Origin of the sequence: Bradyrhizobium sp. F1.13.3, from assembly GCF_040548265.1 — a bacterium.
Lineage (GTDB): Bacteria > Pseudomonadota > Alphaproteobacteria > Rhizobiales > Xanthobacteraceae > Bradyrhizobium.
Map to the genome: position 1 here is coordinate 114553 of NZ_JBEPRI010000013.1, position 57671 is coordinate 172223.

41 protein-coding genes and 1 tRNA gene (2 of these 42 only partly in view) are annotated in these 57671 nt (G+C 53.7%); 24 read left to right on the forward strand and 18 right to left on the reverse strand.

Annotated features, from left to right (window positions below; genetic code table 11):
- Both ABIB66_RS29950 and ABIB66_RS29955 read left to right on the forward strand, forming a co-directional pair.
- Positions 1 to 63 carry the 3' end of a Bug family tripartite tricarboxylate transporter substrate binding protein gene (locus ABIB66_RS29950; RefSeq protein WP_354210411.1) on the forward strand. Its footprint begins 912 nt before the window's first position, so the window shows 63 of its 975 coding nt (coding positions 913-975); the start codon falls outside the window, past its left edge; the stop codon is at positions 61 to 63.
- Positions 64 to 444: 381 nt separating this feature from the next.
- A tRNA-Ile gene (locus tag ABIB66_RS29955) sits at positions 445 to 520 on the forward strand.
- A 154-nt stretch (positions 521 to 674) separates the two neighbouring features.
- Here ABIB66_RS29955 and ABIB66_RS29960 read toward each other — a convergent pair.
- Entirely contained in the window at positions 675 to 3104 is a 2430-nt protein-coding gene (locus ABIB66_RS29960; RefSeq protein ID WP_354256612.1) for a type IA DNA topoisomerase, read from the reverse strand.
- A 350-nt stretch (positions 3105 to 3454) separates the two neighbouring features.
- Between ABIB66_RS29960 and ABIB66_RS29965 the strand changes: the two genes are divergently transcribed.
- From ABIB66_RS29965 to ABIB66_RS29990, 6 genes are all read left to right on the forward strand, one after another.
- Positions 3455 to 5173, forward strand: a complete 1719-nt coding sequence (locus tag ABIB66_RS29965) for a hypothetical protein (RefSeq protein ID WP_354256615.1) — start codon at positions 3455 to 3457, stop codon at positions 5171 to 5173.
- Positions 5170 to 6099: an OmpA/MotB family protein gene (locus ABIB66_RS29970; RefSeq protein WP_354256618.1), complete on the forward strand. Its 930-nt coding sequence runs from the start codon at positions 5170 to 5172 to the stop codon at positions 6097 to 6099. Before ABIB66_RS29965 ends, ABIB66_RS29970 begins: the two co-directional genes overlap by 4 nt.
- A gap of 8 nt (positions 6100 to 6107) precedes the next feature.
- Entirely contained in the window at positions 6108 to 7433 is a 1326-nt protein-coding gene (locus tag ABIB66_RS29975; RefSeq protein WP_354256621.1) for an EH signature domain-containing protein, read from the forward strand.
- A 1-nt stretch (position 7434) separates the two neighbouring features.
- Entirely contained in the window at positions 7435 to 10725 is a 3291-nt protein-coding gene (locus tag ABIB66_RS29980) for an SNF2-related protein (RefSeq protein WP_354256624.1), read from the forward strand.
- Positions 10726 to 11216: 491 nt separating this feature from the next.
- The gene (locus tag ABIB66_RS29985) at positions 11217 to 11450 is read left to right on the forward strand and encodes a hypothetical protein (protein ID WP_354256627.1); all 234 of its coding nucleotides are present in this window, start codon (positions 11217 to 11219) and stop codon (positions 11448 to 11450) included.
- A gap of 188 nt (positions 11451 to 11638) precedes the next feature.
- Positions 11639 to 13036 (forward strand): ATP-binding protein, encoded by a 1398-nt coding sequence (locus tag ABIB66_RS29990; RefSeq protein ID WP_354256630.1) that lies wholly within the window; start codon positions 11639 to 11641, stop codon positions 13034 to 13036.
- Positions 13037 to 13227: 191 nt separating this feature from the next.
- On the opposite strand, the gene ABIB66_RS29995 is transcribed toward ABIB66_RS29990, so the two are convergent.
- Positions 13228 to 14037, reverse strand: a complete 810-nt coding sequence (locus ABIB66_RS29995; protein WP_354256633.1) for a BrxR family helix-turn-helix transcriptional regulator — start codon at positions 14035 to 14037, stop codon at positions 13228 to 13230.
- A gap of 68 nt (positions 14038 to 14105) precedes the next feature.
- On the opposite strand from ABIB66_RS29995, the gene ABIB66_RS30000 reads away from it, so the two are divergent.
- From ABIB66_RS30000 to ABIB66_RS30020, 5 genes are all read left to right on the forward strand, one after another.
- A complete protein-coding gene (locus ABIB66_RS30000; protein WP_354256636.1) occupies positions 14106 to 15248 on the forward strand; it encodes an exonuclease SbcCD subunit D in 1143 nt (380 codons plus the stop codon).
- Complete coding sequence (locus tag ABIB66_RS30005) at positions 15248 to 18310, forward strand: AAA family ATPase (protein WP_354256639.1); 3063 nt, start codon at positions 15248 to 15250, stop codon at positions 18308 to 18310. Before ABIB66_RS30000 ends, ABIB66_RS30005 begins: the two co-directional genes overlap by 1 nt.
- A gap of 72 nt (positions 18311 to 18382) precedes the next feature.
- Positions 18383 to 19360: a hypothetical protein gene (locus tag ABIB66_RS30010; RefSeq protein WP_354256642.1), complete on the forward strand. Its 978-nt coding sequence runs from the start codon at positions 18383 to 18385 to the stop codon at positions 19358 to 19360.
- Positions 19361 to 19530: 170 nt separating this feature from the next.
- Positions 19531 to 20514: a hypothetical protein gene (locus ABIB66_RS30015; RefSeq protein WP_354256645.1), complete on the forward strand. Its 984-nt coding sequence runs from the start codon at positions 19531 to 19533 to the stop codon at positions 20512 to 20514.
- Positions 20515 to 21314: 800 nt separating this feature from the next.
- Positions 21315 to 21800, forward strand: a complete 486-nt coding sequence (locus ABIB66_RS30020; RefSeq protein ID WP_354256648.1) for a hypothetical protein — start codon at positions 21315 to 21317, stop codon at positions 21798 to 21800.
- 256 nt (positions 21801 to 22056) lie between these two features.
- Here the strand turns inward: ABIB66_RS30020 and ABIB66_RS30025 are convergent, their stop codons facing one another.
- Entirely contained in the window at positions 22057 to 23775 is a 1719-nt protein-coding gene (locus ABIB66_RS30025) for a DUF262 domain-containing protein (RefSeq protein WP_354256651.1), read from the reverse strand.
- A gap of 189 nt (positions 23776 to 23964) precedes the next feature.
- On the opposite strand from ABIB66_RS30025, the gene ABIB66_RS43670 reads away from it, so the two are divergent.
- The 3 genes from ABIB66_RS43670 (at position 23965) to ABIB66_RS30035 (ending at position 26984) form a co-directional block, all read left to right on the forward strand.
- A complete protein-coding gene (locus tag ABIB66_RS43670) occupies positions 23965 to 24207 on the forward strand; it encodes a Y16D family protein (protein WP_502918337.1) in 243 nt (80 codons plus the stop codon).
- Positions 24208 to 24798: 591 nt separating this feature from the next.
- Positions 24799 to 24981, forward strand: a complete 183-nt coding sequence (locus ABIB66_RS30030; RefSeq protein WP_354256654.1) for a hypothetical protein — start codon at positions 24799 to 24801, stop codon at positions 24979 to 24981.
- A complete protein-coding gene (locus tag ABIB66_RS30035; RefSeq protein ID WP_354256656.1) occupies positions 24978 to 26984 on the forward strand; it encodes an ATP-binding protein in 2007 nt (668 codons plus the stop codon). The genes ABIB66_RS30030 and ABIB66_RS30035 overlap by 4 nt, the downstream gene beginning before the upstream one ends.
- A 105-nt stretch (positions 26985 to 27089) precedes the next feature.
- Here the strand turns inward: ABIB66_RS30035 and ABIB66_RS30040 are convergent, their stop codons facing one another.
- The 8 genes from ABIB66_RS30040 to ABIB66_RS30070 all read right to left on the reverse strand — a co-directional run bounded on the left by ABIB66_RS30040 (position 27090) and on the right by ABIB66_RS30070 (position 39306).
- Complete coding sequence (locus tag ABIB66_RS30040; RefSeq protein ID WP_354256659.1) at positions 27090 to 28544, reverse strand: Shedu immune nuclease family protein; 1455 nt, start codon at positions 28542 to 28544, stop codon at positions 27090 to 27092.
- Positions 28545 to 29271: 727 nt separating this feature from the next.
- A complete protein-coding gene (locus ABIB66_RS30045; protein ID WP_354256663.1) occupies positions 29272 to 30480 on the reverse strand; it encodes a JmjC domain-containing protein in 1209 nt (402 codons plus the stop codon).
- Between the two features lie 38 nt (positions 30481 to 30518).
- Positions 30519 to 31487, reverse strand: coding sequence for a class I SAM-dependent methyltransferase (locus ABIB66_RS30050; RefSeq protein WP_354256667.1), 969 nt, complete (start codon positions 31485 to 31487; stop codon positions 30519 to 30521).
- 98 nt (positions 31488 to 31585) lie between these two features.
- The gene (locus ABIB66_RS30055) at positions 31586 to 34084 is read right to left on the reverse strand and encodes a B12-binding domain-containing radical SAM protein (protein ID WP_354256670.1); all 2499 of its coding nucleotides are present in this window, start codon (positions 34082 to 34084) and stop codon (positions 31586 to 31588) included.
- Between the two features lie 123 nt (positions 34085 to 34207).
- Complete coding sequence (locus ABIB66_RS30060) at positions 34208 to 34435, reverse strand: hypothetical protein (protein WP_354256673.1); 228 nt, start codon at positions 34433 to 34435, stop codon at positions 34208 to 34210.
- Between the two features lie 248 nt (positions 34436 to 34683).
- Positions 34684 to 35679: a type 1 periplasmic-binding domain-containing protein gene (locus ABIB66_RS30065; protein ID WP_354256676.1), complete on the reverse strand. Its 996-nt coding sequence runs from the start codon at positions 35677 to 35679 to the stop codon at positions 34684 to 34686.
- Positions 35680 to 38586: 2907 nt separating this feature from the next.
- The gene (locus ABIB66_RS43675) at positions 38587 to 38790 is read right to left on the reverse strand and encodes a DUF6894 family protein (protein ID WP_502918338.1); all 204 of its coding nucleotides are present in this window, start codon (positions 38788 to 38790) and stop codon (positions 38587 to 38589) included.
- A 9-nt stretch (positions 38791 to 38799) separates the two neighbouring features.
- Positions 38800 to 39306, reverse strand: a complete 507-nt coding sequence (locus ABIB66_RS30070) for a hypothetical protein (protein ID WP_354256679.1) — start codon at positions 39304 to 39306, stop codon at positions 38800 to 38802.
- A 1195-nt stretch (positions 39307 to 40501) separates the two neighbouring features.
- On the opposite strand from ABIB66_RS30070, the gene ABIB66_RS30075 reads away from it, so the two are divergent.
- The 6 genes from ABIB66_RS30075 (at position 40502) to ABIB66_RS30100 (ending at position 46541) form a co-directional block, all read left to right on the forward strand.
- On the forward strand, positions 40502 to 40735 hold the full coding sequence (locus ABIB66_RS30075; protein ID WP_354256682.1) for a hypothetical protein: 234 nt from the start codon (positions 40502 to 40504) through the stop codon (positions 40733 to 40735).
- Between the two features lie 568 nt (positions 40736 to 41303).
- A complete protein-coding gene (locus ABIB66_RS30080; protein ID WP_354256685.1) occupies positions 41304 to 41933 on the forward strand; it encodes a hypothetical protein in 630 nt (209 codons plus the stop codon).
- 395 nt (positions 41934 to 42328) lie between these two features.
- The gene (locus ABIB66_RS30085) at positions 42329 to 43696 is read left to right on the forward strand and encodes a DUF2779 domain-containing protein (RefSeq protein ID WP_354256688.1); all 1368 of its coding nucleotides are present in this window, start codon (positions 42329 to 42331) and stop codon (positions 43694 to 43696) included.
- A gap of 117 nt (positions 43697 to 43813) precedes the next feature.
- On the forward strand, positions 43814 to 44746 hold the full coding sequence (locus ABIB66_RS30090; protein WP_354256691.1) for a hypothetical protein: 933 nt from the start codon (positions 43814 to 43816) through the stop codon (positions 44744 to 44746).
- Positions 44747 to 44777: 31 nt separating this feature from the next.
- Complete coding sequence (locus ABIB66_RS30095; RefSeq protein WP_354256694.1) at positions 44778 to 45812, forward strand: agmatine deiminase family protein; 1035 nt, start codon at positions 44778 to 44780, stop codon at positions 45810 to 45812.
- Positions 45813 to 45860: 48 nt separating this feature from the next.
- Positions 45861 to 46541: a hypothetical protein gene (locus ABIB66_RS30100; protein WP_354256697.1), complete on the forward strand. Its 681-nt coding sequence runs from the start codon at positions 45861 to 45863 to the stop codon at positions 46539 to 46541.
- A 562-nt stretch (positions 46542 to 47103) separates the two neighbouring features.
- On the opposite strand, the gene ABIB66_RS30105 is transcribed toward ABIB66_RS30100, so the two are convergent.
- The 5 genes from ABIB66_RS30105 to ABIB66_RS30125 form a co-directional block, all read right to left on the reverse strand.
- Complete coding sequence (locus ABIB66_RS30105; protein ID WP_354256700.1) at positions 47104 to 48132, reverse strand: hypothetical protein; 1029 nt, start codon at positions 48130 to 48132, stop codon at positions 47104 to 47106.
- Between the two features lie 138 nt (positions 48133 to 48270).
- Complete coding sequence (locus ABIB66_RS30110; RefSeq protein ID WP_354256703.1) at positions 48271 to 49380, reverse strand: COG3904 family protein; 1110 nt, start codon at positions 49378 to 49380, stop codon at positions 48271 to 48273.
- Between the two features lie 641 nt (positions 49381 to 50021).
- The gene (locus tag ABIB66_RS30115) at positions 50022 to 51038 is read right to left on the reverse strand and encodes a hypothetical protein (protein WP_354256706.1); all 1017 of its coding nucleotides are present in this window, start codon (positions 51036 to 51038) and stop codon (positions 50022 to 50024) included.
- Between the two features lie 4 nt (positions 51039 to 51042).
- Complete coding sequence (locus tag ABIB66_RS30120) at positions 51043 to 52035, reverse strand: hypothetical protein (RefSeq protein WP_354256709.1); 993 nt, start codon at positions 52033 to 52035, stop codon at positions 51043 to 51045.
- The gene (locus tag ABIB66_RS30125) at positions 52025 to 53278 is read right to left on the reverse strand and encodes an MBL fold metallo-hydrolase (protein WP_354256712.1); all 1254 of its coding nucleotides are present in this window, start codon (positions 53276 to 53278) and stop codon (positions 52025 to 52027) included. The genes ABIB66_RS30120 and ABIB66_RS30125 overlap by 11 nt, the downstream gene beginning before the upstream one ends.
- A 149-nt stretch (positions 53279 to 53427) precedes the next feature.
- Between ABIB66_RS30125 and ABIB66_RS30130 the strand changes: the two genes are divergently transcribed.
- Positions 53428 to 54165 carry a metallophosphoesterase family protein gene (locus ABIB66_RS30130; RefSeq protein ID WP_354256715.1) on the forward strand — a complete coding sequence of 246 codons (738 nt, stop codon included), beginning with the start codon at positions 53428 to 53430 and terminating at the stop codon, positions 54163 to 54165.
- A 624-nt stretch (positions 54166 to 54789) separates the two neighbouring features.
- Positions 54790 to 55464 carry a phage exclusion protein Lit family protein gene (locus ABIB66_RS30135; RefSeq protein ID WP_354256718.1) on the forward strand — a complete coding sequence of 225 codons (675 nt, stop codon included), beginning with the start codon at positions 54790 to 54792 and terminating at the stop codon, positions 55462 to 55464.
- Positions 55465 to 55869: 405 nt separating this feature from the next.
- Here the strand turns inward: ABIB66_RS30135 and ABIB66_RS30140 are convergent, their stop codons facing one another.
- Together ABIB66_RS30140 and ABIB66_RS30145 are read right to left on the reverse strand one after the other, a co-directional pair.
- Complete coding sequence (locus tag ABIB66_RS30140) at positions 55870 to 56244, reverse strand: Pepco domain-containing protein (RefSeq protein ID WP_354256721.1); 375 nt, start codon at positions 56242 to 56244, stop codon at positions 55870 to 55872.
- A 24-nt stretch (positions 56245 to 56268) separates the two neighbouring features.
- A protein-coding gene (locus ABIB66_RS30145) for a toll/interleukin-1 receptor domain-containing protein (RefSeq protein WP_354256724.1) crosses the window boundary here: on the reverse strand, positions 56269 to 57671 show its 3' portion. It continues 349 nt past the right edge of the window; only the last 1403 of its 1752 coding nucleotides appear in the window; the start codon falls outside the window, past its right edge; the stop codon is at positions 56269 to 56271.

Here is a 57671-nt window from a genome sequence, read left to right on the forward strand (position 1 = left end):
GTCACCGACGAGACCGAGAAGTGGCGCAAGGTGGTGGAGTTCGCCGGCGTGTCGGTGGACTAGCGCCGGGGAACTGCCGCGCGCCTGCAGCGCGCCAACGAGACGTCGGAGGGGATCGAAAGACCCCTCCCGACAAAATGTGCGAAAACAACCCCATGCACAGTAGAAACATCTTGGGATTACAAGGGGTTACAGAATCGAAAACCGAGCCCCCTGGCGCGATTGCCAGGGGACGGGGGCGAAGGCTCGGCGAGGTGGGCTTGCGCCGTCGGGCAAAACAGGACTATAAGGGCATCATCGCAAATTTCGGTTATTCAAAAATCTCAGGCCTTGCCGCGCCAACGTTTGCAAGCGCCGGCGCCAGCATTGCACCCCCGCCTCCGTCCCTGTAAACGAACCGCGCACCGTTGCCGGCCGCGCAGTCCCGCGAGCCGTCTCGCGGCGGGGCCTGTAGCTCAATGGTTAGAGCCGGCCGCTCATAACGGTCTGGTTGCAGGTTCGAGTCCTGCCGGGCCCACCAATGAAATCAGTGGGTTATCGACGTCGGGATTTTCGTTGCGGACCGTTTCGCGGACCGGTTGCTTCTGATCCTAATTTTCTCACCAGCACGTTTAGTTAATAGCAGAGCTAACACGCGCGACCTCTTCTTCTCCGGTCCAAACACGTCCCGCCACCTAAAGCAGCCAACCCCGTTCGCCGAATGCAGAAAGATCAACTCCAGGCGGGGCATACCATCCCCCTGAGCCATAACGGGCACCGAGCTTCAGAGCGACCTCCTTGTTGCCATAAGGAATCCGCAGTGGCGTCCTGCTTGAGTTTGCTGGCGCGGGACCTATCGAAGCGGCATTGGTGTCAACTTTTTGCTTTCGAGACCTCTTCGGCGGCGCAGCCTGGGATGCAACCGACCCAACCGGTCTGAAGGAGGTCTTGCGACTGGGCTTGCGGCTTTTTTTGCCTCGATTCATATCAATCCAGGCGGACATCGCGGCCGAGTTGGTTCTCGCATCATCGGGGATGATGAGACCTTTCCCCTGCGCCAGTTTTTTGGCGTACAACAACTGTGCTGGACTTACCGGTTTGGGGGCGAGCTTACCGGCCGTTTCGCCGTCGGACTTTTTAGGCGCGTGCTCGCTAAGGAATTTGCGGCAGATCGATATCGACGCCTTGTAGCCGGGTGGTGGCTTGATGCCCTTTTGCCGGACGAGGCTCTCAGCAAAGCGTTTCATCGCAGGCGTCGGCGGAAACGTTCCTGGGCCATTACCGCCTGCGCTGCCAAGCAAGGAAGGCAACCCTGCGGTAGCACCCTCCTTCAGCTTGTTGATAATGCGCTCGGCGACATCGCATACGGCGTCAATCGCGCCGACCATCTCCTGTTTACCTACAACGACATCGTCGAGCAGGCATTCAAGTTGCGCGGTCACGCCCGGATCGACAAGCGCCGGATCGGCTTGTTTGAGAACGCCGAACAACGACAGGCCGGTCTCGGTCGGCACAATATTCTTTCCCTGGGCAATCAGCAAACCTTGCTTCTTCAGCCCGCCGATGTTTTCGGCTCGGGTCGCAGGCGTGCCAATACCCTTGGCCTCCTTCAAGCGATCCCGCAAAACCTCGTCATCAACAAAACGCCAGGCATTTTGCATAGCCTCGATCAGAGTGCCTTCGTTGTAACGTGGCGGCGGCCGGGTCTCCTTGTTCTCAATTTTTGGATCTTGCAGTTGCGCGCTCTCGTCGTTGCGTAGCGGCGGCAGCAATTGTGCCTCGTCACCCTTTTCGTCAGCGGGTTGCCACTCCGGGAATGCCGCTCGCCAACCTAGATCAATGGGCTGGCGACCGGCGGCGCGGAACTCGAAGCCGTGCACATCGAGCGTTGCGGTCGTCTGCCGGTAGCGGAAGTCGGGCATCAGGGCGGCTAGATATGCCCGCGCGATGACGTCAAAGAGTTTCTTCTCGTCGGACGACAGACGAGGCCAGACCTCCAGCAGCTTGTCGATGGCGTTGACATTGGGAATGACGGCATGATGGCTCGCCCCCTCCAGCCCCTTATCGTAGAAGGTGCCGCTCGCACCTCTACGAATCACCGGCGGCTCGGGTAACGGGATCGCGCTGAACGATTGGCCCACCCGCAGTCCGGCTATGATTCGCGGCACGTCCGATATCAAGCTCTGCGGCAGATAGCGCACTTCGGCGCGAGGATAGGTGACAATCTTCTTGCCCTGGCCGTCATACAGCTCCTGCGCCAGTTCGAGCGTTTTGCTGGCTGACCAGCCGAAGCGCGAGCCGCAGAGTTTCTGCAACGATGGCAAATCATGCAGCTTGGGTGGCACTTGCCGCTTATCCTCGACGCGCACGGCAAGCGCGCCCTCGAAGCCTTCAGCCGCTTTGACTACGTCCTGGGCAATTTCGCGCTTAACAATTCGGTCCTGCGGCGTGTGCCGCATCTGGAATTGCCCACCCTCAACTTTCGCGGTGGCGACAATCTCAAAATAAGCGAGCGGCACGAAGTTCCGAATTTCCAACTCGCGCTTGCACACAATGGCTAATGTCGGCGTCTTTACGCGACCAACCCCGATCACTCTTCGCTCGCCCTGTCCCAGGATGACGGTTGCGGTACGAGTGAGTGACAGGTTGTAAATCTGATCGGCCTGTCGTCGCGCAACGGCGGCGGCGTAAAGGCGGGCATATTCGATATTAGGTTTTGCGCGACCGAATGCGTCGCGGATGGTCTGCGAATCCTGCGCGGTGAACAGGACCCGCATTACCTGACCGCGATACTCGTAATGCTCAAGAATTTCCTGACCGATCAGCTGGCCTTCGCGGTCGCAATCGGTCGCAAGCCAAACTCGCTTGGCTGTGCGCAACGCCTCGCGAATGGCCTTGAGCTTGGCGGCCTTGTTGCCGCCCTCAGCCGGACGCGTTCCGTAAAGACCTTCAGGCCGCAACAGTATCGGGGACCAACGCTTCCAGGCCGGAACAACGTCTTCCGGTTCGAGGAGGTCGAACAAATGGCCTTCAGCTGGAAGAACGTCGCCGTAGCGAGAACCGATGGCGGCACGGACGTCTTTGGCTTGGCTGGTTTTCTCCGTGATGACGATCTGATCTGCCATGACGGCCCACTTGGGAGGATGTTCTTAGCGACGTATTCGCGACGTATCCGGTATAGAACATATCATGAACACGAGAGACGTGCAATGTATCCGAAAGGCAAATCCCGACGGCGGAAGTTTTGCTGCCTTGCCTCGATTCGGGTAGGCCGATGCCGCCCCTTAGACGACCTGCAAGCGAGCCGTTATGAGCGCCTGAAACCCGCGGCTCCGTCGTCCTCAGCTTGCCTCTTACCTTAATTTTAGCTGTGGCCAATGCTCGGACAACCATGATCGGCAACGATTAGTCTGGCATACCAAGTGACGTCGCTAGAATGTGACGCAAGGCTCTTAGCCGTAGAGATTGATCTCCCATGGAAGCGTTCCTCGCCTACATTTTTTCGCTATACAACGCGATACTGGTCCCTTTTGGAACGCCAGATTTTGGACCGAAGCTCGCAACGGGTTTGTTGGTTCTCGCTGTCGCCGTCTTCCTATGCTTTCTCTGCTTTGCATTGCCCCAGTCGTATCGGTTACGTTCGGCATTGCTCACGGTCAAAGGAAACTCCGGCAAGGAGAGTGCGCACGAGAAGCGGTCCGCCTTCCAAGAAAATTACGACGCAATCGATAGCGCTCTGGTATCGAATAGAGCGACCTCAAGTGTATGGCAAGAATTCCGCAAAACACTCATTTTTCGCAACGGCCCACGATCAGTAATTCTAGCCTCAGCGCGGCCCGGCAACTTCTTCAATCCGCGAAGCCTGTTAGTTCAGTATGATTTCGTTCGCAGTTTGCCCAACTACTTTGTCGGATTGGGGCTGCTCGGAACTTTTATCGGACTGATTGCTGCGCTGACCTTCTCGACGCAAAGTCTAACGGCGGCAGTCGATCAAGAAAAAATCAAAGAAGCGCTCAATCAACTCCTCACCACAGCTGCTGCGAAATTCTATATTTCCGCCGCTGGATTGGTCGCGTCGCTGGTTCTATCGCTGTTGATTAGGTTGATACTTAAACATCTTCATGGCCGGGTCCATCAGCTCAACGATGCTCTGCAAGAGCGCCTACTTTTCGTCAGCGAGCAAAACATCACTGAAAGACAGCTATCAGTCCAGCAAGAGAGCTTAGCGGAGCTGAAGTTGTTCAACACCAACATAGCCATGAAGATCGGTGACGCCGTCAGATCGGCTGTCCAGGCCAGCAACGATACCGTAACAACCAAGCTATCTGAAATTGCCAATGCGTTCTCAAAGTTGATCGAAGCTTCCGGAGCGGGCGCTGGAGCGGCGGTCAACGAAGCAATGAAGGGCGCTTTTGATACGAGCCTGCGTCAGGCAGGTGAAGCAATAGGAAGTGTCGCGACAGAGCTACAGAGCCTGCCCGCTCGTCTTAACGCTGCTGCGACCTCGATTCAGAACGTCGGTGATGCTGCTGCCGAACAGCAAGAGAAATTGGCCGCAAAGATGCAAGAGGCTGTTCAGTCTATCCTTCAAAATGCTGGCACTCAAATTGCCGATAATATCCGAGGAGGCACACACGATTTGGTGCACGGCCTTACCCAAACCGGGTCCACTTTTGGAGAGAGCGCGCGGCGCATCGAAGCAATTTTGGAACGGTTCAGCGAAAGCGGAGATGGTTACATTGAGTCCCTTAGTGCCCTTTCCGCGAAGAACGCCGAATTGCACACTGGTCTCGGAGCAGTCTCCGCCCAAATCGCCGCCGCCGCTGATAGCGTTTCCAGCGCGGGCTCAACGGTGGACAGTAACATTAGCAAACTGCTTTTAGGGTTAAATGACGTCACTCGTTTGGTCGCGGAAACAAACCGTACTTCTAAGGAGTCGGAAGCCGCCGTCAGGGTTATGATCGATACCCTGCAGAAGCAAATGTCGCTGCACATGGAGCGTTTCAACAACGTAGACGAAACGTTAGCTCGTGTTTTTAACTCTATTGGATCTCATCTCGAGTTGCAGGCTAAACAAATGGGAGAGCAGCTAACGACGATGGATCAAGCGCTCGCACGAGCTGTCAATCAATTTGAACAATTGATCGATGACCTAACCGAGACGCTGTCTGCGCGGAAGCTGGCTCAATCATGACAGACATTGAGCAGCCAGGTCATGAGGAAGAGGAAAGCTACTTCATTTCAATGACCGACATAATGGTCGGAATGCTCTTTGTTTTCATTATTTTGCTAATGTATTTCGTCTTTCGGATTCAGAACCAAAGTGAACCAGTAGTGCCTTTGTCAGAGCACCGGGCGATTTTGATAGAGCGCGATAGATTGGCTGAGAACCTGAGACTAGCAACGTCTCGGATAACGGAGCTTGAGAATGAAGTTAAGCGCCTCAATAAAAACCCGCTCGAAAAATATTTGAAACTGGCTGATGCGGCGCGCGAAAGCATACTCTGGGATTTGCAACGAAGCATGAAGAGTATCCCCGGAATTGCCGATGGAGACGTAAAGATTTTACCAGAGCAAGGGATTCTTCGCCTTTCCGGAGATATGCTTTTTCCCAACGGAGTATCGATGATCGTACCCGGCTCTCCGAGCGAACGTGCGGTCAAAGCACTCTCAGTCGCTCTGGCGAAAGTGTTACCTTGCTTCAGCGTTGGTCCCGCAAGTAATCCGACGAAAGCGTGCAATCCTAACGCCGTCTTTATAGACGCGGTATTTGTTGAGGGGCATACAGACAACGCGCCCATCAAGGGCCTTCTTGAAGGTAGTATCAAAGACAATCTTTCTCTGTCGGCGAGACGAGCAATAAACACAACCCAAACAATTTATGCGGACCAGCCAAAGCTTTGGCAGATGCTGAGCATATCACCAAGCCAAGAAGGGCGGCCGTTGGGTGAGGGGACATCCCCCCTAATCAATGCTGCGGCTTTTGGCGATACGCGACCTGCCTTTTTGAACAACACTGAGGACGGAAGAAAAAGCAACCGGCGCATTGATCTTCGAATTCTCATGTACTCGCCGAAGACGGATAATCTGGGCACAGTGGACAAACTCTTGGATCGTTGATGCACCTCTTGAGAGCCATCAAAGCCTTTCCTGCGAAGCGGTTGGCGCGATTAACCGTGCCCACTGCTGCGGCTCTCAAAGATGCATGCGGTTCGTTTGAAGGGGTGAATAATCATCTGGAGGACGAGAAAGGTAGGTTAGAACGCATTTTAGCTTCGTTTCAAGATGGTTCGATTCGCGCGCTGGGCAATCGCGATATTCGGTATGTCACCGCCGGGATTGGTAGCCACTCTGCCGTGGGAGAGACTCAAGTCAGGAAACTTCTAGAGGAGATCGAGCGTCGCAAAAGCTATCGGCTGGTTCGCGCAATCTTCAAATCGCTTCTGGCCAGCTACCGTACTGTTGCGGTGCGACACCAACTGCGCGTCTTCCTAATACGCCATTTTGGATCCCTGCCCTACAACGTGCAGCAATTTGCGAAGGAGTCCGGGATTCTGGAGGGTGACGAAAGGTTGACTGCGTTTTCTCGACAACTCAGCCAGAGCAAAGACATCCTTAATTTTTGTGTTTCGAAAGGGATAAGCAGCCAGATCCTCGCGAGCGAATATGGTACGGAGTTGAAGCTCGCCTCGATCCGAGCCGCATTGGCCGATCCGGTACCTGACACGATTAAAGAGCTGTTTAGCTGGACATTCGCAGACATAAATGGGACGCCTATCAGCGACTATTACGAGGCAATCCTCGCGCCATTTGGAAAGGTTGTTCCCCCAGCGGAAGTCCAGAAAGTGCTGATGAGCACGTTGGTCAAGAAATTTAGAGATCCGCGGATTGAAGAGTGGCCAAGACTGGAAGGTAAAAGCAGCGAAGACCGGAGGGAGGCCTGTTTAGGCACCATAAAGCGCTGGCTTTCTATCGAATATTTGGATCTGTTCATAAAGATTATCGAGGCGACCGCGGTTGATCGTCAATTCAACCCACGGAAACGCTTTTGGTTGCGATACTTCGAGAGGGGTGTGATCTCTGACTTGACGTTGGTGTTAGCGAGCGATGCCAATGCCGTTGCTCGAAGGACGCGCGGACAGAGCGCAGAGTCGGAGTATATGAAATGGGCAAGTTTGAATGCGCTCCCAGATCAATCCGTTCTGTTAATGCGTCTCGGTGACCTTGTGATTGCAGAGTGGAGTCACAACGGCGCGATGCGGTTTTGGAAAGCTGACAGCAGAAGCGCCCCCCAGTTCCATTTGAAGGACTACAGCGGTGCTGACCTTAGAAGTGGTAGCATTAAGATCAAGGTCGGAAGCGGCTATAGAGATTCCATAGTGCACACACCTAACGGCCAATGGATGACGTGGGCCAGCAACGCGATTGAATTTCACACTGGCGTGAGGGTTTAGCATGATGGAAGTTCGTTCCGATATCGGGGGCGACGGCTATCATCTGCGTATCGGTCGTCATCGGGGAGGAGTGTTCCGGCGAAAGGCGTCTTTCGAGGCGGTTTCCGATTGGGATAAGGGGGTGGCGGAGCTGCCCCCCCTTACTGCTGCAATAATCGATGAGCTCGACTACGCGAAGAAGCTTAGCCGGATTGATTCTCAAAGCGTGCTTCTTGAATTCGCCAGCGCGGCGGGGATCCAGAATAGCGATGCGGCTTTATTGGGTCTCCCTCCTCCGTTCCCCTACCAACTCGACATACAAAGTCGGGGAACACTTGGATCTGCCAATTTTCAGGTCCGGTATAGCGTAACTCAAGGAGGTGTTCGCGTTGGAGGCACAATATCGGAGGGAATCTTTAGTCAAGGAGAGCAGACGTTCAGAATTGCAGGACTCCTGTTTTCCTTGCTTTATCGTATCGACCGTCTGAATGCGGAGATTGGCCCAGCCGGAAAGATGGAGCAATTTGCAGCGCTTCGTCTGCTGCTACCGGAGGAGATAGACAGTTCAACGGTTTATGCCGACGATTACTTGCTCCGGATTCGTATTGCGCATGTGACCGCAATTAGCCTTAAGCCGTCGGTTGTTGACGGTAACGTAAGCTTTGATCCCGTTCCAATGCGACGGCTAGATCCGGAGGATCATGAGGCGGGAGCTGAATTGGCTATAACGCCACTCGCAAGCGAAAAATTTGGATTGGAGTTTCGCAGGCAGAGTGACGTGAACTCAACTTATGCTATCGAGTCTGGTCAGTATCTTTATATTGACCCGTCGGTCCGTACCGCGCTCCGTGTTGTGAAACAGAAGCAAAGCGCCTCTCTCGAGGAGCGTATGGCGTTCCTGATGTCGCCTGCGAAGACGTTCACCGACGCGTATCGTCAAACGGGCGTAGAAGAGCCAGAAATCCCACTGGGAGACACCATATTTTTTGAGACTGCGGAATACTCGGATCGAATTACTGGTATCGGCGAGTGGATTGCTCCACAACTCGGCTATTTGGAATCAGGACAGAACAGCTGGCTTCCTGAGCGATTTTCGGTCGTTCTCGCTGGAAAGCTAATCACCGGCGAGCCGGATGACGTGCCGGATTGGATTGAGCAGGTAAAAGTGGCGATTGCTACGAAGGCAGCAGAAGTGAGTATCGGCGGCGTAGATGTGCCGACCAATTCTCCGGGCTTGCTTGCTACACTTCAGCGGCTGCGACCCGCCGAGGTTCAGCCGACTGACGTTAAGGCGCGCAAAGTTGATGAGACGCCAAAGCGCCGCATTCACATTCTTCAGACTAAAAGCAATTTTGATAGCTCTGAATTCAAAAGACAAATGAAGGCCCGTCAACTTGGTGACGTTTCCCTTCCGCCTATGAAAGCGAAACTGAAGTCTCACCAGGAAGAAGGGGTGTCTTGGCTTACGAGCAGTTACGTAACCGGCTGGCCCGGCGTGTTGCTGGCCGACGACATGGGATTGGGCAAGACGCTTCAGAGCTTGTCGTTTTTGATGATATTGCTGCGCGAGCGCGTAGTAAGGCGCGGCCGACCGGCACTCGTCGTTGCGCCCACGAGTCTCCTGCGGAACTGGCAGGATGAGCACGCGAAGTTCGCTTTTGACGAAGGCTTAGGAAAGCCTTTAGTGGCCTTCGGTAGCCAGCTTCGCGGTCTAAGACTGGGAAAGACTAACATCGACGGCCTTATGTTGCTCGATGCAGCACAAATCGCAAATGCAAACTGGGTGTTGACGACATTTGAAACCATCCGTGATTACCATATGAGCTTTGCTCAGATACCGTTCAGCGTCGCAGTCTTGGACGAAATTCAAAAGGCAAAGAACCCGGCGACTCGAATCAATGCTGCCCTCAAGACCTTGAACGTGGATTTTGTGATTTCGATGACTGGTACGCCGGTTGAGAATAGCATTTCGGACCTCTGGGCGATCACAGACATTACTGCGCCGGGTTATTTTTCTTCCCTAAGAGAGTTCATGAAGACGTACGGCAAGGCGCAACCGGCCGAGGCGAGGCAATCCGCTCTTGAGAAGCTATCTGCTGAATTATTGCAGAAGTCCGAGGTCGATGGCCGCGTAGTTCCCCCTTATGCTCTAAGACGTATGAAGGAAGATGTAGCAAAGGACCTCCCAACAAAGCATCAAGGCCGAATGATTCGAGCTTACATGCCTGAAGTTCAGGCGCAGCGTTATGCCGACGTGAGCGCGGCAACTCAGGCCGGGAAAATTAAGATCCTCCGTGCTCTGCACGATTTTCGTTCAATCTCGCTCCACCCGGTGGATCCTGATGCGGTAGAGGGAGGACTAATGCGAGGCGACGAATACATAAAAATGTCGGCTCGCTTAGATCAGGCGTTTAGTAAGCTCGAAGGGATTGCGCAGAAAAATGAGAAGGTCATTATTTTCGTAAATAGCAGGCGCATGCAAACCGTCTTATCTCGGCTCATCAAGCAGAAATTTGGTTGTCCGAAGCCGGAATATATTCGGGGTGACACAATTCCTGGGCAGCGTCAGGAGATTGTCAATCGATTTTCCGCTCTGAGCGGTTTTGCAGCACTCATTCTTTCTCCGCGCGCAGCAGGAGTTGGTCTAAATATCGTAGCAGCAAACCATGTGGTCCACTTGGATCGGTGGTGGAATCCAGCAGTTGAGGATCAATGCACTGATCGTGCATATCGTATTGGTGCGATAAAGGATGTCCATGTTTACACGGTAGGTGCTATCCATCCCGTGCTTGAGGAGAATTCTTACGATGTCATCCTTGACGGATTGCTGGAAAGCCGTCGCGAGGTGTCGCGTCGGATATTTACCTCTTCGGAAATTTCGGCAGGCGATTTTGCGGACATTTTGAATGCCGCTGGGGGTAGGCGGAAGTCAGAGGACGTCCTTACTGAGATTGACCGTTCAGGCTATCTTGGGCTTGAAGAATTTGTCCGCGACTGTCTGCTTGTTGAAGGGCTGGATGCAAACCTAACTAAGCGAAGCGGCGACGGTGGTGCAGACATTGTCGTCAAGGATGAGCTGGGCCAGATTATTTACCTTGTTCAGTGTAAGCATACATCAGAAGTTGAGACGCCGATGGACGGAGGTCTGTTGGTCGATGCTCAGCGTGTGCGAGACAATTGGCGAGCGCCGGGAGCAGTTGTGGTGGGTATCTCAAATGCAAGAAAGTTTGCGCCACGTGTAGTTGATGGCTTCAAAAAGATAGGTGGACGCTTGATCGCGCGAGAACAATTGACGCATTTACGGCTCGGTTAGCGGCGCGCGCTGACGGAAAGCGTGCCTCATCGTATTTCGCCGTTTGTACGAGCGGACCTTTCTAGCCCGGTACGGAACGACGGAAGCGGATGTGCGTGACGGCCTCTGACTTTCGTCGAGGCGCACGTCTACTCTCATAACGGTGACGACTTCGTGAGTGTCGATACCGACTCAGGAGTTGCAAGCGTTCGGTGGTCCAGTGTGTCAACGTCCATCGGACCTAGTTCGCCAACGGTTGGACGATGATCCAGGCGGTGCGTGGGTCGGCCAGGACTGCATCCAATAATTTATCCGGCAGCGGATCGCTTGGCGCCGCATCCGGCTAATGGATATCTCGCCGACGAGCAGCCTCCCGCGCCAGCTTTTCCATCTGTTCGGGTAGGGCATTCGCCAGCTTGCGGGTCGCTCATTCGTCATGTTCAGGCCCAATTGACAAAAGAACATATAGAGAACATTATCCGCCATTCAGGTCAAGCAGTTGGAGTCAGGCCATGGCTGAAGTCACCTTTTTTGTCGCGCTGCCGTTCGTCGCCGCCGATGACGGCGTTGCTGCTGGCGAGCCGATGGAATGCTTCAATCCAAACGCTGCTGTAATGCGCGCTGAGGCGTTATCTCGTAAAGAAGGTCACGTCGGCGCAGTCGCCTTTAGCCGTACCGGCGACCCTTCTACTGGCGATTTCAGTGACGCCAAGGTGAGCAGAAAATCCCGCGACGTACCGGCATGAAAAAGTGAGTATCACTTCGTCGCTGGCTCTCGCCGTGCCCATGCGCGCGAGCGGCCATTCCGGCACGCGCCTTCAAAATAGCTGGAGATCACCGCGCCACCGAACAGCCGAATCAGTTTCGAACAAGAATGATCATTGTAATCGGGACGCTTGCGTAGTTCCATGGGCAGTGGATTCGCGGAGGCTGCATGAAGCGCGAGCAAATTTTCAAGCTGGCAATTGAAGACTTCGGCGATTTGCTGAACACAGTTTTGTCGCCAGCAAACGCGATTAAAGTCCCGGAGCTGCTCCAGGGGCGCGACAAGCAATTGCTTGAGCTCCGGCAGGCCCTCACCGCGCGTGGCAGGCACGTCTTCATTCACGGGTTCCGCGGCGTCGGCAAGACATCACTGGGCTACACGGCCGCCAACATCATTCAGTCGTCTGACAATAAGCCGCTTTACGTCCAATGTGCGCCTGATGGCACATTGCTTCAGCTTATCCACGACGTGCTGAAGCAGGCTATGCCGAATAACCCTCTCGAACTCAAGAAGATGGTCGAGAGAAATGGCAGTGGCAGTCTCGGCATCGGCAAGTTCACGATTTCCGCTGGTATGCGGCAGACAATCGAACAGGGGAAAATTCCCAAGCCAGAATCCATCAACGACGCCGTTGAATTGATTTGCTTCGTCATGGAAAGGCACAGCAAGCGGCCAGTACTAATTATCGACGAATTCGATTATCTTCCGCATGCAGAGCATATCAACGTAGACCTTTTCATCAAGAAGCTAGCCGAGGTCGATAATCTTCCATTGAAGGTGATCATCTGCGGCGTCGGCGAAACTCTTGAGAGCTTATTTTCCGCGCACCTATCAACCTATCGATACTTTCACACCATCAAACTCGACCGGCTCGAGCTGGATAACTGCTACGCAATCATCCAGAAGGCTGCCGAAGCCTTGGATGTGGCACTGGACGAAACCACTATGTGGCGTATATCCCGCATCAGCGACGGATTTCCCCATTTCGTTCATTTGATTTGCGAAAAAGTCTTCTGGGCAATGTACAACGATCCGGCGAAAGAGTGGATCGACGTCGGCCAAATTAAGCTCAGTCACTATCGGCAAGGCGCTCTCGCCGCCGTGGCGGCGGCAAACGAAGAATTGCGCAAGGGTTACGAAGCGGCTGTTCGGAGCACCTCGCCGAGCGCCGAAGTGATATTATATTCCGCGGCAGATGGCCACGAGTTGCAGCGCACTCCGCTGGATATGTACAATTCGTATCTGCGGATTGTCTCCGACAATTTGAACCTGGCCGAACCCGCGAAGAAGGGCGAGCCTAAACCTACGGTCCTGTCGGAGGCGCAATTTCGGGGCCGAATGTACTACCTTTGCCGGGAGAATTTCGGCAAGATTTTGCGGACCAACGGCAAAGGCTGGTACGAGTTCAGCGAAAAGATGATGCGCGGTTACGCGCGCCTGAAGGCCGAAGCGCGCGGCGTTGAACTCTTCCCTGACCACCCTCTTGAAAAGAAAAAGATGCCAACCGTCCAGACATCACACCGACTCGTCGAATTCCTTGTTCACAATCAAGAAAGCGGAAAATAGAAGCGCGGTACGATTCTCTGAAATTCTAGAAAGGCTTTTTCGGGGATTGGAAGCACAGCGACGTGCTCGGCTTCGTTGAACAGGGTCCCTTTATAATGATCATTCAAACCGATGCGGGCTGTCGTATCGTCTTTGCCCAATTCGAAAGGAAGCGCTGACTCCGACGCTGGTGAGACGACGAAACTGGTATACTATTTATCACGGCCAGTTTGAATGACGCGTTGCTCCGAGATGGTCAGTCGGCTATCAGCTCGATCAAGTCCCCACCGCCGGATCGCATAGAACAGCAGCGCCTGACGCACGCGGACTGTAAGGGCATTTCTCTTGAATCCGTACTCGCGCCGTATCGCGGCAGCGTGCGTTGCGCCAAGGGTCGCAGCAGGGACCAAGTCTAGTTCAACAACGTTGCTCCATTCGTTATCAGGTGGGAGTTCACCTGCATCCCGTTGCATAAGAGTTTTCCCACTTCCGGCGGCCGCCATTCTAGTAAGGACAAAATCGCGATAGTCCTCATGTAAAAAGCAGTAGGAACGGGCGTGCCAACGAAGACCATCTGATGCCAAAGCGTGAGGCGCGATCCACCGCACCTTAGGATCCGCATCGGTCATGGACTGATAGCCGATCTGTAAAGCCTGCTTGTTCCGGATCGCCCGGTAAATTTGTGCCAACATCTGCACGTCAGTATGCCGTCCGAGTGTCGGGACAATATCGATTTGATGGGTATCCATCCGGTTCTCGCGAAGCCAATCCTCAGGTGAAGGGCGCCCGAAAACGGGTATGAATTGGTGGGTTGCCTCATAGCGCTTTGCGCGAGTGTCATACGTAACCGATCTAGCATTTGCAGATTCGAGATACTTTCTGAGATCAAGCGCCGCCTGAGCGGGAGAGATTTGAAACTTCTCGATCAGATCGATTCGGTTAGCTCGTCCCTCCCAAAATAATAGGCTGTCGAGGTATTTGAGCCTCGTTTCTTGGGCGAATCGGGGGCTGTCTACGGGCATACGGAAATCCTAATTGACACTTCCGGTTTGTCCATCTAAAAACTAGATGGGCAGCACTGGGGGGTAAAATGCGGATTCTGCACACGGCGGACTGGCATTTAGGGCGGGTCTTCTTTCAAGAGAGCCTCCTGGATGACCAGGCTCACCTTCTGGAACAGGTGATGCGCGGGTTGAAGGAGGCTGATGCGGATGTCTTGATCATCGCTGGAGACATCTTTGATAGGCCAAATCCAAAGCGTGAGGCGATAGCGCTCTTCGACGACTTCCTCACGCAGGTTTACCGCGATACTGACACGGCAATCGTTGCTATCGCCGGTAACCACGACGCCCCTGAGCGTGTGGCATTCGGGCGAGGTCTACAAGACGCCAAGCGCGTCTTGATACGTGGTCCACTAGAATTCAGCTCCAAACCGCTCGTCCTCGAAGACAAACATGGAGGAGTCGCCTTCTCGGCGTTGCCTTTTGGAGAGGTTTATTCTGCTCGTTCAATCTTTAATGATCAGACCATTGCCGAGCCGTCAGATGTATTGATAGCGCAGCTTAGGTCGGCAAGAGCCTCCGTGCCAGCGAATTGTCGTTGGGTCGTTGCGGCTCATGCGTTCGTTGCAGGCAGTACGACAACAGAATCAGAGCGCCCGCTACAACTTGTTGGTGGTGTCGAGACCGTTAGTCCTGCTGTTTTTTCTGACGCTCATTATGTAGCACTTGGGCATCTACATCGTCCCCAGCAGGCTGGACGCAAGCACGTCCGCTACAGCGGCTCGTGCATGGCGTTCGATTTCGACGAAGTGAGCCAGGACAAATCGTTCACCGTTGTTGAACTCGACGGGGATGGAGAAACGTCATTCGAGCAAATCGCTTTGACCCCAAAGCGACAAATCCGGGTGATCGATGGATCGCTCCAAGACCTGATAGCTGCGGGCCAAACGAACCCAACGACCGACTTTGTCAAAGCGCGGTTAAGCGATGAAGGGGCGCTGGTCGATCCGATGGGCCAGCTCCGATCAATCTATCCCAACATCATGCAGCTCGAACGGACGCATCGTCTCTCGTTGGCAGCGGGGGGCGGTATGAAACTTTCTCGCGACATCCATGAGCCGGAGAAACTCATCGCTGCGTTCGCTATGGAAGTGCGGGGGACCGGCCTCAGCGAGGCTGAGGATACGCAGATTCTAACGACGCTCGCGCAGCTACAGGCAGGGGATATTTAATGCGCCCGATCAAACTTACGCTCCAAGCCTTCGGTCCATTCGCCGAACGGCAGGAAATCGATTTTCGTAGCAGCCTAGATCGACGTTTGTTCGGCTTTTACGGTGAGACCGGAGGGGGCAAGACCTCAATCTTGGATGGCCTGTGCTTCGCGCTCTTCGGCGAGTCGTCTGGCTTGGAACGCAGAAGCGAAGACCTGCGCTCCCACCACGTCGGCCCAGAAATCGAGACGGTTGTAGAATTCCTTTTTGAACTTGGCGACAAGCGGTATTTCATTCGACGATTGCCAGAGCAGACGATTAGAGCGCGCCGGGGTAACGGTGAGACAAAGCGACCCCATGCCGCACAACTGTTCGACGCGACCTCAATTGATATTGACGAACGATCCTCGGACAATTGTGGAGACCTCCTCGCAGAGCGTGTGGGCCTAGTCGCAGAGAAAGTCGGCGAAATCCTCGGCTACCAAGCTCCGCAGTTCCGGCAGATCGTCCTCCTGCCACAGGGCCAGTTTCGCGAACTTCTGGTAGCGAAGAGCGACGAGCGGTCTAAAATTCTGCGAAGGCTTTTCGATGTCACTCTCTACGAGCGATTGGTCGAGGCGCTGAAGCAAGAAGGGCAAACATTGGATGCCCAGGTGCGGGAAGCACGCCAGTCCATCGGTGCGCATCTCGCACAGCATGGCGTCACTGAAATCGGCGCTCTTTCCGCCCTGATCGCGACTGGCCAGACGGATAAAGATGCTGCTGAATTGGAGCGCGGACGGCGCGAGGCGGTTAAGAACCAAGCCACGGAAACTCTTCATCTGGCTCGCGGGGTGGCCGAGAAGTTCGCCGAGCAGGTGAATGCGCAAGCGGCGTTGATGTTGTTGAAGTCGGAAGAACACGCGATCTCAGCGCTCGAAACTCGCGCGCGCAGAGCTGATCAAGCTCGGTCGGTAGTCCCGCTAGACAGCAAGCTAAAAGAAAAGACAACTGTGTTACACGACGCAACGCGGCAATTGGAAACGGCCAAATCGAAGCGGACGACCGCTCAAAGCAACTTCGATACGGCATCTACGGCGCTCCAAGCCTCGGTATCGCGCGAGACCGAGCGAGCGGGCTTGGCGCTAGAAGTCACGCGCCTCGTGGAGGTCGAACAGCGCGTAGTTGGCGCTCTTCCGATCCGAGATGAAGCGCTTCGGTTGAAAAAGGTCGAGAATGAAGCCCGTGAGACATTTGACGCTGCCGTCAAAAGCGCGTCGCGGGCCGAAACCGCTCACGAAGCCGCGCGGCAGTCTGAAGCGGCGGCCCACCAGCGCCAAACCCGCATTGCCCAACTGATGGGTCTCGTGGGTGATGCGTCACGAAACGCGGAAGATGCCAAGTCCTACGCATTAGCGAGTGCCGAACTAACCCAGAAGCGAACCGAATTCGCAAAGGCGAGTGAGTTATTAGCGGCGGAAAAGAACGCGCTCGCTGCCTCTGAACAAAGAGTTTTGGATACGGAAGCGGCGCTATCGAAAGTCCAAGCCGTCCATCTCGCTGGCAAACTAGTTGACGGAGAACCTTGCTCAGTCTGCGGATCGCCCGTCCATCCTTCTCCGGCAACCGGCAACGCAGAATCGCAGGGCCTGAACAAGGCATTCGAGGATGCTAGAGTAGCAAAGCAAATTGCAGACCAGAAGGAACGGCAGGCACAATCCCGGTATGTACATGCTAAGGCGCTCTTCGATGCGGCGCAGGCAGGTCTTTCTGCTCGAACGAAGCCGCAACAGACGGCTCAGGAAGCGGGAGCAGTTTTGGCAACTGCACAGTCCGAGCTAACGATACTACGGACCCTGCTAAACGCTGAAGCCGCCATGAAAGACGTAACCGATGCGAACCAGAAATGGATAGACGCGAGGCAAGCCTTAGAACAGGCAAGAACGGCAAAGGATCATGCGGCATCCGCTGCGACTGCATGTGCGCAGAAGCTTGAATCTGCGTTTGATGGTATTCATGAGAGTCTTAGGAGCCAGGAAAACGTAACAACAGCGCGCAAGAATGCGGAGGCAAACTCAAACTCTGCGCGGCAAGTTCACGAGGCGGCAATCACTGCCGAACGGAATGCGCAGCGAGCGCTCGATGTTGCGGGGACCACGCTACAGGAACACATCCGTACACATGAGGCCGCAACAAAAGCCGAAGAGGACGCCAAAGCCGAATTCAGGGGGGCTATTGACGCGCTCGGCTGGTCTGAGGACGATTATACGCAAGCGAAGGCAGATGTCGCTCAGCATGGAACTCTGACACAGCAGGTCCAAACCTTTCGAGCTAAACTCAAATCGTCTCAAGATCGTCTCGAAAGAGCAAACGCCACGGTCGGAGGTCTGGTCCCACCCGATCTCCCGGCACTGACGCGTGCTGCCCAGGAAGCGGCAAATGCCGCCCACGGTGCTCAAGAGCGGCATTTGCAGATCATCGCCAATCTCACTCAGCAAGAAGCTACTGAGAAGCGCTGCAACGAGATCAAACAAGGCATGGAAGACGCGGAAAAACGGTACGCGGTCGTCGGAGAACTAAAAGCGATGACGAACGGCGACAATCAGTTCCGCATGTCGCTCGTGGACTACGCCATCGCGGCAACCTTCGAGGATGTGTTAGAAGCCGCCAACACCCGATTCAGCCGAATGTCGCGTGGTCGCTTTGCGCTGCTGCGACGCACTGAAATGAAGGACGGTCGGAGTCGCGCCGGTCTCGATATTGCGGTGCACGACAGTTTCACGGATCGCTCGCGCGACGCCCATACCCTCTCTGGAGGCGAGAGCTTCATGGCGGCTCTGTCGTTAGCGCTGGGTCTATCAGACGTGGTTCAGCAACGTGCGGGCGGCATCAAGCTCGATGTGATCTTCATCGACGAAGGATTTGGAAGCTTGGATGACCACACTCTCGACAACGCACTTTCCACGCTCCGCGATCTTGTAGGCAATAATCGCGCTGTTGGCGTAATTAGCCACGTCGAGATGGTAAAGCAGCAGATTCAAGCGGGCTTTGAGATTTCTCGCGGATCGCGGGGCAGCCGAGTAAACCAACGGACTATTCAGTAAGAGATGCGGGGTTAGCTGCCTCGAATCGCTCGGGGACTCGTGACCATCTCCGTTTTGGATGAGGATGGCTGGATGGAATATTCCGACATATGTGGAATTAACAAGTTTGTTGAGCGCGATGTTGACATGCTGTTGGCTGAAGAACTGCGTGTAAATGCAGCATTCGGAAAATGGATAATGGATAAGTTTGACGCGGCAGCGGACATGATTTTCCCCGCGGCTCATGTCAACGTTTCTGTTGTAGAAGACGGCAGTGAGGCTGACGTTATCGCAACCTTCAGGACCACATCCAATCTCAACCACCGTCTTTTTGTTGAAAACAAGATAGACGCGATTCTCATGCCCGAACAGCTTGAGCGTTATCTCAGACGAGCGGAGGGTGATCAAAAGCGACAATTGGTATCGGCCTTCTCCATACTGTTTTTTACGCCATCGGCATATTTGAAGACGAAGCTCCCGAATGGGGTGAAGCAGATCAGTTTCGAAGAAGCAGCTCAGGCGCTCGCGTCCCAAGGCGACTTACGATCACAATACCGGGCTTCACTCTTGATGAGAGCGCTGCCAATAAGGACGCTCACCGCTAGAGACGCACATGTCGCCGTGACTGACCCCTTCATTAAGGACTGGTGGGATCAAGTCTATGCGATGCTGGATCGCGAATTTCCCGGCTTCTTCATTCACAAGACTCGCTATCCTCGAAGCGTATACTTTGCCCCAGAAACGCCAGGGCAGGGACGCTACCTTCGTCTGGACTTCAAGGGGCACAAGGGCGAGGTAGACCTTGCGTTCAAGAACATTTCGGTCGCGGCTTTAAGTAAACAAGTCTCTAACATGGACGGTCTTCCTGGCCAAATAGTTGCGAATGGAAAATCCTCCGCAATCCAAATGACCGGACTGGCTCCATTCGTAATCTCCGACGGCTTCGACGTTATCCAAACGAGAGTCTATGCTGCCTATGAGGCAGCTCATACTCTCCTAACTTTTTGGCAACGAAACCGTGTCCAGTTTGACACTCTCGCGCTACAAATCGAAACACGCTCAGAGCCCTAGCGTCTGGAGTATAGTTGGCGACGCGAAAGAATCGGTGGCACTCGTCATGATCTTGAAGAGTTGTGTGCTGCGATCAATCGCCACGCCAAGCAACTTCTTACTGTTTAGCGAAACCGCTTAATATCGACCTAAGGTCAATCAGGGCCCGCCGCACCGAACCGGAAGAGCGAATGGACGAGAAACTTGCGCGAGGACTAGCGCGCGAATTGTTCCGCAACCTGCAGAAGCGGACTTCGTTGGAAACTGATCCTGCCACTCCAATCGTAAGGAAGCTGCTGGAAACCTACGAAGTACACGGTGGCGTTGCTGAATCTAATCTAAGGACATTCGCTGCTGATTTGGAGAATCAATTTCGCAGACTCGATCAAGCGACAGTCTCTTCGAGATTTTTGCGGCATCCAGTCAAAAGTCGAGTGGTCTTGGAGACTGTCCGACCCGGATGCGTTCCAGGTTCTGAGCAGCCTGGAATGATTGCTAGATGCTACTGTTTCGTGTTTCAGCGGAACGTGCTGAAGGTAATTGAGACGGTAAGTCACGTATCAGTCGCTCAACACGCCGTCTTTCGACTGTTTGAGCGAGGGAATATGAAATCCGATTCCATTGTCGAACTCGTCGACAGTATCACTCTTTGGGTGCCCACGTTGCTTTTCACACTGTTTGGCCCGGGCGGGGCGAGAGTGCCCAACAGCGGACCGGTCGTTCTCCCCTTTGCAAGTGGACTGTTGCTCGGAAATACTGGGCGGAATTATCTTGAGGGGCCGCGACAAGGCCCATCTATCACCGACTTTAGGCGAGGAGGAAGAAAGCTCCGCCGTCTAGCCGCTCCATTTGAGCTTGATGAAGGCATACCGACGATTTCGATCAATACGTATGTCAGCAACGACGAATTGTTCGACAACCAGCGACAAATAGTCAAAAAGCTTGTGAATTTTGCAGATCGATATCGCGCCTTAATGACGAAGCTGCGAGCGCTCTGCGCTCTCGGCTATCCAGATCAGGAAGTGATGAAACTGCTAGGCGAGCCAGATTTCGAAGCTTCTGATGTCACGACCTTGCATGAATTGGCCGATCTCATTTGTCGCTTCTTCGAGACCCCGGAATGGAGCATTCACGCAAGAGCGAGCAGCATAAGATCGACACGAACCCCTCAATAAGACCTGGAGTGTGAGTTTGCTATCGCGTTTTTCTCCTTTTTTGATGTCTTCCTCTGAGGCCGATATTCGGGCTGATGTCACTCTCAACTCACGACTGGTACTGGCTCGCTCCGAGAATATGGTTGTCTCATATGCGCCATTCGAAAACCTCGAACCAAGGGCCAAGGTGGTAATTGTAGGGATTACTCCCGGTGAACAACAGGCGCGAAATGGCCTAATCGAGCTACGGCGGCAGTTGCTGGCTGGTTCGGACCTCCCCACGGCGCTCGCTAAGGCCAAGGTGTTCGCCAGCTTTTCGGGCGCAATGCGAGTTAATCTAGTAGCGATGCTAGACCACATCGGGCTTCACAGATGGGTCGGTGTCGATAGCATCTCCGAGCTTTGGGAAGGACGGAGTGAGCTTGTACATTTTACGAGCGCACTTCGGTACCCTGTTTTTGTCGGCGGCAAGAATTACTCCGGTCAGCCGTCCATCACCAAGACACCCATCTTGCTGGACCTCCTTCGGACTTGTTTGCTGGAAGAAGCGTTAGCGCTCGTAGGCGCGATCTGGATACCCCTAGGAACAGTCGCTACAGGAGCTGTCGAGTGGGTAGTCAGGCAGGGGATATTGAAGCCCCAAAATGTACTAGTCGGCCTCCCGCATCCGAGCGGGGCAAGCGCGTGACTCTGGGCGCTAACGGATAAAAGGTAGGGCAACGTCACGTCGAGTCGCAAAGGGCGGATTATCGATGTTCCAAAATGGATGACCGCTATATATTGTTCGCAATCGACAATGCAGTCACTCAAAGGGGACCGAGGTGAAGCAATTTGACTCGAACGACACGTATCTTACCGAAAATTATCGCGCGCGCGAACGTATTCGAGTGAAGACTCTCTATTCACGCAAGAAACATGGATTGTTAGGAGGGTTCTCTAGCTCGACCGAACTCGTTGACTGGTGGATGAATAAAATCGACGAGCAAAACGGTTGTTGCGCCTACTGCGAGACATCGATTGGCCTGATTAACAAACTAATCAACGCGGGCTTGCTCAGAACGAGAACAGTGAACACCGACGGCAAGCGGAGCCCTTGCCTTGAACTTGAGCGTATGAACGCCGAGGGCGGCTACTCTCCGGAGAACTGTGCGCTGATTTGTTACTACTGCAACAATGACAAGTCGTACGTCTATTCGGAAGATGAGTATCGAAAATTCTTTGCACCGGCACGAGCCCGTCACTTCAAGTATCTTGCGCAAAATTTGCCGTCTCGAGCTGGATCAGAAACTGAAGATCGCGTCACTTAATTTTTCGCCACTATGTTTGCAGTTCGAATGTAGTGGCGGCGCGGAGGTTTCGCATGCAGCGCTGGACCATAACGCATCAACTGTTCGATGATGAATCGACGCGCGGATGCGGATACCCGTTGTCATGCGTAGCGGCTGCGCCGACCGGCCAGTTTCCGGATCAAACGCTGATCTGGAGGAGCATGAATCCAAAAGCCTCCGTCAGATCGGGACCGCCGACGCTTCTAATCTCCTAAACTTCGCTCCTAGAAGAAATCTATAAGTCGCCCCATCTGTCTTTTGCCCAGGCCACAATCTGCGCCTCCCTCTTCTCAATCTCCGCGAACTTCCAATCGTCGTTTTGGCATATTTGCTGGACCATACGCAGATTGTGTTGAACGTATAGCGCCTTCTTTTCATCGAATGGAAGGTTTTGGGCTTGTTGATTGAGCGCTATCGGGAGAAGCAAAAGATTGCCGATACGGTTTACATTGGCTTCAATTGATTGCTCCACGCCATCCTCGGATCGCACCATTTTTCCCGCCCAACCGGCAGACGGAGTTTGCGGGAAAATATGCTCGATTGAGTCGATTGCACGCAGCTTCCAGATCTTTGACTTTTCGTTTTCGTCTATCGTGGCGCCGCCCCCTAGAGACCGAGCTAGATACTCTTCGTATGACCAAAGCAAATAGCGACACTCTTCCGCGCGAGCGTAGAAATCTTTGCCTTGGAGCCCATCCGATAGTGCTTTTTCGATTTGATAGTCGGAACCAAGTTCGCGGAGAGCCGCCATGATCTCATTGGGGGTCCGCGTGTTTATGTCCTCGGTAACAATCTTCGCTGCCAATCGAACGTAATCGCCAACTTTGGTGCGAGAATCTTTGTTGCATAATCCAAATATGCGGAAAGTGATCCGTTCCCATTGGTCTAAGAGCTTGCCTCTTTCCTGCTCATTCGCTCCTTTTGCCGATTTGATGGCTACGGCAAGAAGTCTGGCATGCAGTATCTCAGTGACCGGTCCAAGGTGCGGGCTTCCATAAAGTTCGACAAGCTTTCGCGCAACGTCCAAGAGCCGCATCGAGATTTGACGTGGCTTGTCGAACTCCCCGCATTCCTTTCTCAATAGATCCAAAGACTCTTCGGCGGATCGAGGTTTTCCTTGGCCCGGACCATAATACAACGTTGCAGTAATTCTAAGAATCTCGTCGCCAGGAATATCCTCCTTGGCAATCTCGCGATAAACTTCGCTCCAAATCTTTTGAAGCATCTGCATTTCGGCATCTGTTGCTGCCGGACTGCTTCCGAGCTCAAACGTCCTGCCCATTAAGACGCTCTTTGTTTTATCGATCCAATCGACAGCCAGACCACGACTGTTGAGCACTTCGAAAACTGTATAGACAACTCGACTATCTTCCGTGTCAAAAACAACAAAACCAAGGCGCTGAATAAGAAGTCTCAGCAGCGCAACTAAGTCGGCCTCAGACTTGCCCTCGCAAAACTGTTTGCATTCCCGGATCGCCCCCGCAAGATTTCTATCAGAATGAATTTGAATTTCGTCAGCGCTTGGCGCGATGCCGTCGCGAATATAGCGATTAAACAAAAATTCGTTTGCGTTGTTCGTCTGGAGCAAAATCAGATGACCGTCACTCTTTACCAGCGTCTTGGCTAAGTCCTTGCGCGACTCGGAGCTCTCCGGCAACGCCAATTCAATCGATTTGATTAGCAGGATTAGAGTCGTCAGACGCTGTTGACCGTCAACCACGTCATAGACCCGGTATTGGACCATCCCGATATTCTTGGTTTCTTCTGTTTTGTGGCAGACTACCGTTGCCATGAAATGATGCTGATCCTCGCCGCTCGTTGCCAGCTTCCTTAGATCGCCGAAAAGATCGTCACGCTGCCGCTTTTGCCAGCTGTAATAACGTTGATAGTGCGGGATGCGAAAGACTCTATCTGCGAAAAGTGTTTGCAGAACGGCGTATCGCGGTTCAATCATCGGTTTCTCCAAAAGTGGGTAGTTTAACTCGATCTGGCATCTTTATCCGGCTGTCTCTCCGGATGGAAGCGGGAGGAAGGGGATCCAGTCCACCCGGCAGGGGCTCAGGCACTGCGGCGCACAAACTGTTAACACTGGACGCATCGCCTTGGCCCCCGCGCGCCCTTTTGCGTAGTATATGTTGACCCCATGGAGAAAGTCATTTGCGCCGCCGTTCGCGCTTCCAATGGCAAGGTCATTCAAGGTCATCGGCACCATGATGCTATCCGTACCCTTCAAGGCATGTCGGGTTATGAAAGCGAACAGCCATCTGGAAACAACCAAGGCTTCGTTACCTCGACCAACAGGTTCGTAAATCGAGCGGACGCTTACCGATTGCATTTCCCGGATAGTACCGAACCGGGTGAGCTTCAGAGCGACGATTTGTACTAGGCGCGGACCCGTTATTGGCTGCGGTGCATGCGTCCTATTGGCACTTTTCGGACCTCACGCGATTCCCGACTTGAGTCCGGAATGCGGATCAAGGCGGACGCCCACCTACCACTCTGAATCGAAGAGTTGCCGAGCAGCTAAGGTAAGAGGTCGGCCTGGAACGCGGCAAGCTTACCAAGCGCTCAGTGGGAGCCCTTCGCCAGAAGGCGTTGCACATGGGAATAGGACTGGCCACCGATTCCTGCACTCACTTCTGGTGATTGATGACCGTTTTAGAAAAGTTTGCCGATTTGGACATGGCAAATCACGCTTAAGGACGTTCGTGCCCGGGCCGCCTTCGTCCTAGGAAAGAAACCCGACATGTAACAGTATTACGGAAATCACTCTTCTAGTAGGACGTTGGCTGTGACTTCTGCGTCCTGAGATAAGGCATCCGCTCTTGAGGAGAGGAGCTAAAGCGGAATGGTCATTTTCCGCGAGTCCTAGCAACCCAGATGAAAGGGCTTTCATTTCTAGCCTCGTAAGTGCATCAAGTACGAACGCTAACACTGCCGTACAATAGTTGAACCCGAAACGGGACTGTGGGATTCGATGGCCGACCAAACGCTGCAATCGCCATTGCAATCCTATCGCGATGCGGCGCGCACCCAATGTGGCAAAGGTACATATTTCGAGCGTTTCACCGCCGCCTATCAAACTGTTTCAGTGCGTTATCACATCAGTCTCAAAACGATAAATCGTAAGGCCACTGCTGCGACTGGGGATCTGACATGAGTAATGTCAACGTCAAGCGACTGGTCGAGAACATTCGTTCCGGCACGAATGTTTATACCCCTCTTGTCGAACTCATTGTGAATGCGATCCAAGCAATTGATGAGAAGGGTATTGATAATGGCTTGGTGGAAATCGAAGTGCTTCGAAACGGGCAGGCAGACTTGGCCGACCGTCTTGAGGATGTTGATGGCTTTATAGTCAAGGACAATGGCATCGGTTTCACCAAAAGCAATCGAGATGCCTTCGACACCCTCTACACCGAAAGGAAAATAGCGGATGGCGGCAAAGGATTCGGCCGCTTCACTTGCTTGAAGTATTTTGACCGGGTGAAGGTATCTAGCACTTTTTCAGAGGGTGAAAGTTATTACGACCGTTTATTCAAAATGGGAATGGGCCAGGACATCATCATTGACGAGCAGATTTCCCAGTCCCGCGCGCGGAGCACGGGGGCATCGGTCGAGATTTTCAACATCAAGTCGGTCAAATTCCCCGACAAGCGGCTAGAAACTATCAGCCGCGTCGTTGTGGAGCGGTTGCTGCCGTATTTCGTAGACAAGGAACGCCCGTGCCCGCGTGTGGTGATCCGCGATGCCAAGAGTCCCTCCAGCACCGTTTCGCTCAATGACTATCTGGGTAAGTCGGACAGCCAGATTGTCGAAATGAGGGTGGAGAACGGCACATTTACTTTTTCGGCGAACGAGGAGGAAAAGCCATTTCAGGTTCGGGTTTTCAAGTTCTTTGCGCCTAGGACGGCAACTAGCAAGGTCAGCCTTGTCGCGCACAGGCGAGAGGTCACGGATAATGCCCTGCAGTCATACATCCCTGAGTTCGCCGAGGAGTTCTTCGAACCTGGACGGGATCAGGACTTTGCCAAAGGACGGAATTTCGTCATCAAAGCCTACGTGTTTGGCGAGTATCTGAACGATAATGTATCTCTGGAAAGGGGTGAGTTCCGTTTCCAAGCCGATGCCGACTTGCTCACCGGCATATCGCAGAACGAGATTGAACAGAAGGCTGCCGATATCGCACGGTCGGCTGTAGGTTCGGAGATCGCCGAACGGAAGAAGCGCAAGGAGGCGCGCATCGTAGAGTACGTGGAAACACAAGCCCCATGGCATCGCACGCTGAGCGATGAAGTGGATTTCAGCGCCTTGCCGATGAGGCCATCCTTTCAGGATATCGAACTGCACCTTCAGAAAAAGAAATATGAGAAGGAAGTGTCAACCCGAACGCAGGTTGCGGCGGTCCTGAACTCGAAGAATCCTAACGAGCTTGCTGATAAAATCTTGCAACTGATGGAGAACATATCAGACACGAGCAAGAATGATCTCATTCACTATGTCTCGATGCGAAAATGTGTCCTGGACATTTTTTCAAAATCTCTTGAACTAGGCGCAGATGGAAAGCACAAATCAGAAGGAGACGTGCATGACATTATTATGCGCCGCAAGAGAGATTCGAACGAACTCGACTATGGCGAGCACAATCTTTGGATTCTGGACGAAAGGTTAAACTTCTCATCTTATGTCTCGTCCGATAAGCCTATCGGTAAATCAGATGGCGACCGGACTGACATAACCATTTACAATAAGAGGGTTGCGTTTCGAGGCGAGAATGAGGCTAGTAACCCGATTACGATTTTCGAATTCAAGAAGCCGCAGAGGGATAATTTCGCCGACCGGTCGTCCAAGGAAGATCCCGTTCAGCAGATCGTGCGCTACGTCAACCAGATCAGGGACGGGAAGTTCAAGACCTCGACGGGACGGGACATTCTCATAAACAGTACAACCCCATTCTACGGGTATGTGGTTTGCGATTTGAGCGCAAAAGTCAAAAGATGGCTTGAACTTGAGAAAGAGTTTACCCCCATGCCGGATGCGCTGGGATGGTTTCGCTGGTTCGGCAATAACAGCCTCTATATGGAGGTTCTTAGTTGGACAAAACTTCTTCGAGATGCAGAAATGCGAAACAAGGTATTTTTCAACAAGCTTGGGATCGACTAACGTGGCTTGAGTCTGCATACACAGGCGCAATGATTGGATTGTCAGCTCATATCCAGTTGGACGAGGCGGTACGCCGCCTTTGTCCCGATTGACTGGGCGTAAAAGTCAGCCCTCCGTTCGCATAGGTGGCTTTGCCAGGAACTCGTGCAAATTTTGCAGAATCCGTAGTAACTCGTCGAACGTAATCACCACAACGTCCCGCAGATTGTTGCGGTAAAGCTCAAGGGACTTCTTTTCGTCATCCGTTGCAGGGACCCGTCCGGCAATGACTATGCACTGCACGGCGTAAGCAAATATGTCGAAGGCCCTCGATGTTATCTTTTTGTTGTTGATTTCGTTCTGAAGTTGGTGCCGCTGATCCAACACCTGGGTCACCGCGCCAGTTAGCTCTTTTGTCGGAGCATGCACGCCGCCGCGATAAGAGGTCTTCTCAAGGAGAATGGTCTTCGGAGTTTTGATTTCGACCAGTGCTAGATTTCCAAGCATGCCCCGCCTGATGGCGTAGTCTGCGAGCTTGCCGCCACTGCCGTCAAATCTTGTGCCGCCGACCGCGACTTGGTCATGAAATACGATGACTGGCAGATTGAAAGCCAATTGTAGGATGAAAGCGTTACTGTTGAAAAACTCTTGCCAGTGTCGTTCTTGCAGTCCGCTCTGACCTAGCTTTCTATTAAAAAGCTCGATCAACTCCTCAAGCGAGACTAGTTCGATCTCGCGGCGCAAATCCAGCAATTCGGTCGGTTCTTTCTCGATCAGGGTTTTGACCGATTTTTTGACCGTCCTAGCTGCTGCCTTCGCCTCGGCTTCGGGTGATCGCGCCTTGCCAATTAAGGTCTCAGCCAAGATGTCAGCGACAGGGCGTCTAGTGCCATCACCTTGAGGCAATTTGAACGTTGGATCGAGCATTATGTTCAGGTTCGATTCGAGATAGTCTTCCTTTGCTTTGTTGGCGATATCGAGCGCGCGCTTGTGCGCCCGATTGATATCGCGACGGAACTTGCCGAACAGAGAATACGACATCGAGAGCGCGTCGCCCTTGCGCGACACGCCGCTTTCGTTCGACAGGCGCAACGTAGTGATTCCGCCCTGCCGCTGTACAGCCTTGGCGATAAATCGCAGGTCATAGTTGAGCCCGAAGCCCGCTAGGGGCTCCCTGATCAGGCCGACAGGCAAATCTTCGAAATAGATGTGTTCTCCATCGTTGAACGACCCAAGCGGGCTTACCTCCGTGAGGATGATCGTGGTGAGCCTGGAGTATTTTGGATTCAGAAAGTACTTCCCGAAATTCGTATTGATCGGGAACGTCGTTAAGGTCGAAGTTGACGCAATGTACCGTGCCAATGAAATCGGTGCCTTGGGTAGCTCGAAATCTGGATCAGCAATTTTCGCCGATTCGACCGCCTTAGCAGTTAAGTGGAGTTCGAGTTCATAGTCGTCAAAAGAACGGGTCTTACAGACGATCCGCAGGCCGTCGTCCGTGCGCTGGGGCGAAATCCCAGCGTGAACGGTTTGTTCGATGACACGTTGCATTTCAGCAGTGCGCACCGCTTTGTCTGACATAGGTGTTCCCCCTTGAGGATGAACACTATCTCAGCGAAATGCAACTTACCACTGCATCCGGCGGTCAACCGTCATTGTCCTCAGCCGCGGACGGCTGGCTCATTGCCGTTAGCTTTACAGCGCGAGATGTAGCGGCGTGACGTTGGGTAAGAGCCCGTCGTATCCAACTCACCGTTCGCAGACCGATCACGGCAGATTGCTGCCTGGATTACCAAGCCAACTCGATAAGCTTTTCATAGTTTTCTTTCGGCGCGCGACTGAGCCGTTCTGAGGCTCGGGTGGCACTCGCTCATGCACCCGTCCGGGCCACTGGCAAGGGTCTTCGCGCAGCGCGGCATCATCCGTTTATCGAGTCCGGACTTCGTCGCAGCCGTTGCGCAGCAAGACGAAAAGAACATGCCGTGAGACGCGATAAGTTCAGCCCGCAGCCCGCTTTTGGATGCAAGCTTTTGGCGAAACCCTTATCAACGGCCTGACTTGCTCGGCATCCGCGTCTTACCTCTTGAACCAGAGTGTAGCTCACGCCCGGCCCCAAACCTCCGGTCCCACCGCAACATAGCATCGTAAGCAAGCTCTGACACAGATGCCCGGCGTTATATATTGACATGCTAAAAAGCTATACGAAGTGACTTGCAGCGCGCCTGCTCGCTCCTTGACCTCCTACGTTATGAAGTTGCCAAATTGCATGATCCGATCAAAACAAAACGGATACCACGCAGAGCGCTTCTCACTTCGTCGCAACGATTTTTAAAAACCCCTCTCTGAGAAGGCGGTTTGCTACAACTACCTTAGCGCTCTCTGAGATTGGGCCAGGTAAATCCGACACACGAAAAGAGCGGGTAGTATTTGCGATGAAGCGAAATGCCTGCTCTAAACTGCGGGGACCATCGATTGAAGCGGGACGAGATGCAGATCCGATTCCAGGAAATGCAATTCTCGCCACTTTACGGTCCGTAGTTACGAGGCACTTCATCCCAGCCCGCACCTGCACACTTGTCGTCGCCACAGCATCCTCATGGTTAAACATATTCGCCGATTGATCTGGAAGCGCTTCCATGTCGGCGATCAAATGCCGCCATATGGCCACCAACGCATCGTCAACGTCAGCCCGAGTCCCCCCATACGATGACGTCAAGTTGCTAAGATCCGCAATAAACGGAGGCATTTTCTGCGATGGCCAGGCAGCCCTCCGAAGAGAAACATCTCTATCTTCAACCGCCTTGATCATCTCCATCGCAACTTGACTCCAGCTGCATGGCGTAACACCAACCGTAATATGAACCGAATGTCGATTCTCGGTCTCCGCTCGGTGAACTAGACCTCTTGGCAGATACAATAAATCACCCTTCGAGAGCGATAAGCAGGTCGTATCCTGCCCGAAGGTGATTAGAGGTGCACCTTGCTTTTGGGCGTGCCTTTCGCACGGCAAAAGCATCTCGGGCTTATTGGCGACGGTCCACTTCTTCGTACCTTCAATCTGCAGAATGAATACATCATGCCTATCGAAATGTGCGGCGAACCCCGCTGCCGCGTTCGAGGTAATATAAGCATTCACCGATACTTTGGCTCTCAGACCGCCAATCAGGTTCTGCCTTAAGCTGGCCGCAGGTGAACAAAACGAGTCGAGTTGATTTATTACCAGCGTTCCTTTGTTTTCGTATGCATCCAGCAGCCATCGCCGGTATTCGCTTTGAGAGACATATTTGTCAGGATGGATCGCTCTACTCTCGTTGAACACGGAGACAATAGACGACAGACGCGACTTTTGCTGCCAGAGAAATTGATCCACCTCCTCCACTTTGAGTACAGCACTAAATTTCTTCTTGTTCTTGGCCTTGATCAACAATGCCCGCCTCTCGAAGTACTCCTTAAAAAAAACCTTCGTTGAAAACGGCGAGAGCAGCCACTCAAGAGTGAGACTCTGCTCGTTAGGCATTTCCTGGCCCTCGCTCTAGGCTTCGCGACTACTATTCATCACCAAGCATCGACAAAAATGGACAATCTCTTGTCAGCGCTTCGACTTGCACTATCGACCCGCAATGCCGGTACAGCCGAACTCATAAATCGGCTCCTTACAACAGTCGAAAATCCGGCTGTCACCAGCGCATTCTTCAGCGTATCGAAATCGTACCCGAACTTATGACTCCTGCTCAGGTACGCTGGCGCTGAATTTGCGCCAGCGTAGGTGATCAGGTGCTGCAGTGCAGTGCCGCCCTGACCAAATTTTCTCGTAAAGAACACCTGGTCTTTTCGAAAATACGCAGCGATATACTTTCTGATATCGGGCACGACAATCCTCAGAATTCCGTCTTTACGAAGCACTCGCTTTATATCGCGCAACACACCGAGTGCTTCGTCAGGATAGAAGAAATGCTCCAGGACGTGAGCCATGAACACATAGCGCACCGAACCGTCGTCGAACGGTAGCCCCCGAGATATGTTGCACGCAACCTCCGCTGGGAATACGTCAACGTTAATCCATCCCGGGATGCAAGTATCCCGCGCTCCAATATTCAGCCTAATCTCAGCCCCGCGCCCACAGACAGTACGTGACTTTCGATTAATCCGTTGAAGGCTTCGCTCTAAGCCTGACACAAGCGTCGATAGTTGGCCCAAGCTTTCTGCAACAGAGAGATCGCATTCGTGCTCAAACAATTTGAATCCCGAAGGGGATAGAACTTTGATGTCCGTCCCAATGCGATAGATTGCGTCGGAGATAGGCTCAACGAAGTTTCGCAACAGCTCCGCCGAACCCCGTCGTCTTCTCGACGAAGGCGGATACTCAACTAGTATCTTCGCAATACGAAGTTGCGATAGAAAATGGCTGATCTGTGCGCCGTTATACTTCTTCAACACGTCATCAAGCCGTTTCGGCGACGCAAATTCGGATATTATAGCCAAGCCTTCCACGGGCATTTCCAGCAGCTTGCTGGTCTCGCTCAACCGAATCCAAGCTCTTCCTTCTCCAAATTGAACTACTAGACCGGGCGCGACTTGAAGCGTTCGTTGCCGTTTCGAGCTTCGCTCTGCGACCATCTGGCTCAAATCAGACTCTCGATAGCGCGCCGTTGCCCCCAATTGAGTTTGGAGGAGAAGCTGAACCGCGACGAGTGAAGATAAGCGTATTCACTGTGTTCCGCCCCCAGCAAAAGACATGAAGCAAGCGGAATGGTCTGGCGCTCCGCCTCGATAGCCCCCTCAAGCATCGATAGCGAGCTGATCATAAAGTCGTCGATTGGTGGCGGATCAGTATTCCCGTCAATTAGAGAACGCCCAAGTGCAAGACCGTCTACCAACGCTCCAAAATCACGGCTTCTTCGCTGAGCGTCGCAAAACGCATCTGTAGGGATTGGCGTCGTGAAGAGGCACTGAGAACAATACGTCTGCGCGGAACACTTCACGCATTCTCTTCGTTTGGCTTCCTGCTCAAGCATCGATTTAGCATGCTCCCGAATATCAGCCAGCGGCGTTCCAACTGATCCGATTGCGCCTCCGTCTAAGCACGGATGGACATGTCGGCCCCGGATAAGCACTCTTTCGCCTGTTGATGCAGGACATGTCCTTCCTGACCATCGGCATCCGTCTCGAACAGAGGTTCCCCTCGACAAGTACGAGTATGGCACGCGCCAGCGCTTGAGTTGCGCAATTCGAGCGATTGCCTGCAGATCCGCATCGTTCGTTATCGTGAACTGTATCGCTGGTCCTTCGGGCGCAACATGCGGAAAGCCTTCCTCTACGACCTCCGAACTGAGAACAATTTGATCGAAACGAATCGCGTTAACATCGCCTCGGGCGACTGATCCGCCCACTGCAAAAGAGTTCTGTTGACCACGTTCAACGCGGGAAATCGTGTGAACTTCGAGTGTGGGAACCCTCGCTCGTCCAAGCGCTTCCTCTAAACTTGTCACATCGCTCCCGCGGACGTTCTTGAAAAGCCAGATCAGAGACGCCATCGGCTTCTCAGCGGCGAGCCACCCTACGGTCTCCGGAAGCTCCATTTCCGACTCGAATATCCCGAAGACTGGACTCGCATCTTGCTCCTGTTCGACGAGCGTCCCTGCACCTCCACGACCGTGATCCTTTGGCCTTCTCCGCCTGCCAACGAAATGCCCCATCCCAGAGGTCAGGAAAATCGCATCCTGGAGTAAAATACCTCTTATTGGAAGTTGGCTTTCGTCATGACGAAGTATCGGGACAGCACTCACGTCATAAGGAGGAGTGGTAATGAGCGGCAAGGATCGCCCCGGTACATTAGAGAGCTTGATCCCGAACTGCTCGAAATTGGAGGCAAGTTCGGTTCCAAGACGCACCGTGATGTAGTTGTGCGCGTAGGTCCTAAGTTGAAGTTCGCGCAAGAATTCTATTGTCTTGATCCCGTCTTCTAAAGATTCCTCGGGTGACCCAAAGATCACACTTACGCACGAGCCGATGCCAACCAATTTTAACTGATTAACCGCCCATCTGATTTTTTCTACGTACTGTCGTTCCTTTTCATAGCCGTCTTCGCGCCAGCCTTGCGACCGTACCTTTTTCACCGCTGCAAGTACGTGCGGGACTGCACTCTCCAAGCCGAAGTTTATCTCATGGAAACCAGCCTCTTTCATTAGGCGAAAAGAGCGTTTCTCCAGCGGCTCGACCCGCATTTCCGCCCAAAACTTGGAGTGCTTGAATTTTCGGACTGCCATTCTCTCCAAAAGCTCATGAAACCGCTTACCGTGCATGGAGAAATTGTCGTCGTTGATGGTCACGAGCGTTTTGCCACCGCGATTTTTTGCAAAACAGTCGTCCAAGAACTCGAATACTTCAAACACCTTTTCGAGAGACTGAAATAGCACTTTCCGGCCTGACATCGCTGCAAAGTTACAGAAAGTACAGGGAAAGGCGCATCCTCTCGAAGTGACAATACCAATATCGCTTGCTCGGTCAGGCGGAATGAATCCATGGACATAGGGATCTGGGTACGCGTCTAATCCGATCTTTGGCTCGATGTAACCCGATTTTGCAGCCTGCTTTGCGATTGATTGGGCAAGAGGGAGCTTCCTTAGTGGAGCCACTCTACGTCCGGCAGCTTGCGCAGGTTCATCGGAATGACATCGAACTCGAATCCCGGCTATCTCTGCGAGGCTGGCCTGCCCGCGTTTCCAGCGGACCAATTCTAGCGTCGCTTCCTCACCATACCCCTCAACGACGATATCTATTGCAGAACAATCGGCCAATATTAGATCGCCGGAGAACGTCGCTGTCGGGCCGCCACAGATGATAGTGACACCAGGATCTATTGCCTTGATATGCTCAGCGAGCACCTTGATGTAGTAGTAGTTGGCATCGTAACAACTGAACCCGATGAACTCCGGCATCCCCGACAGAATCGCCTGCGCGACCGCATGAACCGGAAGCTGCCCTCCGTCCAAATACTGCTTTGTCACTATGCCGTGTTGATGGAGATATGCGCGTATGTAGCCAGCGCCGAGATGATAGTCGCAACCCTCGTAATAAATCTCTTTTAGAACACGCGGAAACACGAATGTTATTGACGTCATCTTCGGCCAGCTCCGGATAGCATCTCAATAGATGCAATTAAAAGCCTTGGATGAATTCGCGCTTAGAGTGAGATACTGGTTGAGAGATTTATGAGGAGCGCCTCTCAACCAGGCACTCACCTACTAGTCATAGGGGACGATATGCATGTTTCTCTTCAGATCGACTTCCGTAAGAGACAAAGCCTTCACGCTCTTGCCGGTCTTTTTCTTTATCTGTCGCTTTTGCCCATGAGTTAGGTTGAGCTTGACCGCGGCTTTTTTTGAAGACGCCTTCCTTTTTGCCGACATCTTCTTTTTTGCGGGAGCCTTCTTTCTACCCTTGGCACTTTTCTTTTTTGCAGCCTTCGCCATGATTATCCTCCTCGTGATATTGCGCGCACAGGTAGCTTCCCACCGCAATTTAAACCCGTCAACTATTTCTGCGTCCGCTCTCACTAAAAATTCGGAAATTGAGGCGTTAGAACAGTCTCGCCTGGAGCGTGGACTCGCTGTGTTTTGCAACACAATTCGCATAGACCGGACAGCCTTTAACCGTCTCGAACGTTTTATTACGTCGTAATTCTTTCCTTCCAGTCGCGCGACAGTAAGCAGTTCACCGTCTAGCGGGCTTGAAGGGTATTCAAAATGGCCTTTGCCGCATTTTGATCGGTCACAAGCTTTAGTGGAAGAAATACAGCGTACCTATCCCCACCGTTAGTACTTATCTTCGAAATACCAGCAATGTCCTTCGGCGACGTCTTCGCTGACAGATTTGCTGTCACTTCAACAACCTTTGGAACGATGGGTTGGGGGTCGATAGCAAAAGCCTGCTTGTTCCCAGCGACTTCTACGAGGGAATCCACCGTTGGTATCGGTGCAACCCAACGCACGCCCTTGTTGGCCAAGCCTTGATCATGAACGAGCGCCAAAAATCGCGGCTCTAAAACTGCGACACCATCGATCTTTTCTGACGTGATAAGATCCGTGATATCTGACTTTTGGCAATCGCCAGTCTTGGGACAGGGGCACGCTTTGGCCGAATTGCCCTTCGGACAATCTCCGGTCTTCGGGCAACCTCCGCAATCGGCGGCAGCTTTCATATTTGGAAGTGCGCTTAAAGCTTGCCACTGCCCGGCGGATATCAGCTCTTTGACGAACGTGATGTTGCCTCCATCGAGAAGAAGGAGTTGCTTCGACCCCCGCGCTCCTAGAAAACTAATCTGAGCCTTCCCAACTTCTACTGGATTATAACCCACGTATACCGCCTGCGGTATATCAAGGGGTAGATTGAACACGACCACCGGCACGCTGGTCGGGATGTTCAAAAAGCCTCCCGGCCACAAGAAAAAAGAGGCTCGTATGATCAGAACATCGACTCGGTCCGCTTCGACGAGCGCTCTTGTTTCAGTCAGCGCTTCGGCCGGACTATGGGCTTCTCTAGTTATCGAGACCAATCCTGCCTGATTAAGCTCGGCAATTAAGCTTTGCGACTGTGCGGCCGCGGCAGTGTCCCCCGGTGGCAACGCTACCAAGACTCCAATCTTCTTGGCGTCCGCCGCCAGAGCAGTTCCAGAAAAGATGAGCACGAGCAACAGGGTTAGAGCGCGAGACAACATTTTACCGTCTCCTCTCGTTCACTGATATCGACATGTTAGACTGGACAGCCGCGTAAGCTCGCCCAACTCTGTAGCCCATTTTTTCCGATCATCGTCCCTAACAAAGACGCTGCACGCTCTACTCTGACTTTCCGGTTCACCACCTCCTCGCCACTTGGCGCTAAAGGTTACAGTGACGTCCTGTTTTTTGGTAACGACGTGATCCAGAAAATCCGTCCACCTCATAAAGTTTTTGGCGGGATTGCAGGGCGATTTGCAAGGCTCGTCTCTTGGGAAGAAGCGGGTCTCGTGAGCAATGGACGATGCCCCAGGTAGTTGGATTGCAGCCGCTTGACTAGAGGACGCGCTTAAGCTGGTGAGGTTCGCGAATTCCTGCCAGTGAAGCGTAACTGGCTGCTGTGGACTAAACGCCAGCGCAGCACGTTCTTCCAGAAGAACAGCACCGTATTCCGGTCGTCCAGAATTTAAATAAGTCATGGACGAGCCCGCGACGAAGACATTTGAGTCGGCCTTGCACTTGGGCTTTTCGTCCGGCCCCTCAACCGCCGTACAATGGAAGGAGACCAACTCCGGGGGATAGAATGATACCCTGGGACCTTGGACCCATCCCCAAGCGTTGTAGACCGCTGTAGATAGCGAAATAAGCAGAGCAGTCAGCGAAATATAATCGCTCGGCTTGACAGAAAGGCCCGACGGCTTTGCCCCCTCAGTTGATGGGCTCTTTCCGGGAGCTTCTGAAGGCTTCGTCTGATGATCGGCCGAAGGCTCAGGCGAGGCCGATACATTCGTTGACGGAAGAACAGGTTGTCCGCCCATGTTCGTCCTCTAGGCAGAGACTCAGAAAAGTTGCTTTGGCTCGGCAGGTCGTCCAATGGCGAAGAATAAAATTTCGGTGCGGTTGCGGTGACAATTCTTCACTTCTTTTACTAGAGATTGTGCGCTTGAGGAAGGGCTAAATGAATCTCAGAACGATAGCTGGCGTATGTCCGCAGCCTGGAAGATCAGAGCAAGGCCCCGGCACACACAGGCGCGAGCGTAAGGACAATCAGCGCTATGCCCAAAGCAGTCATGTGGCCGCCAGGGAAATGGCATCCCCACTCCGTTTTTGCGCGGGCCCGCCTCCGACAAAGTGATTACCTGCCTGATGCGAGAACAGGCCAGGGCCCCGTCGAGATTCCGCTGCCTCCTGGGGAATCACGACCATATGCTTGGCCTCACCGCGGACCGGAACCGTTCCGATGCCGACCTCATTCAGTGGTGGGCGAACGGCGGCGAAGAGACGCTGGATGCTTACGGCATAGATGACCCCTCCGATCTCCCGGCGGAGCACCTCGCGTGGATGAGAGCGCTGCCTCTTCAAGTTCGCGGCCATACGGCAACGCGTGCTCCCGACGTTCAAGCCAATCGCGTCAACCTCGATACGCGAGCCTGCTTCGGAGGACCTCTCACGGCAGCGGCCTTTGGTTCGGCCCAGCCTGGTCCGCTGTTCTTTGTCAACAGCGACGGCTTGAAGTTTGAGCTGCGATCCGAGCCCACAAGAATGCGAAGCCCTAAAAGCCAGGTCTCGCACTCGATACACTTCTCACCATATGGCTAAAGTTTCAATCTGATCTGCTCCGGCAAATCGTGCTTGCAAGCTTGATGATTTCGACAGTTATTGCAAATTAGCTCTAGCCACTTCGATTTCGGTCATGTTGTTGTGGTGAAAGAATTGGTCTTTCCCATTATCCCAGGCAATCCGCACGCCAGACCAATCGCTAGCTGTGACTGTGCCTTGATCAGTCGCGCTGTCGTGCCAGGCGACGCGTTGCCCTATCTTTAATTTCTTGGATTGATTGGGAGTCATGACCGAGGCTGCCTTCCATTTGGCAAAGCCGTATGATTGTCGTACACCTGCCGCGTCGTTTAAACAAGCGCTGCCGACCTGTCGACGGCGATATGTGCGAGTGCAGCGGGCGAGATATCGCAACTAAAACCGGAATAGAATCGCCCCTCTGTTTCTGAGATTTTTCGCCGCAGTCAGGTTTTTAGCTACATACCCTGCAGGAGATATGGGCTGCTCGAGATTTGGCTTCTGTGGCATCTCCTGAAAAATCGGAATGAGGAACATTCCTCCTCCAATCGCGGGAGAAGCGTCTCCGTAGGCGCAGAAGCCCCCTCGCAGATGACCGCGTAAGGATATCTGCTCGATTTTCTCCTGACAATCTTCCACGGGGTTTCACTCCGTCAGATGAGGTGGTGAACTGAGCCAAGTTCGGAGCGCGAGTTGTCAACGAGACCGGAGTAATAGCTGACACGAGCAAGTCTGCCGCCGCTTTTCTTCGCTGCCTCGACTCGTATGTGTTTTAGAATGGCCACCGACAACCAGCGCATAGCCGTGGACGGTGCAACATCAATCCGCTGTATGTTTCGTTGCTGCTGTTGTCGGGTCTAAACAGCGGATTTTTTCGGCTTCGGGGGCTTTATGGTGAATTCACGAAGCGACATAGCTTTCTCCAACATCGTCGTGGCCAGACTTTTTTGACCAGGCGCGTTAAGCGCGCGCGGAATATTCTGATGTTGGCTGCAAGTGACGTGCATGGGTTGCTGCCTAGTTCGTAAAAAAAAGCGGCCCGCCGAAGCGAGCCACTGGTTTAGCACGAATGCCCGTTTTCTAGCCGCGCGTATCTAAAGAAACGCCAAGGGTCGACGCTTTGACTTGCGTAGCGGCAGGCGTTCGTTTCAACACCTTCGCAATCTTTGTAATAGGCGTCTTCCGTGCCATCGACTTTAGGGTCTTCACGTCATCCTTCGTCCATTCACGTCGTACAATCTTTTAGCCTTAGCCATCGTTGCTCCAATTTTTGGGGAAGGCGCTTCTAACACATCAAACTAAATTAGCAATCACCGATGGCGCGCCCAGCGTCTCTATGAAGCCTGGCACTCAAAGATACGTTGTCCGTTCTCGTCTACCACTAATATAAGATTCGACCGGCAGAACTCGCCTGCCTTACCCAATTCGGCAGCAAGGAATATGGCCTGACGTATAGCTTCTTCTGGAATCGAAAGGCGTTTTCCAACTTCGTCTGGAAAGACTTTCAGGCCGTCCAAGATGTGGAAAAAGTATCGCATGGGGGCGCGTCAGCGGAGTTGTACGGGCAGGCGTTCTAGCTTGTGGCTCGCTTTCATTCTCTGAACGTAACGGCGGACGACACATTGGGCGAGACGCATCCAGCGCCGCGTGATCTGCCACGCTTCAAGAGATTCCAGCCAGTCCTTGGCCTGCCAATATTTTCCATATGTGCAAGCAAATGCGGGTATCGACATGAGCTTGTCGCGGCTCACGCAAAAGAGGCGTTCAACAAGCACAAGCTTGAGACTTTCGCCTACGACCAAGACAATCATGCCCGTCGTGATGTGGCCCGTCCCAGCCAAATATGCGGCAACCGGCTTAACCGGTTCAAGAACGATCACGGGCACAGCAAGCAAGGCTAGAGCGGGATAAGGGCGCAGCGAACCTATCCAGACGCGAACGCTTCGGAATATCCTGTACTCGCCAATCCAGTTGGCCAAAGGTCTAGCAACAGTCATAAAGATTGCGTCTACCAAGAAGTAAACGGCCGCGAGCGTGAATATTACGGGTTTCAAACTTTGGCTCAGATAGAATCTCCAGAGAACCACGTGCTGAACGAGTTGCGGGTTCGAACGTTTGCTGGAGATATGCTCCGACGTATTACGCCAGGCTGGCTGGTGGATTAATCTCTTGTAACAACCATGCTTTCAGCCAGCGAAAACAGAAACCCCGAAGAGACAAAAAGCCGCATTGAAACTTGCCAGCGGCAACCCCGAAAATGGCGCTGAACCGGATGACGCGCGTTACTGCGATGATGGCAGGTCAGTACATCGGCCAGCTTAACCGAATATCGCGTGCACAAGAAGAACTATGGTCGCGGCAGCAACAATTGAAATCGTCGCCAACGCAAAAGTCGGGTGCCCGGATGCAGTGACGGCGTCCTGACACCACTTCTCCATTCTCGGTCGTAGTCTCTACCCATTCTCCACTTGCACACGATCTTCAACATACGCTCCCGCAGAAGCGGTGACGGAGCCTTCGCTTCGAGACCTCTGAGTGAAATCCCCACATTGAATGACCTTCTTGGTACGATCACGACCGCACCAAATCTAGAGATCCTAAGAAGGCTTGAACGATATAATTGGTATGACATGCCGACGATTGCGCGTAGTCACACCGACCGGTCGAGGGACAATGTCTATCTGTTCGAGGGGCTGAGTCAGAGAGTGCCGGACTTTGGAAGTTTGAAAGTGCGAATTACGATTTAAGGCAAGGAAAGTCAATCAGAGTAAACTCTCTGTTTGCCTGCTTTGACTATGATACACCGCATGATATCGAATTTTCATATTCGATTACCGCGGAGAACATTCCCGGTGTGGCGTCAGGAACTCTTGTTGTCCACGTTGAATGACGAGAGCCATTAGGGTAACCGTGTTCGACTTGCCCTTATCGATGATAAAGTGAAGTATTGCCGCGCCCAAGCCTAACGCGGACGCAATTTCTTGGCCAAAGCAATTCGCTCGGCCGCAAGCACCGCTGCTAGCCGCCGTTCGACACGCTCACCGCCCCAGGGATGCTCCCCACGTTATGACCCGGTCCAACCATAACCACGTCCGCTACTCGGAACGACGTTGGCGCGAGCAATAGGCACGCACCGGCGTTCCGGCAGTTGGGCGGATTGAGTTAGCCTAGATTTGCCTGCGAGCCGGGCAGTGCGACAGATTAGCTTACTGACCGACTACGTTTCCTAGCGATGCCTGGAGGGTCAAAATGCCCAATGCAAAATTAACGCCCGAAGGAGAGGTCATCGCCGCCTACGGTGCCGCAATGGTCGCCGCATTTCAGGTGCTTATCAATTGCCTTGAAGAGAGAGACGCTCTATTGCCCGGGCAATTTCCCGATGCGCTGGCCGTCTATATGGAAATGGTCAAAAGCAACAAGGGGAGCGTGAGCGATTTGACGCTTGCAGTCTTGCATGACTTACGAGCCGCGACTGCCGAATAGACTGCACTCGATAACTTTTCACCATTATGTTTACAGTCATCGGGACCTGGTCAAACCAGAGAGCGGGCTCAGCTAGGATGCAATTTCGTTGGCTCGAGCAGGCTATGAAGTCGGATTTTAGCGGGTCGAGACCATCATCACGTCGATCATTGTTAGTCTCTGTTCTTTCCGCTGCGCGTTTTCGTGGTAACAATCGGCCTTCATTATAACCAGGAGCGATTGACTTGAAGAAGACTAAGGCCGCTAGGAAGATCGGCAAGCGCCGTGAATGGACGAAAGCCGATCTAAGAGAACTCAAGGCTCATTCGAAGGCGCGAACGCCAGTGGTCAAGATATCAAGCCTGACCAAGCGCTCGGTCGGAGCCCTCCGCCAGAAAGCGTTGCACCTGGGGATAGGACTGGGCCACCGACGATAACTGCTGATGCAACGCGCGGCAGGACGAAAGAGTATGCCGCGCGGCGCATTTCATATCGACCCGAGCGAGCTTTAGAACTCATAATCTTCTGGTGAAGTCCGTCAGTCGTAGACCGACTTGGCAAAACTGCACGCGGGCATTGGAGTGAGACCTTGTCCAACGACCAAACCGCAAAAGAGCGAGATCAACTATTAAATCATTGGAGAACGGCTATCGCCAAGCGCAGAGATTGGACTACGTTCCATCAAATCGAGAGCATACATTCGATATTGAGCGGAGCTCCATCACCTCGAAGGTCAAAATTTCCAATTCGTGATCTGCTTCGCGAATTCCACAATCAATTGGGCTATAAGGCGCTCAACGGTGGGCTGTGCGCCGGTGCCATCCTTCGTACTCAGTCATTTATGGATACGAATCCCAGGATCGGGTCTAAGCTTGGACAAACCGTTCATATTGAGCACACCGTCCCTGTTTGCGTTTTGGAATCTGAAATTAAGAAGCGCAAATTCTCCGATTCTACCGAGGCATTGGCCTGGTACCTCGCGGGAGTTCGGGATTCCACGGATGCGCTCAATCCAGTTTCCGACGAATGGGACAAACCGTTTATGCGTTACAAGACTCTGTTTTCCGATGGAGGCATAGTTTGGAATGTATTTGATGGAGAACAAGTTGAACCTACCCGATTCACTTTCGACGACCATGTTGACATTGTTGCTCGTTTACTTCGTCACGTCGGAGCGGAAGACAGTTTAGTTGGAATCTTGGCTCACCAAACCGTTTGATCGGGCCGAACCATCATTTGATGCCAATAGCGGCATCGGAAGTCTGGATCGCCATTCATGATATGGAATTGAGAATTCGTTAGCCCCCGTTTTGCAGCGTTAATTCTTCGACCGTGGCCCTCGATGGCCTATGTCCAGACCAAGAGAGCTCGCCGAAAACGGTCGTATTGACTATGGGCGAGAACTGGATGCACCACAAAATGTGGGAGCGGTAATCTTTGTTGTGGAAACTGCGCGGATGTCCCATCTTGGGGGCTTCGATAGCCTAGGTAATATCAATGGCCAGCCAGTACCTTACCAAGTCGCGCTACATTGCGGGCCTGCAATGTCCACGACGTCTATGGTTGCTTGTTCACAAGCCGCTGCCTTACGAGCAACCCGCTCGAGGCTCTCCCATGGATATCGGGCAGGAGGTCGGCCAGAAAGCTCACCTGCTGTTTCCCGGCGGCGTACGGATCGCCGAAGAGCCGTGGCAACACGCGGAGGCCGTCACCCGAACAGCTAAACTAATGAACGACGCCTTTGTGCCAGCTATCTTTGAGGCCGCATTCGATTACGAGGACATTCGCATTCGGGTGGATGTGCTGGAGCGCCTTGCGGACGGTGCTTGGGGACTGCGCGAGGTGAAGAGTAGCAGCGGCTTGAAGGACCACTACCTCGACGACGTTGCCGTTCAGACCTACGTACTTCGGGGCGCGGGTATTGCGATCCTTTCGATTGAACTGCTTCACGTGAATACCGATTATGTGCGCGGCCCAGGCGGCATGAGCTGGACGGAGTTTTTCACGCGCCTGGATGTCGGTGAGGCTGTCGCCGCGAGAGAGGTCGATATGCCCGCCCGCCTTCCCGCCATGCGGGATTGCCTCAGCAGGATTGACCTTCCGGCTGCCAAACCAGGGAGCCAGTGCGGGTCTCCTTACACGTGCGAGTTCTGGGACCACTGCACGGCGGACAAACCTGCGGATTGGATTGGCTATTTCCCACGCCTGTCGGAGACGCGCGCGAGCGAACTGAAAGCGCGAGGCATCGAGGCAATCAGTGATATCCCTTCAGATTTTCCGCTGACGCCGAAACAGGACATCATTCGGGACGCCACGGCGAGTGGACAGCCCTATGTCGCAACTGAACTCGGACGCCTGCTTGATGCTTTCGGGCCACCGGCGAGCTATCTCGACTTCGAAGCAATGATGCCGCCTATCCCTCTCTATGAAGGCACAAGACCCTATCAAACCATTCCATTTCAATGGTCACTTCATACTGTTGACGGCGACGGTGTGTTGAACCACACGGAGTTCCTTGCCGATGGCGCCAACGATCCACGTCGCCAATTTGCTGAAACGCTAATAGACGCCCTTGCATGTTCCGATGATCCGATCATCGTTTATTCAGCCTATGAACGAACAAGGTTAAAGGAACTTGCTGCGGACTTTCCTGATCTTAACACGGCCCTGAACACCGCGATCTCTCGACTCGCAGACTTGCTGCCAATTGTGCGAAGCGCCGTCTACTTTCCCGAATTTCGATTCAGCAACTCAATAAAATCCGTTGCTCCGGCTCTTTGTCCTGGCTTTAGTTATGACGACCTTGACGGCGTCGCCGATGGCGGTGCTGCGTCAGCAGCTTTCTTGCTGTTGGCATCGGGCCGAATCACGGACCCTGGCGAGGTCGGTCAATTGCGGGCCGCACTTCTCGCCTACTGTAAGCGCGATACGCTGGCCATGGTCGAAGTGCACCAAGCCCTGGCACGGCTGGCCGCTCCCTGAAGAAGTCAACGTTGAATCTCCGTAGTCAGCTGATGGCCCAGAACGGACGTTTATTAGAATTATTTGACAACAATCGCCAACGCTCCATTGTGTCACGCAGACATCCTGGAGATTTCATTGACCATTATTACGCGTCGCAATTTTCTCGCAGGTGCAGGCACATGTTCGCTCTCTCCGGTCATTCCTTTCACGCGCTGGTCGGGCTCGCATACCGAGATGGGCGAGGCCATCGTCGCCAATGAATACGAGTTGCTACATGGCTGCATTTTTGCACGGATGGATGGGAAGCGATCTTCTTCAGGCGACGCCTTTACCGCACCTTCCATCGATTTCTGGACGTTTAGAGTGAGTGAGATTGAGAGCAGCACGCTTCCAGCGTCCGTAGCGCGCGTCATCATTTGGGACGACGTTTTCTTGCCTAGAACTCTCGCCAGAGGCGTGAGATCCATTTTAGAAGTCATTCCAGAATGGTATGGCCTGGATCCTCTCCTCGGCAGGTGCTCATTCCACATCGACGGTTTCAGCGAAATTGGCCCTGTAGCCAAAGCTGTACTCCCAGCAACAACAGGACCCATCCGCTATCACAGACTGGCCCTAATCGATGTCGAGTCGTGTGGTGTCAGCCGAATCGACTGGCCCGACGTTCTGCCACATCTCCGCAACTCCTACGATCTTATCATCGGGTTCGCGCATTTCGTAGGGCGAGGCCCTAGCCACCGGCTTGAGCTGTGCGATGGCCCATTCGATAATTCGAGGATTGCGAACACCTTGGCTTGCTGCGATCTCTCCTTCTGGACGAGCGACGCTCTGCTCGGATTTCATGAGGAGCTGGCTTACGAGGCCAGAGCCCCTGTTCTGACCACGCTGGTCCATGACCTCATTCACGTCCTCTCAGCAACTGACCTTGTTCGGACCCTGGCCGGGACACCAGAGGCTCCGAAATTGTTTGCAAGTACATTGCGACCGCAAGGTCCGCTTGGAAACTTCTCTGTGAACATTGGATATGGTGAGAACGGTGCGCTACTTATCGACGGAAGCATCGTGCTCTGACCGATCAGATCGCTTAAAGCAGACCCGCGAAATGAGTTTAGATATCAAGATGCCCGCCGAATGGGAGCCGCACGCCTTTTGCTTTATGGCCTGGGCTGTGCATCGAGAGTGGGGAGCTGACGTAGCTAACGTGAAGCAAGAGCTTCGCGAGGTCATCAGCACGGTTGCCGAATACGAGCCAGTTCGGCTTTTAGTGCCGCCAGACCTTATCGACGAAGCGCGGCACCAGAACTTTGGTAGCAATGTCGAAATAATTCCGGCTCCCGTTGACGACATTTGGATGCGAGACATCTTGCCAACGTTTGCGCTGCGAGACGGCGCTCCTATCGCAATCGACTGGAACTTCAATGGTTGGGGTTCCTCCCCTCTCCGTCTCGCGCGACCTGGCGACCGGTTAGCTGGCCTATTAGCATCCACTCTGGGTATCCCAACGGTGGCTGCATCATTCATTGCAGAGGCCGGTTCGATGGTCACTGATGGCCGCGGTACGGTCGTGACAACGAAGAGCTGTCTGCTCAGTCCCAATCGAAACCCTTCGTTCGGTCGAACGGACCGACAGAGGATGGACGCTATCGAACAGAACCTTTTGCATTTTGGGGTTCGTAGGACTATTTGGCTAGAGGGGGATGCAACCGAAGCTATTACAAATGGCCATGCTGATGGGTACGTGCTTTTCACGAACCCGGGCAAACTTCTCGTGGAAGGAATAGATCCGACTGAGCAACGACCCAATCGGTGCCGGGAATCAGATGTCAATCTTCTTCACACAGTCGTAGATGAACAGAATCGGCCACTGCACGTGAAGACCATCCTTCCGCCTCGCCAAAGATATCTGCGCTTTACGCAGCGCACTTTCGCCCCCTGCTATCTCAATGGATATGTTGCAAATGGAGCGGTCATTACTGGGCGGTTCGGTGACTCCGAGCGCGATCAAGCGGCCGAACGATCCCTTCAACAAGCATTCCCGACACGGGAGATTCGAATGCTGCGACTCGATCACATTGCTGCGGGTGGGGGTGGCGTTCATTGTCTAACGAAGGAAATGCCGAAACCGGCTCCCAACTGAAGAAGCGACTGCAGAAAGGAAAGGGGTCAAATGAGGGCGGACGCGAAGATGAAACCGAGCTCGGTTATGGAGCACTCGACGATTGTCCACTTGGGAAATGAACTCGCAGCAGCGTCTGCAGAATGGCTGGCAGCGAAAGTCCAATCAGGTTTTAAGGAAAGCCTCTTGAGCGAGGCGCTGCTCATCGTCCCACTTGTAGAATATTTCGCGACTCGCGCGACATCGACGGAATGGTGCCTCACAGGCGAATGGCACGAATCGGGCACCAGCCTCGCAAAGGCGGGAGACGTTAATATCGATCTTGTCGCGGAACACGAAGGAGAGAAGGTCCTTCTTGAGTTCAAATATCTGAAGAGGGCAAACGACCAAAGGCTGATCAAGGACTTCGTCAAGCTAGCTCTTCCAAAGAATGCCAGCTACACGCGTCTCCTGTTGGTCGCGCATTCCCCGAGTTGCCAGCATCAGGGGGAATCTAAGTCAGCATTAGTTCGCTCTCTAATATCTGCTGGCCGCAAAATAGTCTTTCATTTGGCGCAACGTGACTCGCTGCCCGAATTAACTAGCGACCTGAACATCAAGCACTCCCTCACTGGAGCGGAAGGCGAGCACGTTTCCAGAATCATGAGCTATGATTCATCCGTCGCAGATTTTGCGGTCCAACACATCGCCACATGTCCCCAGGCGGAAGAAAACGTATCAGTCTTCTCGGTTTCGCGAGTCGATAAGTAGGTGTTCGGTCGGAGATTTTTCTCTCATCCAGCGTTGTTTACCGTAGCAAACAAACCTCGGAATCCACAGGAGCTATTGAGTTGAAGAAAGCTAAGGCCGCTAGGAAGACCCAAAAGCGCCGCGAATGGACGAAAGCCGATCTAAAAGAGCTCAAGGATCATTCAAAGGAACGCCAGTGGTGAAAATATCAAAGCTCACCAAGCGCTCCGTCGGAGCCCTCCGCCGGAAAGCGTTGCATCTGGGGATCGGACTGGGCCACCGACGATAGCTGCAAGTGCACCGCGCGGCATGACGAGCAGACCTTGCCGCGCGGCGCGATAGGCTTGCCGTTGGCATGCTTTTGGATGGATAGGCTTTTGGTGAAAACCTTATGGTTAGGCAACTGATGGCCGGGAATTAGCTCGACTTGTTGCGGCAGACACTACTCTTCGGGCAAACCTATAAACGCGATGGCGCGCTCGAACCGCGCGCCGCGAAAAGTTTGGCCCTGGCGTGCCTTGAACGATAACCATTTTACTGAAACACCCTGTCATACTGGCAGCTTCGGTGCGGGGGCCGGTGTTCACAGTGTCCGGCTCACCTGCCTCGCAACGCAGGAACGAACCAGTACGACCCCGTAGTCCAAAGATAACGGTCTCGCGAAGTTCTTCACCCAAAGCCCTTGACTACCCAACATCCTGTCCATGGCCTTCACTTCGCGAAATTGAAGATGCTCGGCTCGAAGAGCGAGATCAGGTGATCCGGAGACAGCGAGGAGATTTCGATCCATCCGGTGCCTGAATTGCGTTTCTATGAAGTCCTCGCTGACAATTGATATATACTCAAACACGTCGGACAGACTCGTCTTGTCCCATAACTTCTCAAAATAGAGTCTGTGCTTCTCATATGCCGCTTCCGGGTCGCGTAGAACATCCCTCAGTGCCACCACGGCTCGCTCGGTGTAAACGGCACTTGGCGTGTAGGGCCTCCTTTTGTCGTCGTCAAAGCCGAGCCACAGATTGAACAATGCTTCGTACCGTTTCTTAGTCATTAGACTGAGAGCGCTGGGAACGTGATTCTCGCAGAAGATGCCTCGTCTGCCTTCTTTTTCGAGCGCCTCTAGCGCGTACTGTTCGACCGTCACTGGATCTCCACCTGAGAGCCACAGGCCATGCCTATCTGATCGTTTCCCCCGCAACTGAACTATCTCAACTCCGAGCAGATGGGTCTGGTCCTCTACGGACATGTCGGCGAAGCAGCCGCCCGCTATGCCGTAAATGTCATCGACAACTTGCTTTGGCCAACCGACGAACCAGCTCCGATCTGTCCAGAACCAGCTCTCCGGCGGTACGAGTGCCGTGATCACGGAACGGTGCGGAAACATTTTCGCGATAGTCTCCTCTCGACATCCCGCTTTTTTGAGATCGTGTCTGGTCGTTGCAGCGATTTCGATGTCGTACTGCGGCCTAAGATCACGGAAATCGATGTCTAGCCGCCCCATGCAACCTCGCCTGCCGTGTAGAAGTTCGTATTTGATCCTGATTCCATATGGTGTTCGGCCAAGGGAAATTGAACCTACCGACGTAGAACTGGTCGTGAAGAAAGTCCACATCGGCCTCCCATCGGCGACTGCTCGCTCCATCTGCGGTCCGCGTCTTTGGCGTTCCGAGTGAGCGCAGCAATTGTATAGGAGAGCTTCCTCTGGCGCTGGGCGCTTGCCCGGCTAGGCGAGCGTGTTCGTTGCACAGCCTCAATCCTGAAAGCAGTTGGTTAAAGCCAAACGAACCACAGGCTCGAAGTTGGCTCTGCTTCCTTCGTACTGATCTGACATACATGCAGATGGATAGGCTGACGAACCGACGCTGAATAACGCAGACGACGTTAGGCTTGGCGTGGTGGTTGGGAGACGAAATCGTATAAAAGCGCCGCCTTCCTTCCTTTTGGTTACCTGAACGTGGGCAGGAGCAACTTCAGTGCCGAAAACTGGATGGCCACCGCCAAATATATTTGTCCGACATTGCGCAAACCAATAGGCGACGTCCCATGAAGTGTCGAGGTTGGTTAGCACCACCTGTGGTCCGAGGCGGCGAGTGCATGATGCGACCATTCGCTTGGTGCGATCATTCGTTTCAGACATGGCAATTGCGCCTCCATGATAGGGCTCAAGTCGCCAAGGCTTCCAGGCTCGCGGCTCATATGTCACCCGAAGATCCCGAGCTACTTCGAGGTCAATCCAGTATACTTCATCGGGCCCGGCTGTTGCAGCGAGCGCGACCACTCGTGCATCGATGCCCATATTTACAAGATAAAGAACGATTGCAGCCGCAATTTTTTGCGTATCGTCAAGGTCGCGTCCAGTGAAAATCTTCTCGGCAGGCTGCGCTAAGGCATTCTTGCTATAGAAACGATGGACTCCAAGCTTAGCGCCTTCATCTAGAACGCGCTCAACGCCACCGAAGAATGCATAGGCACAAGCTGACGCGCAAACCCCTGGAGTTCTCAATGACGCCCGCCCCCCAAAATCGGGCCGTCCTTCAGGATCGACTCTGTCGGAGCCAACCTCAGTGGCGATGCCGCGTGCCCGAAATAGCTCACCTAATCTAATTCCAGCTTGCAGACTACCTCCAGGAGAGTTCAGCCTAACTCGCTTCGGTGCGTAATCGGGCGCGGAATCAAGGAAACGTTCAAAAACGCGCGGCGTATCATCGACAATTTCCCCTGACGCTTCTATGAATGCGCACTCCCGGCAGCGCGTGTCATTCCCGCCAGGCTGAAACGTCATTGGCTCGGCAGACGCACCTGCCGTGACAATGGAAAATATCACAACCAAAGTAGCCTTGAAGGCTTCACCATTAGTCATTCCGGAGTTCGCTCCGTGGTCCAAGCTTAAGCGGCAGGCGCAACACGCTGCCTAGGCGCACCTGAGAAGACTTCTCGCATATCGAAGCCCGTTGAGCCATGGACCTGACTTAATTGATAAGGGATGTCTTCTACAGGCACGATCTTATGTGGCGCTCACCCAACGAAGACGTTCACCGCCGCCGCAGGAAGTAAGCAGTAGCAACGCTAAGATCATTGAAAACCGCTTTCAATCCCTCAAGGAAACGAGAGCTCACTAGCTGCGCTTCCGTTTTGCGACAAGTCGCACAAAGTCGAATGTAAAACACCTACTGATCAACGTCGCGGTCTGTAAGCCATCAACTGGTCTTCATACTTTCAACCTCACTGGCCATCCGAAGCGCTTTTGTTCCGGCCAGTCACGAGGGAACCGTGCACCAAGGTTTTTGCGCTGAGACCACTATGCCTCGATCCTCGCCGCCGCTCTTTCGTCGTGACAATCGCCTTCATCATCAGCAGGAGGTATTGGATTGAAGAAAGCTAAGGCAACTAGGAGGACGGGTAAGGGTCGCGAAGGGGCGAAAGCCGATCTGGGAGAACTCAAAAATCATTTAAACCAGTAGTCAAAATAACAAGACTCGCGAGCATTCGACGAAGCAAGTTTCAACTAAAATCCTCGACCAACTGCCGAGTTTTTGGCGTTGACGCTCCGTAACTTACAATTCTCACATCAAGTTCAAAACGCGACGTTATCGTCAGAGCTCGCCGGACCGCGGCGTCAATCCACCCGTCCTCGTTGCCAAAGGCCCCCCCACCAAGATGTGTGAGCAGAACAACGTTCGACATGCCCCGCTGCTTGTTCAGGACGGCAGCCAGCAAAGTGGCCTCATAGGCAGCCTCCAGAACAAGCGACGCGAAGGGCTTCCAGTGTGCGGACGGAACGCCGCTGTAAGCCACCGGAAGCGCCGAGCAAAACACCTGGGAAACGCGCGGGCGGTGCGTTCCCTCAGCGTCAGTGACCTCCACGTCGTTATGCACACCGACGCGCAGCCTGCCGCGCAACGTGTCGAGCTGGTCTGACGTCAGCCCCTTGAGGTGCTCTGCAATAGCGTCAAGTCCGACGCCCGTGCACAGGGCGTAGCCGTTGGTCATCTGCCACAAAGCCTCGACCGGTCTATTCAGGTGCGCGGCCAGGGTTTCACCAACGTCGGCCAGTCCGTCGAGCTGGCGCGTTGCTGTCTGTCCGCAACTATCGCCAACTGGAGCGAAGTAGTTCCTGTAGATTGTCGCCGCTCCGGCAGCGATTGCGCACGCTGGCCCCTGCGTCGGGTCGCTTTGATAGCGGGTGACCCCATGCTCAGGGGTCACCGCAGGACCTGTCATCTCCAGCAGATTGAATTGGGAGGCAACCTGAAACAGGGCACCTGCGTTCGCGGGCAGACGGTGCATGCGTCGGACGTCGCCGTTGACGGCTGCCAATTTCAGCCGTCCCGCCGGACTACCAGGGGGGGGAACTGCCCGCTCACGCAACGACTGTAACGACACCAGCTCAAGCTCGCCGATGCCATAGCTTCTCCCGTTTACGAGGGACTGGAGCTCACGCCCCTCCACCTTAATCTTTGCTCGCGTGTCGGCGTAGTTGCTCTCGCGAAACCCCGTCAGTCGCTCGAACCAATCCATTCCTTCATCTCGCCCGCATTATGTCATTCGCCAACTGGAAGTCGCCGGGATCGCCCTTGGCAATGGTCCTGAGTCCCGCTTCGTCGAGCTCCTTCCGCTTTCTCTTAATCCGACCTTTCTTCTCGTCCTCGCCGAAATCGTAGATCAGGAGATAGACGTGAGGGTGAATCGACAGATTCAGCCCCTCTGCAATCTTCCTGACGAGGTCATCGACTTGCCTGGCCGAGCTTTGCCTGCCGATCTCCACCAGATTCTTGCAGACGCTGACATACCCATCAATCAAGCTTTGCTGGGTCTCCTCGGCTCGAATGAACTGCTCGTACTTTTTGATTTGACCGATCACGGCCGTGGAATGCAGGGGAGTCGCGGGGGCCTTTGCTCCCTTGGGAGCCTTTTCCCGATTCCACAATTCCGGATTATCTGCGCATTTTGCTTCGCAGAAGACCAGCTCCGCTCCGCCCGTTTCCCCCGGCACCAATATGGCGATGTCCATCCGCGGCGCAGACAGATCGCCGTTCTCTCCAGCCTTCGTAAAGGCAATTTCGAGATCAATGACCTTCGGCTCGTTGCTGGCGATCTTGTGCACGCCGCTTTTCTCAGCGCCTGCAAATCGCGCAGCTGTCCTGATCAGTTGCGGCAAGGTGAGCTTGGACTCGAATTCCCTGTTCACGATGGTGTCCGGCTCGAGATGAAACGTCTTTCCATCGAACGACACATACGGATCCTTGTTTTCAAGGTCCGGCTTCACCAAATACTTGTAGTGGATCGCAAGGCGAGGCTCGCTGCCCCCGCTGCCGCCTTTCCCAAAGCCAATTTTGAAAACGCTCTGGCCCTTGACATAGGCGTTCAGGTATCCGTTTCGAACCGCAAGCAGCAGCTTGTTGCTCTCCAGCACCTCCTTCCACCAATTGTCGTCCAGGCTCTCCGCAAGCCCCTTCAAACCTGCGATTTGCGAGCCGGACAGACCGCGCTTGAGGAAGTTCAGTTCAGACGTCAATCCATTCGCCATCGTTTGCCAATTCCACGTTGCTAAAGAGATCCGGAAACCGAAGCCGTTCAAACGTATGTATCGGGATTAGGCGCCTCGCTGCCACGGCCGCAGCAAGGCGCTTCAGGTCGGATGGACCAGCATGTCCCGAGGTATGGATCGTTTCGAACGGAATGCCGCGGCGGTCGCAGTCGGCCCGCAAAGCCGCTCCGGCCTGGCCGTCGGCCAGATAGCCATCCCATTGCGACCAGAACACTCTCGCGCCCTTGAGCGCGTTGGCCCGATCAAGATCGGACATCATCCAGCCCCGAAACAGCATGACCGAGCGCGGGGCGCTTCCGGCGAGCTGCTCGGGCCAAATCCGAAAGCCGCGATAACCATCGACAAGGGCCGCGATCCCCTTGGCTTTCAATTGAACGCGCTGTCTTTGCGGGATGTAGACTGCGAGATTCGACCACCCCGGCGCGGGATGGGGAATGCTGTCGCGCCCCGTTGCCTTCAGCACCTCGGCGGCGTAGGCATCGATGATAACGCTGCGGCCCGTACGCTTTGCCGCGCGATAAATCGTGACCACGCGGTCGATGTTCTGGGCTGAGCAAGCGACCAGGGCGATGCCTTCGGTCTGCTCGAAGCGCGTGACGAACGTCTCCTCGAGGTCCTCTTCGGATGGAAACGTCGCGTCGTCGGCCAGACGGCCGAGGCTCGATCCTTCCATCAACATGAGGTCGATATCGCGAGGCGGATCGCTGATCAGCGCGTCGAACAGCTTGCGCTTGCGGCCGTGGGCGCGCAGATCGCCGGAATAGAACAAGCGCTTGCCGCCGGACGAAATTTCCATGGCGTAGGCATCGAAGCCCGAATGGTCCACGAGGCGGGGCGTGATGATGAAGGGGCCAAGCTGGATTGGCTTGCGATGCTCGAGGTGATGACTTGCCTTCAAGGCTACGGCATCGGGAACGAAGTCGGCGGCCGCCCGGATGATGCTCTCGGTCGCCTGCCCCATGATCAGCGGAACCGCGGGGTTGACCTTCGGCACCAGGCCCCAATGGTCCCGATGACCATGAGACAGGACGATACCGAGAAGGCTGGCGCTGATCGTGGAAAGCCCAACGACGCTGGGCAGTGGCGTGGAAGCAAGATCACTGGCGTTCAACGGAAGACCGAGATCGAGCAGGATTCGGGCTCCCTCGCTCTCCAGCTCGATACAAGTGCCACCAATCTCCCGCGTCCCCCGATGGATTCGCAATCTCACTACGCGACCTCGCCCCCAGTCATCCCAATCCCCCTAGATTCAATCGAGGGCCCGAGAAATTTACACATTATGGAACATTTGCAAAAAATATCCGCCTAGCGAAGCACCGCTTCTGGTGTCAACTAGAACGGTTGCAATGGGCGGTCAATATGAGCAAACGGATAACCTTCGCGATTGGAGACATCCACGGATGCTTCGAGGAGCTTAGGTCTCTGCTCGACGCCTGCCGAAAGGGCGCGGGCGACATCGAGCACGATTTCCTCTTCCTGGGCGACTATGTCGATAGAGGGCCTGCCTCCGACGAAGTGATTACCTGTCTGATGGGAGAACAGGCCAGCGCCCCGTCGCGATTTCGCTGCCTCCTGGGTAATCACGACCATATGCTTTGCGTCGCCGCGGATCGGAGCCGCTCCGATGCCGACCTCATTCAATGGTGGGCGAACGGCGGGCAGGAAACGCTGGATGCTTACGGCATCGACGACCCCTCCGATCTCCCGGCGGAGCACCTCGCGTGGATGAGAGCGCTGCCTCTTCAAGTTCGCGACGAGCACAGGTTTTTCGTTCATGCTGGAGTAAGACCAGGCGCTCCCTTGGAGGCCCAGTCCAAAGACGACATGTTGTGGATACGTGAACCGTTCCTATCGTCGAAGCTTTGGCACGGTGCTCTTGTGGTGCACGGCCATACCCCAACGACGACGCGTGCTCCCGACGTTCAAGCTAATCGCGTCAATCTCGATACGGGAGCCTGCTTCGGGGGACCTCTCACAGCAGCGGCTTTTAGTTCGGTCCAGTCAGGCCCGCTGTTCTTTGTCAACAGCGACGGCTTGAAGTTTGAGCTGCGATCCGAGCCCACAAGAACGCGAAGCCCCAAAAGCCAGGTGCGCTGAAAAGGTCTCGCACTCGATACACTTCTCACCATTTGGCTATTGTGGAAACAGTTGCGAGCGCAGCGGCCAACTTGATAACTTTCACCATTATGATTGCAGTAGAGCAAATCCCAATGGGTGCTCGATTGTTCTGCAAGGTTTTGAGCCAAGAGCAAAAGTAGGCTCTGAAAGGATTCATCGATAGCCTGTGCCACGAGAGGTTCGGGCGCGCACGCAACGGTAGGAGCACCCCGGAGCGTCTGACCAAAGACTTGCTGACGGCCATTGATTAAATCTACGATGGCCCCCGCGAGCAACTTCTCGGAGGTCAAATCGATGGGCAGATCGGGTCAAAGCGCGCAAGATCGAGTGGCATTACAGTTTATCAAAGCGGCCATTGATCATGGGATACGCTGTTATGTCGGCGGCGTTCCATTCAAACGAGTACTCTGCGAGGTTTTTGATAGCCGGAGTGTGAATGCGTCAGCGGCACGCCTCCCCCGACGTGCCGAGTACGTGATTGGTATATCTTCGGGGACAATCACAACACTAGACAGGGCATATCGCTCTTGCGCTGACAACCCCGATTTTCCCTACAACAAGCTCGCTTGGGCAAACACCTCAGTTGGGGAGGCAAGAGGACGCATGCTGTGGTGTCTGATGGAACTGAGCCTCTCGTTTATAACCCTTCATGAGTTCGCGCATTTTATGAACGGCCATCTCTCTCTTCTGAGCTCACTAGGATATAAAGCAGCCATCAATGAATCTAGGGACCAAGCGTTCGATAAACTGACCAGGCTTCAGCAGCAGTGCTTGGAGCTTGATGCAGATGGGACGGCGGCTGCGTTTTTGGCGCTCAGGCAGTTGAACTTGGTCGCCGATCCGCAGAACAAGTCAATTGCCTGTTTTTCTTCGCCAGAAATCGCGATAGAATTGATGTTTTTTTGTATTCTCCACTTCTTTTCAGCGGCAAGTTACCGTCTGCACGATATGGACACCCTCGATCAAGAGACCCATCCGCCGCATGGCCTCCGCGTCTTCAACATCATCAATCAAGTCTCTCGTTGGGTAGAAACCCGATATCCAAACGCGTTAGCTGAAGGCGTGGCGAGGGTTGCTGATAGAGCTCAAGGAATCGTAGCACAGTTTTCCCCGCTGGATCGGAGGTTGGATTATCGGGCTCTGGCCAATCAAATGAAGGATGTTCGCATGGCAAATCACTTCAACGAGGTCATGGCCACTTGGCCCCCCTTGCAGGCGCAGATTGAGCCGCTCAAGCATGGCGGGAGGCCCCGTGAAACTCCGAAACACCTCAGCTGATAGGAAATTGACCCGACAGGCCTACAATTCGCCCGAGCCGGACTGTGACACAAGGCTTTCAAGCTGCGGGATGCATGAGGCATCACATGAGTTCTCGACCGCACCGATGTCCTCCTGGAACTCGCAACAACCCCGCTCGTCGGCCTGGTAGAAACCGGCTCAACCACAACAGCGGTGACGATCCGCGCGACGCCGGATTGCTCGCTTTGAGCAGCACTATTTGACATTCGGAAAGACAACCAATGTCTCAGGCACTTCGGTCTTTGATACCGACGTCGAACAAGCAGCTCAGCTCCGAACGGAATAACGATTGAGTCTCCAACCTTTAGACCTCTAACTATACTGCGGTCGAGAAAAGCACCTCAATCACTCGAATAATCTGGCCAGAGCGTCCGCGAAGACATTTCAGCCTGCTTTAGGCTTACGTTTAAATTTTACGCTGATCGTTGTCTTGATGCCAGCTTTGGCTATAAAGACGACATGGCCTTCGGCACTGAACCCTAGTTGAAACGTTATTTCATCGAGATCAAACTCTTTGATCGATGGCATCTTGGTGTTGATCAAGATGCTCAGTTGACTAATGACTTTTTGCCATTCTGCGCCAACATCCTCCGTCTTCTTGCCAAATAGGCTCCCTGCAATTTGGGCAAGGCTATCTTGCCTAATCGCTCCCACGGGAAGTGCCTCCTCTCCCGCAAACAGCATTACTTGAGGATCGTCCCAATCAATCCGGTCAGCGCTCCTTGACCGCTTCGCAACTCTATTTTGTTTTGCCGCCATGACTGCCATCCGCTGTGTTGAGCATTAGTTATAAAACTCGAGATCCCAGATACGCCTCACTTGCTCGAGAAGAACTCCGTACCCGTAACTCTGACCATTACTCAAGGTGGTTTTACCGAGATACATAAGATACGGCGGTGTATTTTCGTGCTCGCGATCAAGGACAAGGCATCCTGAATCACCTGGCTGTAGGGATGGGTTGAAGAAGAGCAGATTGCCATTGAGTGGTTCCTGCCCCTGCTGAGCCCAAATCGTGCTGCCAGGAATTTCTATGACTTGGCCGTCTCTCGCTCCCTGGCTTGAAAGCAACCGAATAGGCTTAAAACCGATGACGGAGGATGGAGGTGCTACCTTCTTGCCGCCCCAGGCGCCAATGGGCAAGGCAATCACGGCCGCGTCCATTTTCTCGCTGGCGCGCAGAAGACGCCCGCGGCGGGGGTCACGCTTGACGCTTATTTTAACAGACTTTCCTACCTTCTTCGGACGGACGGCGTGCCGAGCAGTCAGCATGCTGTAGCCATCTCTACGACACCGTACCCAGCAGTTGCCAGATGGACGCGCTGAACCATGCCGGACCGGCAACCAAGGCCTGATTACAATCGGGAAACACCAGCCATCCACTTCAATGGAGTGAGGCAACTTTCGCCTAGCGACCGCCGCGAAGGCGCGAAGTGGAGGAAGATAGTAGATAATGGCGAGCCGTAGGGTCTGCTCCCCAAATGAAACAAATCCGATGGTCGTTATTTCGTTGTCGCAAAAATCCCGAAATCGAGAATCATCTCGAACGACTTTGCTCAAATACGAGGCCCACTGAGCAGCTCTTCTAAAGTGATCTTGCGCTGACTCGGAGGCATCAATGGTTAAGCGTGTTTGCTCGTCCGAAATCGTCGAACCTGGCGGGTACGATGCAGGCAGGGCCTCTCGGATCATTGCTTCGTTCATTGGGCGATCAACAAACCCTAACCCTGGCCCCAGACCTATGTAATAGCTTTTTGCCAACCAGCTGAATAACGCAGCAATCCCCCTCTGCCGAAACACATAAAGCGCAATCGCTCCCGAACCTGCGACCACTACCCAAGCTGCAACGAAAGGCAAACTCAACGGCCCTCCGTCTTGAAGACCGACGCGAAGCGGACCTTTCGCGAGTTCAACAATATAGAAAATGTTTGCCGCAATCTTGGGTAAGACAGCAAGACTTCCAACGATAAGCGAGATCGCAAATAGCCCATAAAGGCCAAATTTTGCTGCTCTCATGGCCACCTCTATATACGAGGATGGTTCTATTGCGACCGTACCTTGCGCCACCGTACCGCTTGTAGCATCCAGTGAAGCAGTCGCAGATTCTAACGCGCTTATGAGACTCCGCGTGTCACCTTCGACGTTCTGCAATCTGAACCTGACGGCGTCGAAGAATACCAAATCCTTTA

Excerpts from the sequence above, each read along its gene's own strand:
- ABIB66_RS29960 (WP_354256612.1), bottom strand. The coding sequence starts at position 3,104 with ATGGCAGATCAGATCGTCATCACGGAGAAAACCAGCCAAGCCAAAGAC.
- ABIB66_RS29965 (WP_354256615.1), top strand. The coding sequence starts at position 3,455 with ATGGAAGCGTTCCTCGCCTACATTTTTTCGCTATACAACGCGATACTG.
- ABIB66_RS29970 (WP_354256618.1), top strand. The coding sequence starts at position 5,170 with ATGACAGACATTGAGCAGCCAGGTCATGAGGAAGAGGAAAGCTACTTC.
- ABIB66_RS29980 (WP_354256624.1), top strand. The coding sequence starts at position 7,435 with ATGATGGAAGTTCGTTCCGATATCGGGGGCGACGGCTATCATCTGCGT.
- ABIB66_RS29985 (WP_354256627.1), top strand. The coding sequence starts at position 11,217 with ATGGCTGAAGTCACCTTTTTTGTCGCGCTGCCGTTCGTCGCCGCCGAT.
- ABIB66_RS29990 (WP_354256630.1), top strand. The coding sequence starts at position 11,639 with ATGAAGCGCGAGCAAATTTTCAAGCTGGCAATTGAAGACTTCGGCGAT.
- ABIB66_RS29995 (WP_354256633.1), bottom strand. The coding sequence starts at position 14,037 with ATGCCCGTAGACAGCCCCCGATTCGCCCAAGAAACGAGGCTCAAATAC.
- ABIB66_RS30000 (WP_354256636.1), top strand. The coding sequence starts at position 14,106 with ATGCGGATTCTGCACACGGCGGACTGGCATTTAGGGCGGGTCTTCTTT.
- ABIB66_RS30005 (WP_354256639.1), top strand. The coding sequence starts at position 15,248 with ATGCGCCCGATCAAACTTACGCTCCAAGCCTTCGGTCCATTCGCCGAA.
- ABIB66_RS30010 (WP_354256642.1), top strand. The coding sequence starts at position 18,383 with ATGGAATATTCCGACATATGTGGAATTAACAAGTTTGTTGAGCGCGAT.
- ABIB66_RS30015 (WP_354256645.1), top strand. The coding sequence starts at position 19,531 with ATGGACGAGAAACTTGCGCGAGGACTAGCGCGCGAATTGTTCCGCAAC.
- ABIB66_RS30025 (WP_354256651.1), bottom strand. The coding sequence starts at position 23,775 with ATGATTGAACCGCGATACGCCGTTCTGCAAACACTTTTCGCAGATAGA.
- ABIB66_RS43670 (WP_502918337.1), top strand. The coding sequence starts at position 23,965 with ATGGAGAAAGTCATTTGCGCCGCCGTTCGCGCTTCCAATGGCAAGGTC.
- ABIB66_RS30030 (WP_354256654.1), top strand. The coding sequence starts at position 24,799 with ATGGCCGACCAAACGCTGCAATCGCCATTGCAATCCTATCGCGATGCG.
- ABIB66_RS30035 (WP_354256656.1), top strand. The coding sequence starts at position 24,978 with ATGAGTAATGTCAACGTCAAGCGACTGGTCGAGAACATTCGTTCCGGC.
- ABIB66_RS30040 (WP_354256659.1), bottom strand. The coding sequence starts at position 28,544 with ATGTCAGACAAAGCGGTGCGCACTGCTGAAATGCAACGTGTCATCGAA.
- ABIB66_RS30045 (WP_354256663.1), bottom strand. The coding sequence starts at position 30,480 with ATGCCTAACGAGCAGAGTCTCACTCTTGAGTGGCTGCTCTCGCCGTTT.
- ABIB66_RS30055 (WP_354256670.1), bottom strand. The coding sequence starts at position 34,084 with ATGACGTCAATAACATTCGTGTTTCCGCGTGTTCTAAAAGAGATTTAT.
- ABIB66_RS30060 (WP_354256673.1), bottom strand. The coding sequence starts at position 34,435 with ATGGCGAAGGCTGCAAAAAAGAAAAGTGCCAAGGGTAGAAAGAAGGCT.
- ABIB66_RS30065 (WP_354256676.1), bottom strand. The coding sequence starts at position 35,679 with ATGTTGTCTCGCGCTCTAACCCTGTTGCTCGTGCTCATCTTTTCTGGA.
- ABIB66_RS43675 (WP_502918338.1), bottom strand. The coding sequence starts at position 38,790 with ATGCGATACTTTTTCCACATCTTGGACGGCCTGAAAGTCTTTCCAGAC.
- ABIB66_RS30075 (WP_354256682.1), top strand. The coding sequence starts at position 40,502 with ATGCCCAATGCAAAATTAACGCCCGAAGGAGAGGTCATCGCCGCCTAC.
- ABIB66_RS30085 (WP_354256688.1), top strand. The coding sequence starts at position 42,329 with ATGGATATCGGGCAGGAGGTCGGCCAGAAAGCTCACCTGCTGTTTCCC.
- ABIB66_RS30095 (WP_354256694.1), top strand. The coding sequence starts at position 44,778 with ATGAGTTTAGATATCAAGATGCCCGCCGAATGGGAGCCGCACGCCTTT.
- ABIB66_RS30100 (WP_354256697.1), top strand. The coding sequence starts at position 45,861 with ATGAAACCGAGCTCGGTTATGGAGCACTCGACGATTGTCCACTTGGGA.
- ABIB66_RS30105 (WP_354256700.1), bottom strand. The coding sequence starts at position 48,132 with ATGTGGACTTTCTTCACGACCAGTTCTACGTCGGTAGGTTCAATTTCC.
- ABIB66_RS30110 (WP_354256703.1), bottom strand. The coding sequence starts at position 49,380 with ATGACTAATGGTGAAGCCTTCAAGGCTACTTTGGTTGTGATATTTTCC.
- ABIB66_RS30115 (WP_354256706.1), bottom strand. The coding sequence starts at position 51,038 with ATGGATTGGTTCGAGCGACTGACGGGGTTTCGCGAGAGCAACTACGCC.
- ABIB66_RS30130 (WP_354256715.1), top strand. The coding sequence starts at position 53,428 with ATGAGCAAACGGATAACCTTCGCGATTGGAGACATCCACGGATGCTTC.
- ABIB66_RS30135 (WP_354256718.1), top strand. The coding sequence starts at position 54,790 with ATGCTGTGGTGTCTGATGGAACTGAGCCTCTCGTTTATAACCCTTCAT.
- ABIB66_RS30140 (WP_354256721.1), bottom strand. The coding sequence starts at position 56,244 with ATGGCGGCAAAACAAAATAGAGTTGCGAAGCGGTCAAGGAGCGCTGAC.